Raw genomic sequence first — 57671 nt, 5'->3', positions numbered from 1 at the left:
TTGCCGCTGTTGCGCCAGCAAATTCGCCGTTGGCGTCAAGAGGGTAAGCGAGTCGCACTGGTGCCGACTATGGGTAACCTGCACGAAGGGCATATGACATTGGTGGAAGATGCAAAAACTCGTGCCGATGTTGTCGTCGTGAGTATTTTTGTCAATCCGCTGCAATTCGAACGCCCAGATGACTTGGCCCGCTATCCACGCACTTTGCAAGAAGATTGCGAGAAGCTAACCCGCCACGGCGTTGATTTAGTGTTTGCACCAGCAGCCGCTGATGTCTATCCGGCGGGTCTGGAAGCTCAGACTTATGTTGACGTCCCTGCTCTCTCGACCATTTTGGAAGGCGCCAGCCGCCCCGGCCATTTCCGTGGCGTATCGACTATCGTTAGCAAGTTGTTCAATCTGGTTCAGCCGGATGTAGCCTGTTTTGGCGAAAAAGATTACCAACAACTGGCGCTGATCCGCAAAATGGTGGCGGATATGGGCTATGACATCAATATTGTCGGCGTGCCCATTGTGCGAGCCAAAGATGGCCTGGCACTCAGCTCTCGCAATGGCTATTTGAGCGCTGAAGAACGTAAAATCGCACCACAGCTTTATAAGATAATGCAGGCATTGGCTGAGAAACTCGCCTTGGGCGAACGGCAGATTGATGATTTACTGGCTGACACCGCAGAACAATTGCGTGATGCTGGCTTTACTCCAGATGAACTGTTTATCCGCGATGCTCAAACCTTGCAGCCACTGACCGTTGACAGCAAGCAGGCGGTAATTCTCATGGCTGCCTGGCTGGGTAAAGCACGCCTAATTGATAATCAACAGGTTGATTTAAATAGTTAATTTCAAAAAGTACATTATGATGAAACGAGCATATAAAGTCAGCCATAGACAAGCGATATAAAATCAGCAAAACTGGGTGCTTCTCCCTAAATCGGTCGATGATGGGATTGGGTGCCAGACTTATTCTGGGCAATAACCGGGGTCAAAGGTAAGAGTTATGATACGCACTATGTTGCAAGGCAAACTGCACCGGGTGAAAGTCACTCAAGCTGATTTGCACTATGAAGGTTCCTGCGCTATTGATCAGGATTTTCTGGAAGCCGCTGGGATTTTGGAATACGAAGCCATTGATATTTATAACGTTGATAATGGTCAGCGTTTTTCGACTTATGCCATTGCCGCCGAACGCGGTTCGCGGATTATCTCTGTGAATGGTGCGGCTGCACGCTGCGCCTGTGTGGGTGATAAATTGATCATCTGTTCTTATGTCCAGATGTCTGATGCTGATGCCCGCCTGCACCACCCTAAAGTGGCGTATTTTGAAGGTGAAAATCAGTTGCAGCGCAAGGCTAAAGCCGTCCCCGTTCAGGTCGCTTAATAGCCGTCGGACGCGAAGTTACACATATAGAAAAGGCGCTTAGCTTAACCACAGCGCCTAAAACTGCTGGTAAACCTTGATAACTCGATCTTGTCAGGTGAAGACCGGTAGAAGAGTAAAGCGTCCGCGCCAGGGATGGCGCGGCTCGAGCCCCCAAGGAAGGGTTTACGGCGTCTTTACGATCTACCTGTTTTCACCGCTGCGAGCACTCTGTCATTAAGCCCGCCTTTTTTATATCTTAACGTCACACTATAAAATAACTAATCCGACTCCATCACCGCAGGTGCAGGGGCAACCGGCTGGCCAGGTTCATTGGCAATACGCTCTGCCATGGTCGGAATTGAATCCGTACGCAAAATATAAAGCCGCTTGAGGGTATACGGGTTATCACCAGGTTTAACCTTGCCCTGCATCGTCGTTACCGCCAAATGGAAACCGGCATTTTTAGCAGCATCAATCGCTGTTTGATTAAAGCCACCGAACGGATATGACAGGAAAACCACGTGCGGATTAAACTGCGATAATGCACGGCGAGAGTGCTCAAAATCAAAAACAATATTGTGATAAGAACGGCTCAATAAGATTGGATTACGTTTATTGTCTGTCCGGTGCAAGAAGTGTGTATGAGATTGAATATCAAATACATCCTGAATCTCTTTCAATTCAGCAATACTCATAAACTGTAATGAGTCAGGATTCCATTTCTGTGGGTGACGTTTTATACGTGATGAAATAATAAAAGCGGTAGCCCGGAAACCATTTTCTTTCAGAATCGGGTAAGCATAGCGATGGACTGATTTAAGACCATCATCAAATGTCAGCACCACGACTTTCCCCGGCAGATTAATCTTGTTATTAAGATAACCTTCAAGCTGATAGAGAGAAATCGTGTCGTAACCCGTCTGTTTGAGATAGGTCATCTGGTTACTAAACGCGGCATCAGAGGTGGTCGTTGAGGTATTGAGGAAACGTTTATTTTCCTCATTCTTCAACATATGGTGATAAGTCAGGATAGGAATGCCGTTATCTATTTCAGCATCAGCACTGCTGACATAGCCCAAACGATCGCCAATATTAACCTGATACCAGGTATTACTGAGCCTGTCTTTCAACTTACCCACAATCGGGTAGCGCAAATTTTCGACCAAGGTAGCAAATTGTTCGCTGTCGACATCTGCCGCCAGATAAACCGGCGTTTCGCGCTTAATAATAATGTTTTGGTTCGGTAGAGGCTTATTTAAATCCCCCAATATATCGTTGTTTTTTCGTGCCTTATTGATATCGCGTAAATCGTCTTTATCAATAAAGCCGATACCGTTACCAAATTTAAACTCATAGTATTCTGCCGCAGCGGGCAAAACCTGAATAAGCTGATCTTCTTTAACCTCACCGACAGGAATGACTTGCTCACCTACCAGCGAATATATTTCGCTGTCACGGTCTGTCACCATATATTTAGGGGTAAGAACTGCTTCGTCTGGCAGAAGATCTGCATGGGTTGCCGGCATCACTACCGACATGACAATACCGAGTAGCATCCCAATAGCTATTCTGTTTTTATGCCACATTATCGTTCTACTTATGCGCATTCGGCGCTGAATTGAAAAGGGAAAATCTGGTGCGCCAGCATAGCACGAGACACTTGAAGTTGAGAAAGGCGATATTAGATAGGAGCATTATTTATTACGATTAAATTCCAGCATTAACAACAATTAACTAACTAATAATTTACGAGTAATACTTAAAATTCGATCCAAAGCCCTTGGCGTTACAGAGATGAAGTAGCCAACACCGCTGCAGCACCAAGGCCGAAGAACATCCCCAAAGTCATTGGTGTTACAGCAAGGCGGCAAGTCAACGCATCCCGATGAGCTTACATTAGTAAGTGATTCGGGTAAGTGGACGTAGCCAACACCGCTGTAGCGCCAAGGCCGAAGGGGATTAGGTGCGTAGGCCGCGACCACGCTCGATCAAATACCAAGCCCAGGCATAAAATACCGCGATAAACACCACCAAGACGCCAATGGTGTACACCAGTGGTACATCAGTGATCCCGAGGAATCCGTAACGGAAGCCACTGATCATATACACGATAGGGTTCAGTTTTGATACCGCTTGCCAGAACGGTGGCAGCAAGGCTAACGAATAAAACACCCCGCCCAGATACGTCAGCGGCGTCAGCACAAAGGTCGGCACCAGACTGATATCATCAAATGTTTTGGCGAACACGGCATTCAACAATCCGCCAAGCGAAAACAGAATCGCCGTCAGCATTAATGTCAGTGCAATCATTGACCAGGAGTGGACATGCAGCGGCACAAAGAACAGCGAAACAATGGTCACCAGAATACCGACACAGATCCCACGCGCCACCCCACCGCCAACATAACCCACAATCACGATATGGGTGGGAACCGGTGCGACCAGCAATTCTTCAATGCTGCGCTGGAATTTTGCGCCAAAAAATGAGGCTGCGACGTTGGCATAGGAGTTTGTTATCACCGCCATCATTATCAGACCAGGAACAATAAACTGCATATAATCAAAGCCACCCATATCACCAATTCGGGAACCAATCAGGTTGCCGAAAATAACGAAATAGAGCGACATAGTAATCACCGGTGGCACCAGAGTTTGGATCCAGATGCGAGCAAAACGGGTGATCTCTTTGATCCAGATACTCTGTAGTGCTACCCAATACAGGCGGGTCATGCTTTTTCTCCCCCGTTGCCGTTAACCAAGGTGACAAATAACTCTTCCAGACGGTTAGCCTTGTTACGCATACTTTGTACCTGTATTCCCTGTGCGTTCAGTTGGCTAAACAGACCATTCAAGCCTTGTTCACGTTTAACATCAACTTCCAACGTTGAGGTATCTGTTAGACGATAGCCATACCCTTCCAGCTTCGGCAGCGGACTTTTAATCGCCAAATCAAAAATAAAGGTTTCTGACTCAAGTTTGCCAAGCAGTTGTTTCATGGTGGTATTTTCCACCAGCTCGCCATTCTGAATAATGCCGATATTACGGCACAGCATTTCAGCTTCTTCCAGATAATGGGTCGTCAGAATGATCGTGGTTCCCTGCGCATTTAGCTCTTTAAGGAACCCCCACATAGAGCGACGCAACTCGATATCTACCCCTGCTGTCGGTTCATCCAGAATCAGTAATTTTGGCTCATGCATCAGCGCGCGGGCAATCATCAAACGGCGCTTCATGCCGCCGGAGAGACGAATCGCGCGCTCATCACGTTTGCTCCATAAATCTAATTGGCTGAGATATTTCTCTGCTCGCTGCATGGCTTCACGCCGTGTGACGCCGTAATAGCCCGCTTGGGTAATCACAATCTGTAATACTGTTTCAAACGGGTTAAAGTTGAATTCTTGTGGCACCAGCCCGAGTTGCCGTTTGGCATTTACGATATCTTGATCAATGTCGTAACCAAAGACCGTCACCTTGCCAGAGGTTTTGTTCACCAATGAGCTGATAATGCCAATAGTGGTGGATTTACCCGCCCCATTAGGCCCAAGTAGTGCATAAAAATCGCCTGCCTCTACGTGCAGATCAATGCCACGCAGAGCCTGAACGCCACCTGCATAGGTTTTGGTCAGCTGCGTTATTTCCAGTGCATATGTCATAAGTAAAAAAGAACCTTATTCTATGAGTTCCCAGCGGTTACAGCATGTCCGTGGCTTGCTTAACCCTCCCTGTCAGGGCAAGTTACGGGGGCAAAGGGAAGCAGTTAGATACAGAGAAGATGTTGCGCAGACAAAAATTGTACTAACAACAAAGTCACTGTTCCGATTTTAAAATCGTGATCCTTGTCGTATATTATCCTATCGCAATCCGTTCATTACAGGCTATTTACATTTATGAAAGAAATAGAAAAGCTCATCGCGAACAACCGGACTTGGTCAAATGCTATTAGTAAAGATGACCCCGGTTTTTTTGAGCACCTGGCGTTAGCCCAAAAACCACGCTTCCTGTGGATTGGCTGTTCAGACAGCCGCGTCCCGGCAGAAGAATTGACTGGCCTGAAAGCTGGTGAGTTATTTGTTCACCGTAACGTTGCTAACCTGGTTATCCACACCGATCTAAACTGCCTGTCAGTGGTGCAATACGCCATCGATGTTTTACAGGTCGAGCATATCATTATCTGTGGTCACCTGGGCTGTGGCGGTGTTGAAGCTGCAACCAAGAAAGACCTCGAGTTAGGGTTGATTGATAACTGGTTACTGCATATCCGTGATCTTTGGTTTAAACACAGTTCACTGCTAGGCCGGTTGCCAGCTGAAGAACGTAGCAATATGTTATGCAAACTCAACGTAGTAGAACAAGTGTATAACTTAGGTCATTCAACTATTGTTCGCTCCGCCTGGAAGCGCGGACAGAAAGCGATGATCCACGGCTGGGTCTACGGTATTGAAGACGGCCTGCTGACGGATTTAGAAGTATCCGCTACCAGCATGGAAGCACTTGAACAAGTGTACCGAAAAGCTATGGCTGAGTTATTGCCTAAAGACCCGAAAGAAGACTAAGTTAGCTGTTATGGGAGGGTACGTTCAGACGCGCCCTCTCCCATCAACCACGCGACTCAATCAGGCTAAAATGCCAACGCGCGGTAGTTTATCACTCGTCAAACATGACAACTTTACCGACATAGGGTAAATGCCGATAGCGCTGAGCATAATCAATACCGTAACCCACCACGAATTCATCAGGAATAGTGAAGCCGACCCACTCGACAGGCACCTGTACTTCGCGGCGCTCGGGTTTATCCAGCAGCGTACAGATAGCCAATGATTTCGGGCCACGCAGTTGCAGAATTTCACGCACCTTACTTAAGGTATTACCAGAGTCGATGATATCTTCAACAATCAGCACATCTTTGCCGCGGATATCTTCATCTAAGTCTTTGAGTATTTTTACATCGCGGGTGGTGCTCATGCCATTGCCGTAGCTGGAGGCGGTCATAAAATCGACTTCATGGGAAACATCAATGGCGCGGCACAAATCAGCCATAAACATAAATGAGCCACGGAGCAACCCGACCAGCACCATTTCACTGCCGCTGTCGCGGTAATGTTCGGAGATTTGGCGGCCTAATTCGGCAATTCGGGTTTTGACTTCCTGCTCGGAAATCATGACTTCTACAGTGTGTTTCATAGGTATTAACGTCGCTTTTTTACGTTGCTTGCCGGAAGAAAGCCGCTGAGTTTACCATAGCCTGAGCCAGGTTGCGACGGACTCACCCGCCGCAGACATAACCTGTTGATAGCCCTTAAGCACTAACCGTAAAGCCTAGCATCATGCCGGTATCTTCATGTTCCAGCAGGTGGCAATGGGCCATATAAGGTGTGCTGGTTGAGGCCAGGTGATTAAAACGCACCAATATTTCACTGCGAGCGCCTTCCACTCGCACGGTATCTTTCCAACCACGGCGATGCTCCGCAGGCGGGTTGCCGTTTTCGCTCAGAATACGGAACTGCGTACCGTGGACATGGAATGGATGCAGCATCATGTCGCCTTCACCGGAAACCGTCCATTTCTCATATTTGCCCTGTTTGGCGTCAAATGCCGCTTCGGTCATGGAAAAGGCTTTGCCATTGATCATATTGGCATGGCTGAAATCAAAAGCAGGAGCCGCAGTCATCGCTCCATGATTCATACCTTTCATATTGCCGTGGCCCATCCCTGCCATGGCACCATTATCCATCCCGCCCATATTGCCGTGATCCATGCTCATCCCTGCCATAGCTTGTATACCATAACGGCTCATCAACGCCTGCATGCCCAGCATATCCAGTTTAGGGTCCATCATCAGTTGGAACCAACGCTCTTGCAGCCCTGTGGCATCAGCAAGTGGCGGCACTACAACCAATGAATCTGGCAGCACTTTACTGCCTGCAACTAATGAAGGCTGGAGCCGTAATACCGGTAGTGGCTTATCAAATGGCGCTAATGTCATGCCCATCTGTTTTACTGGCAAAGTAACCAAATCAAGTGCCTTGCCATCTGAGGTATCCACCAACACCTCGAAACGCTCGCCCATCAGTATTGGCAATTCGCGTACCGCAACAGGTTCGGCCAAGAGACCACCGTCACTGCCAATCACATACATTGGGCGGCCATCGCTAAGAGCCAAATTCAGAGACCGCGCATTACACCCATTCAGCAGCCGTAAGCGCACCCAGCCGCGCGGGGTAATTTGCTGCGGATACTGGGCACCATTGGTGAACATTCGATCACCAAACCACCCCACCGCAGCCGTCATCACATCCAATTGATAGTCAATCTGGCCATCTTTACCGAGTAATTTGTCCTGCAAAATAACCGGAATATCATCCACGCCCCACTGTTTCGGGAGCGGCAGTTTTTCGCTGTCACTATCATCTATCAGCACTAATCCCCCTAGCCCCATCGCGACCTGACGGCCGGTGATACCGTGGGTATGGGGATGGAACCAACAGGTGGCGGCGGGTTGCTCTACTGTAAATGCCACCTGACGTTTGGCCCCCGACTGAATCAGTGCCTGTGGCCCACCATCGACGTCGCCAGGAATTTCCAGTCCGTGCCAGTGCACAGTTGTGGCTTCCGGTAAGGAATTTGTGATGTTAATCGTGACCGGCCTACCGCGCTGCAAACGAATCGCTGACCCTAATAAGTTGCCATTATAGCCCCAGGTTTGAGTGGCGGCGGAAGGCAACCAGGCCATAGAACCCGTTTGGATGTTCAGATTAATGTTGCCACTGGCATCTGGTTGAAGTAATGGCGGGATGGGTAAAGGTGAAAAATCTGCGGCCAAAGCCGCGCGGCTCCATAAAGGCAGTGAAGTGGCGGCTCCAAGAGCTGCCGTTAACTTAATAAAATCACGGCGATGCATGGTCGTCTCCATTCTTGATTGTGGGTAAGTGATGGTGCGTAAGTACCTACAGGGCACAAAAACAGCATTGTACGCCAGCATAAACCTTCCCCTTGAGGGAAGGTCAAGGAATAATCAATCACTTTGTGAATCAATCCCCGTATATACCCACACGGAGAGCATAATAAAATTTACTCTGAACCATCACAGTGTGATAACGTCTGCTAACAATGAACAAGCCTGCCTCCGCGATGAAAAGAACAACATTAGTTATGCTGCTGCTCACTCTGTGCGGATTCTCATCTGCCAGTTCTGCATTAAGTGAATCTGAAGCAGAAGATCTTGCAGATCTGACTGCAGTATTCGTTTATTTGAAAAATGATTGTGGCTATAACGAATTACCCAATAATGAAATCAAACGGGCAATTGTCTATTTTGCTCAACAAAATCGTTGGGATCTGCGTAACTATAATAGCTTTAATATGAAAGCCTTGGGTGAAGAGAGCTATCGCGACTTGCGGGGCATTGCGATCCCGGTTCCTACCAAATGCAAATCTCTGGCTCGTGACTCTTTAAGTTTATTGGCCTACGCTAACTAGCGATCCCGCATTTACCCTTTCAGCCTAAAATTCAGCCGTGCAACCTCAGCCAGAGTTGGCTATGATGTTGCCCCCATTTTTCATGGCTGTTACTGCGAAGGAGAAGCCCCGAACATGTCACAGAAAGAACTATGGTATGAAACATTACATGCCAACTTCGGCCAGTATTTTTCAGTCGAAAATATACTGTACCGCGAGAAAACCGAGCACCAGGATTTGGTGATTTTTGAGAACCCTGTGCTGGGTCGGGTAATGGCGTTGGATGGCGTGGTGCAGACCACCGAACGCGATGAATTTATCTATCACGAAATGATGACGCACGTCCCTTTGTTGGCTCACGGTCAGGCAAAGAAAGTGCTTATCATCGGTGGCGGCGATGGCGCGATGCTACGCGAGGTTAGCCGTCACAAAAATATCGAACAGATTACCATGGTGGAAATTGACGCTGGTGTCGTTGAGTTCTGTCGCCAGTATCTGCCCAATCATAGCGCGGGAGCCTATGATGATCCCCGTTTCAAGCTGGTTATTGATGATGGCGTCAACTTCGTTAATCAAACAACTGAAAAGTTCGATGTCATTATCTCTGACTGCACTGACCCTATTGGGCCAGGAGAGAGCCTGTTTACATCGGCTTTCTATGAAGGGTGTGCCCGTAGCTTGAATGAAGGCGGTATCTTTGTTGCACAAAATGGCGTGTGCTTCCTGCAACAAGATGAAGCAGTCGATAGCCATAATAAACTTAGCCACTATTTTAAAGATGTCAGTTTTTATCAGGCAGCCATTCCGACATATTACGGCGGTATCATGACCTTCGCCTGGGCGACGCAAAACCCACTGTTGCGTCAGTTGGATATCACCACGCTACAACAGCGTTTTGTCGAAGCGGGTCTGACCTGCCGCTACTATAACCCAGCCATTCATGTCGGCAGCTTTGCTTTGCCGCAGTATCTGCTGGATGCCTTAAAGGCCAAACGTTGATAATCCGCAAGGAGGTGAACTAAATTGTCCAAACTTAAGCTGCACGGCTTCAACAACCTGACTAAAAGCCTGAGTTTTTGTATTTACGATATTTGTTATGCCAAGACCGCAGACGACCGCGATGGCTATATCGCCTACATTGACGAACAGTATAATGCCAACCGCCTGACCGAGATCTTGACTGAAACCTGCTCGATCATTGGCGCAAATATTTTGAATATCGCCCGTCAGGATTATGATCCTCAGGGAGCGAGTGTCACGATTTTGGTCAGCGAAGAGCCGGTTGATCCACGCGATGTTGATACATCAGAGCACCCAGGCCCACTGCCAAGTGCCGTTGTTGCCCATCTGGACAAGAGCCATATCTGCGTTCATACCTATCCGGAAAGCCACCCTGAAGGTGGATTATGTACTTTCCGTGCAGATATCGAAGTCTCGACCTGTGGCGTCATTTCACCGCTGAAAGCACTGAATTACCTTATCCACCAGTTGGAATCCGATATCGTCACCATGGATTATCGGGTGCGTGGTTTTACCCGTGATATCAACGGGATAAAACATTTCATCGATCATAAAATCAATTCGATTCAGAACTTTATGTCTGACGATATGAAATCGCTGTATCACATGATGGATGTGAATGTTTATCAAGAAAATATCTTCCATACCAAAATGATGCTGAAAGATTTCGATTTGAAGCATTATCTGTTTAACGCCAAGCCAGAAGAGCTGAGCGCGGAAGAGAGAGAACGTATTACCCACCTGCTGTATAAAGAAATGCAGGAAATCTACTATGGCCGCAATGTGCCAGAAGTGTGATGTTATTTGGGTAATACCAAGTCTAAAATCCCGGTTTTTGGCCGGGATTTTTGATTAAGGTAGTTGGGTAAGTAAGGTTTTAACTTTATCGGCATCTTCGGGATGAAGCTGGAGATACTTTTCACATGCTAATCTGACATATTCAAAACCTACGGACTCTGGAACAATAACCTCACCTTCCCAGACGCCAAACATTATGCCGTCGAAATGACATTCAGGATCAGGATCATCTAAATCAGGAAAATGACAATAGGTTTCATTAACAACGCAGCCTATTTTTTTTATAATAAAAGGTAAAGACCATAGGAATTTACTCTGTAGATTCATTGAGTTGAAAAAATCTTTCACGACCCACTCAGGGTCATTATTATAATCTATCCGCTCAAAAATATACTCATTCATCATTTAGTTACCGGGAAAAAGTTAATCACAGCGCTAGTTTTTTGATCTAAATAAACTTGGAATTTAACACCATCTGCTGTTGATGTATATTCTCTAACTCCTGAAGCTATAGCTGACTTATAACCATTTGATGCAGCTTGTTGCCCAAGCTCTAACATCTTTTGATCTGAGAAAACTTTCGGGTCATAGACTGTTTTAGTGAATACTTTTGCTTTATAACCAACAACGTTTCCCGCTCGGTTATATGCTGGAATTTGATATGAAATTTCAGTAATACCATTTGCTGAACCCGGTGTTTGTCCAATAATTTTCACACCATTTGTGGATACAGCCTGATTGAAAGCATCAGCATTATGTGTCCCTCCAATTCCATTTCTTTGAGTTATTCCGTCAAACTTCGCTAGGTGATTCTTCTGATTGATATTAAAGCTAATTCCAGTCGGATAAGCTGCTCCTGTTTGCCCAAACCTTTTCCCCCGCACCACGCCAGCCAGCGACGCAGAAACCCCAAGGGCTTCGACTGCTTCTCTAGACCAACCGGTTAGATTGGAAGCCTCTTCAATCAACTGATTTTTAGCAAATTTTTGACTATCAGAGAGTTTATCCGCATCACTATAGGTAAATAACTGGATTTGCTCAAAACCGGTCAGGGCAGGGTAATTACCAAAACGTTTTTTTTCTTTTTGTATCCAGTAATTGCGCAGAATACCGTCTTCTTCTGGCGTTTCAGGATACTTTGCCATTAATAATTCAGCACCCGCACGTTCAGCCGAGTTGAGAGCCTCTTGTGCTGTACAGTTTACCTGACGGCAAGATGCTGCCAGGAAACGCTCTTGTTTAACGTTGCTACCCTTAGCCAGTTCATTAACCGCTTTAATTTCATCCAGATGCAATTGCCGGTTAAATCTATCAACCACTTCGGCAGCATTAGCACCACTATATGCCCCCTCTACTTTTCCAGTCGCTAATACACCAGCAATAGCCCCCGCAACACGGCTAAACTGCGCCTGTTGCTCCTGCCACTGCTGCGACCCGATGATATTCTCACCCATCACCACACCGGCCAGCTCGGCGGCCAGTGCTCCGGCGGCGGCACCTTTCGCATTACCACCACCGATTTCAGCCGCAACGCCAGCAACCAGCGCATGGCTCAAGGCTTTGCCCGACACGCCTAATACTTCGCCATTATTACCGATTAAATTAGCGCCCTCAGCATGCAACTGAGACCCCACACTGGTTAGTAATGCCGTGGCCAGATTATCTTTAAAGCTGCCACCATTAATGGCGGTGTTCAGGCTGGAACTGATAATCGACTGACCGGCCACCCGCTGGGCGACCTTGCTCCAGTCACCATGACTAAGTTGAGGTAATCTGGCACTGGTCGTGCTCGCCGTTTTAGCGCCTTTAGCCGCAGCATCCCAGCCCATCGCAGCATCAAAACCGGCTAAAGCGCCCCCCAGCGCCATGGAAGTTGCCAGCGATTTGACCGACGATTTACTCCCCAGATCTTTGAAAGTTTTGGAGATATCGCCCTTGTTATTCAACAAAGACACTGCGGCCTGCGATGCCAGCGCCGACATTCCTCCGGTTACTGCACCGCCTGCCACCCCGCCTCCCACAGCGGTGTTTGCTGTTGCCACCAGCCCTGAACCCGCGGTAGCAGCCGCTACTGCAATAGCTATTACTGCCGCCACTACAGGGTTCAGTTGCTCATTTTTGTGATCCCAACGGTGGTAGGCATCCATGACTTTTTGCCACTGCACACCATCGCGCAGGTTCAAATCGTTGAGCCATTCATTACCTGGAGTCTTACTCAATGCAGTAATAGCACTGCGCAATGACTCGCTATTTTTCACTGTTACATCAGCGCGGATACCCTGCGCGGCATCAACAGTTAATTCACCGCCGGTTTGGATTGTGGGTAATACCCATTTTTCAGCCAGATATCCCTTGTCGGTATTTTTGATATAGAAGCCTTTCGATAACGTAGTTTTTTGCTGGAAAGTGCTGTCCTTAACTGCTTCAAATATCACTTTGCCGTGGGTGCTGGTCAGTTTGGCGTTCTGACCGGCGGCAATTTTGCTGGCCTGATAGGTGCTGTCATCGCGGCTGAGTAAACTGATATCACCCTCAGCAGTAAACTCAGTGACTTTGTTGGTAGCAACATGCTGCACATTATGGTGTGATTTTTTGCGCCCCCACCATTTGCGGGTCTGCCAGTGCTGCTCCGAATGGCTGGTTTCTTCCATCGCTTGCGCGAACAGGTAGCCGCCTTTGGCGGCGATATCCATCACTTTTTTAGCCATCAACTGGGTGGCCTGAAACAACATGCTGCCGTTTGAAATTAATGTCAGCACACCGCCGCTGTTGAGTTGAGTGGATTGCTGGAGTTTTTTGTAGCTGGAATTATCACCACCGCCGTAATGACTCTCATTCAATACCGATTCAAAGCGCATATCGCCGCCGGAAGTCAGTGTCATATCACCGCCAGCAGCGAGCTCTGCCCCCTGGGTGATAAGCTGGTGATTGGCCACCGCATTCAGAGTGTTGCCGGCTTTGAGGCGAGTAGCGGCATGGCGGGTGTAGCGTGAGCTATCAGTCCAATCAGTACCAGTGTATGGCAGTGCCGCCAGCTGAATATGTTGCCCGGCTAATAAGGTGAGGTTATTACCTACATTAATATTGCTGCCCCGAGTCAGAATATCGCGACCCGCATTAATTAAGGCATTGCCTTTGGCATTTATCTGAACTGTATAATCAGGAGTTTCGGAGCGTGGAAATATATTAAAAAATACAGAACCTTGATGGTTGTTATTATAACGACCCATAAGATCTGACCAGACAGTTCTATTATAGGGTTCCAGTTGAATATCACGGGCAGCGTGCAAGTTAATTTCTTGCCCAGCATTTAGCTTAATCCCCTGTAATATCATATTATTACCGGAATTCAGTGTAATATCGCCACTACTGGTTAATCGATTGGATAACGATAATAGTTGGTTAATCTGTTTCAGATACTTTCCTGGATCTAAAAATCCATCGGTAATTAGGATTTCTTCGGGCTTGAGTATATGTGAAATATTAATATCATGTCCGGCGGACAAGCTAATGTTAGCTGCCGGATGGATAAGGGTGTCGGTTAATTGAATATCTTTAGCGGAAATAGCAGTAAAATCGTGGCTGGCTTTAATGCGATTAAATACCTGCGCATCATCTGGCTGACGCGAAGACCTGTCAGGTGAGTTTGTTTTAATATTCCCCTCTCGGCTCAGTAATAAAATGTTCCTCCCCAATAATTCACTTGATGATGAGTGAATATCATTCAGTGCCGTCAGTGAGATATCCTGGCCACGCAAACTACTGTTGGCTAATGCAATGCTATTTTCTGCAATAAAGGTAATATCGCCACTGGCCTGTATTAAGTCACTGCTGGAAATAGTCTTACCATGCAGTAAAATATTATGGCCTTTTAATACCGCCGGTGTGAGCTCAGATAATGATACGGGAGCAGCTTTATCTACCTCCGGCACCGGGCGTTGTAACTGAATATTGTTGTTAAAGTCCAGCACGACATTTCCACCAGCCGTGACTGTCGCTCTGTATTTTTCAGCCTCAGTTAACTGGTAATATAATCGTTCGTCATGAAAAACATAATAATCCGGCCACTGATAATCCACTCTATAATAACGAAACTCATCTTTCACCCAGTTACTGGCGCTGCTGTTTAAAAAATCATTACCGGTCAGAAAAATATCTTTTGCTGCTCCTATATGACTACTTTTATTCTCTAACTGGCTGGCATTAATATACAGATTACTCCCTGAATGCAGGGTGGCAGCCGGTGATGATGCATTCAGTTGCCAGATATTTTTTTCAGTATTGACGCGCCAGACACCGCTTTGCCATTCACCGGTTTCGATAGCACCAAACCATTTTTCGGGTAGTGCTCGGGTGGGCCAATCGTATTCTAATATGATGATAACTTTACCCGGTGAATCACTATCGTCATCGTAATCATTAAGCTGGCGCGAACCCGGTGTTAGTTTTTGCCACCCAGTAGTTACCATTTGACGGGTATTTTCCAGTTTTTCGGTGCGAATAATTAAGTCACCACGATTTGTTTTAATGGTGCCTGACTGATTTTCGACTCGAGTGTTTTTATTCCCATCAGCATCTTTTTGTATCCACATATTATTGTTAGCAATAATATGTGCTTGTTGACCGCTATTACGCACTTGATCACTAAAAATACGCAGATCACCCTCTGCTGTTACCTGCCCTAAGTTATTAAATTCGGTGTTTACCAATGTAATATCACGCCCACTGAGCAATTTATCGCCCTGGGCAAGGGTGGTCTTCTTGCTGGTAATATTCAGGTTATTTTTCGCCGTAATATTACCTAAATTAATATCACCTGCGACATCAAACCTAATATCACCTTTATGGCTGACGATATTTTTAGCATTAACCGTGTTCGCTTTTTCCGTTGATATTAATCGAATACTATTAGCATACATACCGCCCAACTCTTTGGTATCTAATACTATTAAGGGCTTTGTCTCTTTTGATAATAACGGCTGAATATCACTGTTTTGATAGTCAACCTGATTGCTCCCCAGTATCACATCAAGCTGATTAGCACGGATTTCACCGTGAAGATTTAGTCCACGACTGATGATTGCCACATTGTTCTGATTAAGAGCATTAAACCCTTTAAGCCCCACAGCAATAGCTTTGTCTGTGGTAACAGTTAGGCTATCCAGTTCACCCTGAGAATTGAATACCGGCCTACCGGTGGTTAAAGTGATGCCGCTGGCATTGCTAAAATTGCAGCCATTGCAGTACAAACCATTAGGGTTGGCAATAATCACATCTGCCTTTTGACCGAAAACTTCCAACTGCCCCTCCAATGCTGAGGGCTGATGACCGGTGACTTCGTTGATAATAAGCTGTGCGCTATTTCTGGTTAAATGTGGATTAGCAGCCAGTCGCCCCGCCAGCTCTGAATACCCACCTATTGTGGCGTTATTCAGTACCGCTCCCGCTGTGGCTACATTAAAATTGAGATAACGATTATGAGAGATCCCAGCTGCATTAGGGGCAACAATATCGACGACTGGAATTTGGCCGCGAGTATGAACTTTAGTTTGGCGGTTATCTGCTTGAATACCGGCAGCAATAGCCGGATGAAGAGGTTGTACTGCGGTAAGATAAATCAGAAGCCAACTGGCGATTCGCGTCCGTGTATTACTGAATTCTGCCATAACATCACCGTCCTGGTATGTGCACTGAAGAAGTCGCAGAGTGCTATCACCTCTGCCGGTTATCCTTTATTCCGTCAATCAAATATACAACTCAGGAATAGCTCGTATTTTAACCAATTCAGGGGCGGATTTTTATCGTAGTTTGGCTGACTTTATTTATTAATTTATTGTTTATTAAACTAAAATTTATTTATGGGTTATCAGGAAGTACAACTCTCCATTAAATAAAATGGCGTAGGATCTATGACATAATTTAGCAATAATTGATCTCCCACTATTCCCATCGCCCTGACCGGCAATGTATAAGAAGATCCTATTTTCTCCGTCTGATATCGCACAAGGATGATGCCCCTGTGATGAACCGCCTCCCGACCCTGTATGGCATTATTGCGATCCTGCTCTGGAGCATGAGTGTCGCCTTGACGCGTGGGTTATCTGAAACGTTAGGGCCATTTGGTGCGGGTGCAGCCATTTACACCGTCAGTGGTATCTTGGTGTGGCTGGTGGCGGGTAAACCGACTGTACGCGGGCAACATCCGGCTTATCTTTACGGTTGTGGTTTGCTATTTGTGGTGTATATGGTGGCTTTTGCCTTAGCCATCGGAATGGCGAATGATCGCCAGCAGACACTGGAGATAGGTCTGATCAATTACCTGTGGCCGAGCCTGACGCTGCTATTGGCGGTACCGTTACTTAAACTCCGTGCACGATGGTGGCTCTGGCCGGGCGCGGCTCTGGCCCTATTTGGCGTGATTTGGGTGGTCAGTGGTGGGAACGGGCTGGATATCAAAGTGCTCAGTGCCAATGTTAGCAGTAACCCATTGGCTTATAGTCTGGCGCTAATTGCGGCCTTTACCTGGGCCGGTTACTCCAATCTGGTGCGGGTATACAGCCGAGGGCCAGGGGCATTACCACTGTTTTTGCTCGCCTGTGCGCTATGCCTGTGGGTGATGTTCTTTATGCTGACACCCGGTAAGTTGCATTTCACCCAACGCGCCACTTTTGAACTGTTATTGATGGGAGCCAATACCGCGCTGGCCTATCTGTGCTGGGATATCGCCATGAAAAAAGGCAACGCCACACTGGTCGCTGCCCTCTCTTACTTCACACCGTTGTTATCAATACTGATTGCCAGTTTATGGCTCAATACTCCCCCCACAGCCGCATTCTGGCCGGGTGTTGCTATGGTAGTACTCGGCTCGTTGTTATGTTGGTCTGCCAGCCGCACTCCCCTTCGGACTTGAAGCCGCTGGGTTGTTAGCTACGCTTGCTACCCGAATTACTTACTTGTGTAAGCTCATCGGGATGCGCTCACTTGCTGCCTACCTGCAACTCCACGTTCTTTGGGGTAGTATTTTATTTAGTCATGATGAAGTTACGGTAGCCTTGCAATACCAGCAGAAAGTCCTCTAAACCACACAGGCAGAGGCTTTCTTCGTCATAGTAATTCATGCCTTCTTCCATCTCGTCGCCTTCAATATCTAATTGATTGGCGCGCACCATCACTTCTTCACCATCCAGCCACAAGGTATATTCATGACCATCCAGCTGCCACTGACGTTCACTGCCTTTGACTTCAGCCGCTGCGGCTTCAATTTGATCGAGTTTGGCTAAATCGCCTTTAATTTCTTCATTGAGCCAGTGGCCGATCACTTCATGTCCCATGGAGAATCTGACCAGTACTTGCCCGGTTAAATCACGCAAGAATTCATAGTCCATAGCACGTCCTCCTGATGCCCTTCTCATTATTGTAACCGTATTTAGTTATCTCACTTGGCGCAAGCTCGCAAAGCCAGTAAATAGCGGCAATATTTCACTTCGATACGATGTTTAAAATAGAAACGGGAGGCCATAGGCCTCCCGTGAGTGCTGGAATATAGCGGTTTACACGGCGGTTTGGAAGATCACACCATCCGCTTTATCCGTATATTGGCTCAACTGATCAAAATTCAGATAGCGGTAAGTATCTGCTGCGGTCTTATCAACCTGAGCCATATAAGTTTGATATTCATCAGGAGTTGGCAGACGTCCAAGCAGTGATGCAATCGCTGCCAGTTCAGCCGAAGCCAGATAAACATTCGCCCCATTCCCCAAGCGGTTCGGGAAGTTGCGGGTCGAAGTAGAAACAACCGTCGCCCCATCTGCTACACGTGCCTGGTTACCCATACACAGCGAGCAGCCCGGGATCTCAACACGGGCACCACTCTTACCAAAGACACTGTAGTAGCCCTCTTCGGTCAGTTGCGCGGCATCCATTTTGGTCGGTGGCGCAACCCACAGGCGGGTTGGCAACTGGCCTTTGTGCTGATCCAGTAGCTTACCGGCTGCACGGAAGTGACCGATGTTGGTCATGCAGGAACCGATAAACACTTCATCGATTTTGCTATTAGCAACATCTGACAGCAATCGCGCATCATCCGGATCATTAGGCGCACAGAGAATCGGCTGGGTTATTTCCGCCAGATCGATTTCGATCACCGCAGCGTATTCCGCATCCGCATCACCTTCCAGCAGATTCGGGTTAGCCAACCAGCTTTCCATACCATTGACACGGCGCTCCAGTGTACGACGGTCGCCGTAACCTTCAGCTATCATCCACTTCAACAACACAATGTTGGATTGCAGATATTCAATGATCGGCGCTTTATCCAGTTTGATGGTACAACCGGCAGCAGAACGCTCGGCGGAGGCATCAGCCAGCTCAAATGCCTGTTCAACTTTCAGCTCTGGTAAGCCTTCAATTTCCAGAATTCGACCAGAGAAGATGTTCTTCTTGCCTTGTTTCTCAACTGTCAGCAGGCCTTCCTGAATCGCGTAGTAAGGGATTGCATGCACCAGATCACGCAGGGTGATACCCGGCTGCATTTTACCTTTAAAGCGCACCAACACTGATTCAGGCATGTCCAGAGGCATGACACCTGTTGCTGCCGCAAAGGCCACCAGACCAGAACCCGCTGGGAAGGAAATGCCGATAGGGAAACGGGTGTGGGAGTCACCACCAGTACCGACAGTGTCCGGTAACAACATCCGGTTGAGCCATGAGTGGATGATGCCATCACCTGGGCGCAGTGACACGCCGCCACGGTTCATAATAAAGTCAGGTAATGTGTGATGAGTGGTCACGTCTACAGGCTTCGGATAAGCCGCAGTATGACAGAATGACTGCATCACCAGATCAGCTGAGAAGCCCAGACATGCCAAGTCTTTCAGCTCATCACGGGTCATTGGGCCGGTGGTATCTTGTGAACCGACCGAGGTCATTTTAGGTTCGCAGTATTCACCTGGGCGTACACCTGCAACGCCACAGGCACGACCTACCATTTTCTGCGCCAGCGAGAAACCTTTGTTACTCTTAGCAACCGGCTTCGCCACACGGAAGACTTCGCTAACTGGCAGGCCCAGAGATTCGCGCGCTTTGGTGGTCAAACCGCGGCCGACGATCAATGGGATACGGCCACCGGCGCGCACTTCATCCAACAACACGTCAGTTTTCAGTTCGAAAGTGGCTAAAATCACACCAGTATCATGGTGACGTACTTCGCCCAGATACGGGAAGATATCAATCACATCGCCCATATTCAGGTTGCTGACATCCACTTCGATTGGCAATGCACCCGCATCTTCCATGGTGTTAAAGAAGATTGGCGCAATTTTGCTGCCCAGCACCACACCACCGCCGCGCTTATTCGGCACGTAAGGGATGTCGTCGCCCATAAACCACAGCACCGAGTTGGTGGCTGATTTACGGGAAGAACCGGTTCCGACAACATCACCGACATAGGCCAATGGGAAACCTTTTTTATTCAGCTCTTCAATCTGTTTGATTGGGCCAACACTGCCCGGCTGATCCGGATGAATGCCTTCGCGGGCATTTTTCAGCATCGCCAATGCATGCAGTGGGATATCAGGTCGTGACCAGGCATCTTGAGCCGGAGACAAGTCATCAGTATTGGTTTCACCGGTGACTTTGAATACGGTTACCGTGATTTTTTCAGCCAACGCTGGACGGGAGAGATACCATTCGGCATCCGCCCAGGATTGCATAATTTTCCTGGCGTGCGGATTACCCGCTTTGGCTTTTTCTTCTACATCGTAGAAATTATCAAACATCAGCAGGGTGTGAGATAAGGCTTTGCCCGCAATCGGAGCCAGCTTTTCATTATCTAACGCATCAATCAACGGATGAATATTATAACCGCCCTGCATAGTACCAAGCAGTTCGATTGCTTTTTCTGGGGTAATTAGTGGGGAATGGGCTTCACCTTTGGCGACGGCCGCCAGAAAACCGGCTTTAACGTAGGCGGCTTCATCAACACCGGGGGGAACACGGTTAATCAGCAGATCTAACAGGAATTCTTCTTCACCAGCAGGCGGATTTTTTAATAATTCAACCAGCGCTGCCATTTGTGATGCATCTAATGGCTTGGGGACGATACCCTCAGCAGCACGCTCGGCCACGTGCTTACGGTATTCTTCTAGCACGACTCTCTCCTCGCTTTAATTATCATATATTTTCTTGGCTTATCTGTAGTCACCAGCCATCATCAATGATGCACCAGGTGTAAGGTAAGATGCCTAGTTTCGCTCAGCCAGCATACCAGTATTTGAACTCAGTGTTAATTCGTTCACATAAAAGCAACATTAAATTTTTGCTGAATCGTTGAGCGCAGTGTAATCACCTGAACTATTGATAACCGCTCTCAGTTAGCCCCTTGCAAGAGGGCAAATATCCGCAAAACCTCCCCGCATAATAACCATACATTAGGAATGGATACCATCTCTCGGTGAAAATCTCGTGCTGTTGATAGGGCTTTTAGAGCGCAGAATAAGGAGGGGAAAATATTGTGGCGATAAATGAAGCAGAAACAGCCGATAATGACTGTTTCTGCTTTAACAAAAAACTAATGTCCAAAATAATTGGGGTTGCAGGTAGGCAGCAAGCAAACTAATCCCGATGAGCTTACATGAGTAAGTGATTCGGGTTAGTGCGTGTAGCTAACACCCCTGCGGCCCCAAGTATGAAGGGACATTTAAAACTGGGTATTCAAGCTAACAAAATATGTCCGGCCTGGTTCATTGTAGGTTGCTGCTCCGGCACCGGCGATATTCGCGACGTTCTGGGCATTACCCTCACGGAATTGGCGCTTATCGAACAGGTTTTCAATACCGGTGGTCACACTGACATTTTTAGTCACTGTGTAGCTCGCGCTCAGGCCAAAGATGGCATATGGGCTAACTTCATTGCGCGCTGTACCTGTGACTGGCAGACCCTGATAGTCATATTTCTTCGGTTTCTGACGCCCATACCATGTCACGGTAGACAGTAAGGACAAATCATCCGTAGCCTGCCAGCTTACTGAGCTGTTCAGGGTAAACTCCGGTGTGATGGATAAGTAATCACCGGTAGATTTGTTCTTCGACTCCAGCATGTAGGTCAGGTTGCTGCTCCATTGCACTGTGTCAGTGAATGGCACCGTCAGGTTACCTTCCAGCCCTTCAACCAGCGCTTTTGGCACATTTTCCCATTTGAAAATATCGGAATTAGCATAAGTTCCGGTGCCGCCATTGGCCGTCCCCAGGGAGACTAAACCTGGCTCAATCTTATTGCGGTAATCGTTACGGAAATAAGTGATACCCGCAATAATGCCATCATCATGGAATTCGAAACCGATCTCTTTGTTAACGCTGGTTTCTGCTGATAAATCGTCATTGCCCATCAAGTAACAGCTACCGCCACCGCCATAGCAACCCTGACCACGGCTATACAGCAGGTAATTGGGGTTGGTTTGATAGAGGTTTGGCGCTTTATAGGCGCGGGCAATCCCCATTTTCATGGTGAAGTAATCGCCCAGTTCCTGTGACAGGTTTAACCCTGGACTCCAGTTGCTTCCTGCGGTGCTGTGATGGTCAAAACGCAGCGCTGGGGTCAGCATTGTGGTATCGGTCAGCTCGATATTATCTTCAACAAACACCGACGCTATCTGTGCTGAGGTGCGCGTATTTCGGCCTGTTCCCGTCAAACCGCTGACACTACCGCCCTCAGTCGTCGTCTGGGTGTTGGAGGTCGGGTCATTCATTTTCTGGTCATTCCATTCCGCACCGACTGTCAGCACTTGATTAACCCCTAACTCAAACGGCAGGTTAACCTCGGAATGGGCCAGATAGTTGTCCAGCTTGATCGTACTGAAATAGTTGTTAGAGAAGATACCCTCAGTACCCCCTGCCAGCCCCTCATTAATACGTGAGTTGCGGGTATTTTCATACTGCACATAGGAGGTGGTACTGACGCCGTTATCCCAAAAACCACGGTGTGTTAACGAGAAATTATCGCGATACATCACGTTGGTTTCCGCGCCATACAGGCTGCGCACAATGGCATTGCTGTTGGTGTTTTGTGTATCACCGGCATAAATATTCCCCTGACGGCTATAGCCCGCCTCGAACTCCAGGGATTGGCCCTGCGCAAACTCCCAACGCAGTAACCCGTTGATATCTTTATTACGAACCCCTTCACGCCCAGCAGGCAATGTGCCAGCCTGATTACCGGTTCGGGCAGATTCATGGCCTTGGTTAATATCCCAATCATCAGCATCAGTTTTATTGTATCCACCGTATAAGCGGAAACTGACGGTATCACTGAGTGGCCCCAACAGGCTGAAGTCAGTACGACGGGTCGCACCTTCTTCGCTGTGCTGCGGCAGGTTCATGTAAGCATTCCAGCTACCATGCAGTTCTTTGTCCGGCTGTTTGGTGATGATATTCACCACACCACCAGCGGCACCATTACCGTAGCGCGCAGCAGCAGGCCCACGTAATACTTCGATTTTCTCAACCATATTCGCCGGAACCCAGTTGGTATCACCACGGGTATCGCGCTCACCACGCCAGCCGTAACGTACGGCATTACGGCTCGACACCGGAATACCATCAATCATAATCAATGTGTTTTCAGGCCCCATGCCGCGAATATCAATCTGACGGTTATTCCCGCGCTGACCGCTGGCTGAGTTACCGGACAAGTTAACGCCGGGCATGGTACGGATAATTTCAGACAAATCATTGGCCGGAGGTCGTTTGCGGATATCTTCCGCCGTGATAGTCGATGCGCCAAGTGCCTGACGGACTTGCTGCTGGGCCGTGACCACCAAGGTATCGCCGGTGGTTGCTTTGTTGTCAGTCGCCGTTGTTTCTTTTTGTTGTGTTGCGGCTGTATCAGACCCTGACTGAGTGGTATCTTGTGTCTGCGCCCAAAGCGGAGTCGAAATACAGATACCAATCAAGCTCGCTAAGGTCGTCAGAGAGCGCCGCTGCCATTTTACTTTCATTACACTTTCCCCGATGCAAACGCCCACAGCAAATGTCAGCAGAGGAAAGTCTCTGCCAATCTATTCATAGGGCAACAAAAACGAACAAGATTGATAATTATTTTCATTATCAATTCATCTGACTAATTGTTACATTTGCAATCAGAAAAATGGTTTGTGCAAACAGCAAAACCCTTTGTTATAAAGTCAATGTTGTCAAAACAGCAATATGAGTGGAGAGGCCATCATGTCGGCGGTGAAGAAAAACAAGTTGCGCAATATTTCCCCGTCATCCAAACCAATTTATCGCGATCAAATTGTGCAGCAATCAAATCTGGTGGCCAGCGACTATCAACTGAGTGGCGCGAAGTCATTGTCCACTGATCCGGTTTTGTATGGCGATTTTCAGGTATTGCGTCTGAATCCGCATCTGATCCTGCATACTGCGAATGTGACTAATCTCTACGATATCAAAACGCAGAATCAGCTCAATCCGGCACTAAAACTAGCGATTGTGGTCAGTGGCAGCGCGCATATCTCATTTGGCGGTAAAGAACTGCATTTGCAGGAAAAGGGCGATGCCTCACTGGTTTCTTTAACTGAAAACACCCTATTTACTCGCCACGGTAAGAACAATAACCATGAGCGCACTCTGACTCTCACCTTTGACCGTGAATGGCTGTATGGCGATCTATTACCGCAAGCCGGTTCCTGGGATACGTTATACAACTTTACTCAGCAGCATCTGGTGATTCATTTATGGCGGCCATCAGTTCACGCCCAAGCCATCGCCCAGAAAATAGCGAGTGCTCCGCCCTTTTCAACGCCACTGGAACGTTTGCATTGTGAAACACAATGTATTGGCTTAATTATCGAAGCATTCAGTTCGCTGGAGCAGCAGGCGTTACAGCAAAATAAAGTCTCTTTACGCGGCATGAATCGAATCCAGCAAGTACGTGACTGGCTGGAAAGTGGCGAGGCAGACCATCTATCGATGAGTGAATTGGCGCGTTTGGTCAATATGAGTCAAAGCACTTTGCAGCGACGTTTTCGTGAAAGCTACAACATTACGGTATTTGAGTATTTGCGCCATTGCCGTTTAAAACGCGCCATGCTGGCTATCCAGAAAGAAGGGATCAGCATCGATCAAGCGGCAACTATTGCGGGTTATACCAGCCCGGCGAATTTCGCTACGGCGTTGCGCCGCACTTTCGATATTTCGCCCAGCCAATTACGAGCTGGGGCTATCTTTGATCGCTAAACTTATTGATCGATCAAGTTACTGATCAATAAATTCATTGAACGCTAATAATTAAGCGATCAAAAGCGCCTGATTTATACCATCCCTTAAACAAAAAAACGGCCCCTCATCAGGAGCCGTCTATTATCTTACTGCGTCAGCGAAAACTTATTTCTTTTTCGCTTTCGGGTTAGGCAAGTCAGTAATGCTACCTTCGTAGATTTCTGCTGCCAGGCCGACAGATTCATGCAACGTTGGGTGAGCATGGATAGTCAATGCGATATCTTCAGCATCACAACCCATCTCGATTGCCAGACCGATTTCACCTAACAGTTCACCACCGTTAGTCCCGACAATTGCACCACCGATGATGCGGTGTGTTTCTTTGTCGAAAATCAGTTTGGTCATACCGTCGGCACAATCAGATGCGATAGCACGACCTGATGCCGCCCACGGGAAGGTGGAGGTTTCGTAGCTGATGCCTTTTTCTTTGGCTTCTTTCTCGGTCAAACCAACCCATGCGACTTCTGGTTCAGTGTACGCAATGGATGGAATAACTTTCGGATCGAAGTAATGCTTCATGCCGGAGATAACTTCAGCAGCAACATGGCCTTCGTGAACACCTTTATGTGCCAGCATTGGCTGACCCACGATGTCGCCGATAGCAAAGATATGCGGCACGTTAGTACGCAGTTGTTTATCAACGTGGATAAAGCCACGTTCGTCAACTTCAACGCCAGCCTGACCAGCATCCAGCAATTTACCGTTAGGTACACGGCCGATAGCCACCAGCACAGCATCATAACGTTGTGGTTCTGCTGGCGCTTTTTTGCCTTCCATCGTGACATAGATGCCGTCTTCTTTGGCTTCTACCGCAGTCACTTTGGTTTCCAGCATCAGGTTGAATTGCTTGCTGATACGTTTGGTAAAGACTTTCACTACGTCTTTGTCAGCAGCTGGAATAACTTGATCAGCCATTTCGACTACATCAATCTTCGAGCCCAACGCATGGTAAACCGTACCCATTTCCAGACCGATGATCCCGCCGCCCATGACCAGCAAACGCTCAGGAACGGTTTTCAGTGCCAGCGCATCAGTAGAGTCCCAAACACGTGGGTCTTCATGAGGAATGAATGGCAGTTGGATTGGACGAGAGCCGGCGGCGATAATCGCGTTATCGAAAGTAATGGTCGTCGGGCCGTTTTCACCCTCAACAACCAGGGTGTTCGCGCCAGTGAACTTACCTAAACCGTTAACCACTTTGACTTTACGGCCTTTAGCCATACCTGCCAAACCACCGGTTAACTGATTGATAACTTTCTCTTTCCAAACACGTACTTTATCAATATCAGTTTTAGGTTCGCCAAACACGATACCGTGTTCAGCTAATGCTTTAGCTTCTTCGATAACTTTAGCGACGTGCAACAACGCTTTGGAAGGGATACAACCGACATTCAGGCAAACACCACCCAGAGTGGTGTAACGCTCAACCAGAATGGTTTCTAAACCTAAATCCGCGCAACGAAAAGCAGCAGAGTACCCTGCTGGGCCTGCCCCAAGTACCACGACCTGAGTTTTAATTTCAGTACTCATCATGACCTCTTAATTGTTTGTCCGGCGGGTCAGACATCATTTTTAGGCTAATTAATTGCATAACGCCTTGATCCACCGTGACGCTTGCACCGCGTGCAGTTTACAGAATTGTTAATAAACTGAAAAGCCGCATCGCGTGACGAGTGTCTCAACAACCTTGTCGACTTATGTAACGAGCCGACAAAGCCGGTTCATAACTGTCTTTTGTCTATGTATCTACCTAAAGTACTTGGAGTTGCAGGTAGGCAGCCAGCAAGCTAATCCCGATGAGCTTACTCAAGTAAGTGATTCGGGTTAGTGCGCGCAGCTAACACCCCTGCTACTTCAAGAACGAAAGGTATAACAATAAGGCCGGCACGAGGCCGGCCTTGACGATTACATCACCAGACGGCGAATGTCGGCCAGCATATTGTTGATGATAGTGATAAAGCGCGCACCATCAGCACCGTCAATCACACGGTGGTCGAAGGAGAGCGACATCGGCATCATCAGACGCGGCTGGAACTCTTTACCGTTCCAGACTGGCTCTATCGCAGACTTGGAGACACCCAGGATAGCCACTTCCGGCGCGTTAACAATCGGCGCGAAGTGAGTTGTCCCGATACCGCCCAGGCTGGAGATGGTGAAGCAACCGCCCTGCATTTCGCCAGCGGTCAGCTTGCCATCACGCGCTTTCTTGGAGATAGCCATCAGTTCACGGGACAGTTCAGTGATGCTTTTCTTGTTCACATCCTTGAATACCGGAACGACCAGGCCATTTGGCGTATCTACCGCGACACCGATGTTGATGTACTTTTTCAGCGTCAGCTTCTGACCATCTTCGGACAGTGAGCTGTTGAAACGTGGCATCTGCTCGAGAGCAGCAGCAACAGCTTTCATGATGAACACCACCGGGGTGAACTTCACATCCAGCTTACGCTTGGCAGCTTCGTCGTTCTGTTGCTTACGGAACGCTTCCAGATCGGTGATATCAGTTTTGTCGAAGTGAGTCACATGTGGGATCATGACCCAGTTACGGCTCAGGTTAGCGCCAGAGATTTTCTGGATACGACCCAATTCCACTTCTTCGATTTCGCCGAACTTGCTGAAATCAACTTTCGGCCAAGGCAGCATGCCTGGCAGACCACCACCGGTGGCAGCCGCTGGAGCCGCTTCTGCACGTTTGACCGCATCTTTCACGTAAGCCTGAACGTCTTCGCGCAGGATACGGCCTTTACGACCAGTACCTTTTACTTTCGCCAGATTCACGCCAAACTCACGGGCCAGACGACGGATAACCGGCGTTGCATGCACGTAAGCATCATTCTCAGCGAACTCACCTTTGCTGGCAGCAGGTGCCGATGCAGGAGCGGCTTTGGCCGGTGCAGCAGCAGGAGCGGCTTGCTGGGCTGGTGCAGCAGCAGGTGCTGCGCCTTCCACTTCAAACACCATGATCAGAGAACCGGTTTTCACTTTGTCGCCGGTACTGATTTTGATCTCTTTCACGATGCCCGCGAATGGTGCTGGAACTTCCATTGAAGCCTTGTCACCTTCAACGGTGATCAGTGATTGTTCAGCGGCAACTTTATCGCCCACTTTCACCATCACTTCTGTGACTTCAACTTCATCACCACCGATGTCTGGTACTTCAACATTTTTTGCAGCAGACGCCGCCGGTGCAGCAGGAGCCGCCGGAGCTGACTCAGTTGCCGCTGCTGGTGCCGCAGCACCTGCCACTTCAAATACCATAATCAGAGAGCCAGTGCTGACTTTATCGCCAGTGCTGATTTTGATCTCTTTAACCGTACCGGCGAATGGCGCAGGCACTTCCATAGAGGCTTTATCGCCCTCTACCGTGATAAGAGATTGCTCAGCGGCAACAGTGTCGCCCACTTTGACCATCACTTCAGTGACTTCAACTTCATCACCACCGATGTCTGGTACTTCAACATTTTTAACCGCCGATGCCGCAGGAGCCGCTGCCGGAGCAGGGGCCGCTGGTTTCTCTTCCGCTTGAGTAGGAGCCGCTGCGGCACCTGTTGCTTCGAAGATCATCATTAGTTTGCCGGTCGCAACAGTATCGCCAACCGCAATTTTGATTTCTTTAACGACACCCGCTTGTGGTGAAGGGACTTCCATGGAAGCCTTATCACCTTCAACAGTGATAAGTGATTGCTCAGCTTCAACGGTATCACCCACTTTCACCATAATTTCGGTGACTTCAACTTCATCCGCACCGATGTCCGGTACTTTGATTTCGATAGACATTATTCAGTACCTCTTAAGCCAGACGCGGGTTAACTTTTTCTGGGTTGATGTTGAATTTCTTAATCGCATCAGCAACCACAGAGGCTTCAATTTCACCGCGTTTAGCCAGTTCACCCAGAGCAGCAACTACCACATAAGAAGCATCAACTTCGAAGTGGTGACGCAGGTTTTCGCGGCTGTCTGAACGACCGAAGCCATCAGTACCCAGTACGCGATAATCGCTGGCTGGTACGAAAGTACGAACCTGCTCTGCAAACAGTTTCATGTAGTCGGTAGACGCTACCGCTGGTGCTTCATTCATCACCTGAGCGATATATGGCACACGTGGGGTTTCAGTTGGGTGCAACATGTTCCAACGTTCACAGTCCTGACCATCACGCGCCAGTTCGGTGAAGGAAGTTACGCTGTAGGTGTCAGAACCTACGCCGTAGTCGTTAGCCAGAATCTGAGCGGCTTCACGCACATGACGCAGGATCGAACCGGAACCCAGCAACTGTACTTTACCGTTCTTACCTTCCAGAGTTTCCAGCTTGTAGATACCTTTACGGATACCCTCTTCTGCACCCTGCGGCATAGCTGGCATGTGGTAGTTTTCGTTCAGCGTGGTCAGGTAGTAATAGATGTTTTCTTGCGCGTCACCGTACATACGCACCAGACCATCATGCATGATGACAGCAACTTCATACGCATAAGCCGGGTCGTAAGAGATACAGTTCGGGATAGTCAGTGACTGAATGTGGCTGTGACCATCTTCGTGTTGCAGACCTTCGCCGTTCAGTGTCGTACGACCTGAAGTACCACCGATCAAGAAGCCACGTGCCTGTTGGTCACCCGCTGCCCAGCACAGATCGCCAATACGTTGGAAACCGAACATGGAGTAGTAGATATAGAACGGGATCATTGGCAGATCGTTGGTGCTGTATGAAGTCGCAGCAGCCAGCCAGGAAGAAGCCGCACCCAGTTCGTTGATCCCTTCTTGCAGGATCTGACCTTTTTCGTCTTCTTTGTAGTAAGCAACCTGTTCACGGTCTTGCGGGGTGTACTGCTGACCATTCGGGCTGTAAATACCAATCTGACGGAACAGACCTTCCATACCGAAAGTACGCGCTTCATCAGCGATGATTGGAACAATGCGGTCTTTGATAGACTTGTTCTTCAGCATCACGTTCAACGCACGTACGAAGGCGATAGTGGTAGAAATTTCTTTGTTCTGCTCTTCCAGCAAGGAGCTGAAATCTGACAATGCTGGCATTTCCAGCTTTTCAGTGAACTTAGGCATACGGGTTGGCACATAGCCTTCCAGCGCCTGACGACGTTCGTGCAGATACTTGTACTCTTCGGAATCTTTTTCGAAGGTAATGTATGGCAGTTTTTCGATATCAGCATCAGCAACAGGTACGTTGAAACGATCGCGGAAGTGGTGAACCCCTTCCATGTTCATTTTCTTCACCTGGTGGGCGATGTTTTTACCTTCAGCTGTTTCGCCCATGCCGTAACCTTTAATGGTGTGGGCCAGGATAACAGTTGGTTTGCCAGTGGTTTCTTGTGCTTTTTTCAGTGCAGCAAAGACTTTCTTCGGATCATGACCGCCACGGTTCAGAGACCAGATCTCGTCGTCGCTCATGTCTTTCACTAATGCAGCAGTTTCTGGGAAACGGCCAAAGAAGTGTTCGCGCACATAAGCGCCGTCTTTGGATTTGAAGGTTTGGTAGTCGCCATCCAGCGTTTCGTTCATCAGTTGGATCAGTTTACCGCTGGTATCTTTACGCAGCAGCTCATCCCAACGACCACCCCAAATCACTTTCAGAACCTGCCAGCCAGCACCACTGAAGATACCTTCCAGCTCATTAATGATTTTGCCGTTACCGGTAACCGGGCCATCAAGGCGCTGCAAGTTACAGTTGATAACGAAGACCAGGTTATCCAGTTTTTCACGGGTGGCGATGGTGATCGCACCTTTGGATTCTGGCTCATCCATCTCGCCGTCGCCCAGGAAGGCGTATACGGTCTGTGCTGAAGTATCTTTCAGACCACGGTGAGACAGGTATTTCAGGAACTTGGCCTGATAGATTGCACTGATTGGGCCAAGGCCCATAGATACTGTCGGGAACTGCCAGAATTCAGGCATCAGTTTCGGGTGCGGGTAAGAAGACAAACCTTTACCGTCAACTTCCTGACGGAAGTTATCCATCTGCTCTTGAGTCAAGCGGCCTTCAAGGAAGGCACGTGCGTAAACGCCCGGAGAGATGTGGCCTTGGAAGTAAACCAGATCGCCGCCGTCTTTTTGGTTACGAGCACGGAAGAAGTGGTTGAAGCAAACCTCGTAGAAAGTCGCGGAAGATTGGAAGGATGCCATGTGGCCGCCCAAATCCAGATCTTTCTTCGATGCACGCAACACGGTCATCACGGCATTCCAACGGATCGCGGAACGAATACGACGCTCCAGCTCCAGGTTGCCAGGGTAAGCCGGTTCGTCTTCTACCGGGATAGTATTGATGTAATCACGGCTGGCTGAACCAGCAGCAACACTCACACCACCTTTACGGGCTTCGCCCAAAACCTGATCAATCAGATACTGAGCACGCTCAACACCCTCTTCACGGATGACCGATTCGATCGCCTGTAGCCAGTCGCGGGTTTCGATCGGATCCACGTCATTATTTAAACGTTCTGACATGGTGGTATTCCTTATCTGTTTCTAATGGTTTATTTGGAGCCTATCTTCCTGTGCTTTAACCCCAGGCTAAAGCACGTGCCCTGGTGAAAACACCGGAAGATAGGCCCATCAGTTTAGTTGCCGCTAATCATTCTCAAATGAGAACTACTACCCAAAGAAATTGGAGTTACAGCACGGCGGTCAGAGAATGAACCCCGATGAGCTGACTCAAGTCAGTGATTCAGGTGAGTTCACGTAGCTAACAACCCTGTAGCTTCAAGTAAGAAGGGTATAAACGAGTTATTGAGGTCTTGCTAAGGCGCAACCTAAATGAATCGTTTCTAATCCTTGCGCTGTTGGAGCCGACGCAAAGATCGCTCACGGCGACTGTGCTCCCGACTGAGATCCAACAGGATTTCCTCAATAAACGCCAAGTGGCGGTGTGAGGCTTCGCGGGCTTTTTCTGGCTCGCGTGCCACAATCGCCTCAAAAATCCTGGCGCGGTGACTGCTTACCGTTGCCAGCATTTCGCGGCGCGAGTAAAGCAATTCAAAGTTTTGTTTAACGTTTTGCTCCAGCATCGGCCCCATGCAGCGCAGTAAATGCAGTAACACCACATTATGTGCCGCCTCGGTAACCGCCACTTGATACTGCATAACAGCATCAGCTTCGGCATCCAAATCGCCGCTGTCTTGTGCTTGCTGAATAACAGTATGGCATTCACGAATGCGTTGCAGATCTTCATCAGTACCACGCAGTGCAGCATAATAGGCAGCAACACCTTCGAGGGCATGACGGGTTTCTAACAAGTCGAATTGTGATTCTGGATGGTCGGCCAGCAGTTCAGCCAGCGGATCGCTAAAACTTTGCCACAGATTGGTTTGCACGAAAGTGCCACCTCCCTGACGGCGCAACAACAACCCCTTGGCTTCCAGGCGCTGGATTGCTTCTCGCAGAGAAGGTCGGGAAACATCAAATTGCTTCGCCAACTCGCGCTCAGGCAGTAATTTCTCACCTGGGCGTAGCGTCCCTTCCAAAATCAGATATTCAAGCTGCTGCTCGATAACATCTGATAATTTGGGCTGACGTATTTTGTTGTAGGCCATATTTTCTGTAAGCCGTATTGAGTGAATCGTCTCTGCGAGTGGTGCGGAGTCAATTGGTAATACCAATTTCAAAAACGTGACGATAAAGTAACAAAGTATTCACTACCTGTCCATACGGACCTTGACCGAAATCATGAAACCCAGCACATTTTAACAATTTTACTGACAGCGCGATGCAAAGTGATAACGTAGCGTTGGTAATACCATTACCTGCCACCTGAGAGTTTTAACTTTTATGAAACGGATATTTAGGCAAGCTGAAGCGTTATAGTTATTTTATTTATGAATTTAAATCCTATTTATATGAATTTAAATTCAATCATATTCAAGAAATGTCTGTATTTTCTCTTTCCTTTTTCTAATAACTGGTATGACCATTATAAAAATGGCCAACTGATGACTTTTTGCGCAAAAAAGGTCGATTCCTGCTTTTCCTGCAAACAACAGCTTGATCATCCACCAACATTTTTATTGGCATTTTGCTGAAAAATTCATCGAATAGAATAAAAAGCAGATGCAATAATTTTCACCTACCACTATTCTCTTTTAAAGGGTAGCCAGTAGAGTAAATTCTGAAAAAAGCACCCGTAAACAAAATAATACAAATAATGTAATCAAAATCTTACGCATAGCACGCGGCAACCATTTTGCCGGTGAATAGTGACAACGACAGAGGATGCAATAATGAGTATTCAACAGGAAGGTGCGGAGCTAAAGCGGGGGCTTAAAAACCGCCACATTCAGCTTATTGCCTTAGGTGGTGCTATTGGTACCGGGCTATTTCTCGGTATCGCGCAGACCATTCAAATGGCGGGGCCTTCAGTGTTACTGGGGTACGCGATTGGCGGTTTTATCGCGTTTCTGATTATGCGCCAGTTAGGGGAAATGGTGGTTGAGGAGCCGGTGGCAGGTTCGTTTAGTCACTTTGCTTATAAATACTGGGGCAATTTTGCTGGTTTTGCTTCCGGCTGGAACTACTGGGTGCTGTACGTGTTAGTCGCCATGGCGGAACTCACCGCCGTCGGTATTTATGTGCAATATTGGTGGCCGGAGATCCCAACATGGGTCTCTGCCGCAGTATTCTTCCTCGCGATTAATGCCATCAATCTGGCTAACGTGAAAGTATATGGCGAGATGGAGTTCTGGTTTGCCATCATTAAAGTGGTCGCTATCATCGCGATGATTCTATTCGGCGGCTGGTTATTGCTGAGCGGCCAGGGTGGCCCGGAAGCTACTGTCACCAACTTATGGGCGCAGGGCGGCTTCTTCCCCAATGGCATCATGGGGTTAGTGATGGCAATGGCGGTAATTATGTTCTCCTTTGGTGGGCTTGAGTTAGTCGGCATCACCGCAGCAGAAGCAGAAGACCCAGCCAAAAGTATCCCGAAAGCGACTAATCAGGTTATCTATCGTATCCTTTTGTTCTATATCGGTTCTCTGGCAATTCTGTTGTCACTTTACCCGTGGGGCAAAGTAGTGGAAGGCGGCAGCCCGTTTGTGCTGATCTTCCATGCATTGAACAGTAATGTAGTGGCAACAGTGTTAAACGTCGTGGTATTGACCGCAGCATTATCGGTCTACAACAGTTGTGTGTACTGTAACAGCCGTATGCTGTTCGGTTTAGCCAAGCAAGGTAATGGCCCGAAAATGCTGTTGAAAGTCGATGGTCGCGGAGTTCCGGTGATTGCCATTGCAGTTTCCGCATTCGCCACCGCTTTCTGCGTGCTGATTAACTATCTGATTCCGGGCCGCGCTTTTGAATTGCTGATGGCATTAGTGGTATCCGCACTGGTGATCAACTGGGCGATGATTAGCCTGGCACACCTTAAATTCCGTGCGGCGAAAAACCGTCAGGGCGTTATCCCGCAATTTAAAGCCTTCTGGTATCCGTTTAGTAACTATTTATGTTTACTATTCTTGAGCGGTATTTTGGTGATTATGTATCTGACACCGGGTATTCAGATTTCGGTATTACTGATTCCGGTATGGGTATTGGTGCTGGCGGTGGGTTATGGGGTTAAACAGAGAAATAAGCGTTAATTAAACTTATTGAATTCATAAAAAAACAGGGCGGTAGTTTTCACTACAGCCCTGCTTTATATTTACCCATTATCTCAAGTCAATATCAAAAAACTATTAAGGCCTCTGATCTCTATCTGCAATCGTCAACATATCTGTTGTTAAGTGGACACTAAATCCAGAAGCGTTCCATTTTAGTGTCGTTTTCCCTTCATATTCATATTGATTACCACCATATTCAATAAATGTATTTATAGTAACCTCGCCCTTCTCACCAGCAAGGCATTTATTAACAAATCTAGTCGATGTTCCATGTTCAAAATTCTTAAAAAACCCAGTAATTGGAAGAGGTAAACCTTTTTTATCATCCCCACTAGGCCCCCATTCATAAAGATTCAACTCAGATATCTTCATGGGATGCAGTAACTCACCATCAAAGCTAAAATTAATTTTCCAACCAAGCTCTAAATAATGGCCTTTATTAATTATTGGGCATCCTCCTGTAATCCGTTTGCCATACCCATCATACTGTGCAGTTCTTTTATCAAGAACTGCACTCCTCCAAACCTCATGTGGTTTAAAGTTATTTTCTACCCTGATTTCATTTGCCCCGAAGGTCTCGCTTTCCTGACCTTTGATATTCCTAGCAAGCACTTTGATTTTCAGGTTTTTACCTACCCACTCTGGTTTTGGCTTAAATGTAACCGTCTCTATCCCACGATCATATCGTAGATAAACCGTTTCATTAGCAAGCACTATATTGCCATTGCTATCAAGTAAACTAACTGTGGCAGTGGTGGCTTGTTTATATCCTGAGTATTCACTGCGTAGTTTTACCTTCAAATCATCATCGGTAAAGACTGGTGACCACACTATTTCATTAACTTTATCAGCACTATTACTCCTTGCTATCGTCTCAGTAATAGTAGCTTTTGGCTTAGCATAAACCTCCTGCTCGTATGAGCCGCTTTGCTCTTCATACCAATCATTACCCACCACTTTCAGCGTAATACGCGCCTTGCCTGGACCAGTGAATGCTGCGGCGCTCCCATCTTTCGCTATATTAACAATATAGTTATTGTCTGATGACCACTGCTTTTGCAAGTGAGTATGCGCCGATAAATTCTCATTAGGCTGTTGCACGATAGCGGAGTCTGAATCTTTATTAGTTAGCACACTGTTAGCAAAGCTAATTGGCTGCTTATATTTAGCCACACTCAAGTCATAGCTGGCTTCACTACGTTTGAAGCGCTCATTCTCTTCAGAAATAACTTTTATTTTGGTCGTACCGGGCTTAACTAAAGCCACTCTTCCCTGGGTATCAACCGTGGCGATGCGGTTATCGTCACTTTGCCAGAACGTTTTTAACTCACTCGGAGTGACATCAGCATTTGACAATACAAAGTTCTGAGGAGACACGGAATCCATCCATTTATAATCCCGTTTAGTCACAGGGAAGTTAATTTGCGGATCCGCTTTATCCACCGTTAACTGATAGCTGGCTGTCCCCATAGCGTAGGTTGCATTCGCCAGTGTTACCGCTGAAATATTCACTACACCGGCTTTCAATACCTTAATTTCACCGCTGGTAGCATCAACATCCGCCACATCTGAATTATCGCTGCTCCAGTGGGCTGTAACTCCGGCAGGTAAACCTGTTAACACCTGTGCTTTACGAGCTTTACTACTATAAGTTATTGCATCTTTGCTGTTAGCAAAGCCCAACTGCGGAATAATATTCCCCACCAGCAGTTGTGGTTGCTGAGTCAAATCTATGCCGTTGATGCTGGCAATAAATTTGGTATCCCCCTTGGCGGTTGAGGTGACTACAGTACTGTAAGTTCCATCCTTATTATCCGTCATTGGGTTAGCGCTGAATTTTATGCCTTTCAGACTATTGCTATCTTTAACATTAACTTTCTGGCCTTGCAGTAAGTTGCCAAATTTGTCTTTCAGCGTGGCGGTTAATTTCGCTTTCGTGTTGCCGCTGGCATCAATTTTCGCCACATCTAATACAAAATCAGATTGGCTTGGATCGACATCACCCGCAACCGTACTTACATCTGCCGCCGCCATAACCAGTGTGCGAACCTGCGCCACCATCTTATATTGCCCCAAACTACTGGCACTCAATTTGGTTTCCGCAACACCTAAGTTATTGGTATAGCTCAGGCCATCATACTGACCTGCGCCCTGCGCCAGACGCCATGCCACCGGGTAGCCCGCCAACAGATTATTATTGGCATCAACTACTGTGGCGGTATAAATCACCTGATCGATATTATCGGCTTTAAAGGTCGTTTTGTTTGGATTAACCTTAGCTAATTTAGCCGTGGTCGTATCACCCACCAGCGCCAAATTAACTTTTGGTAAAGGTTTGCCATTAACAGAGACCGTGATGGCATGATTACCGGCCTTAGTGCCTTTAATCGTCACCAAATAGCCGCCCGACGAGTTAGCTTTGGTTTCGATTTCCAGACCATTTTCGCCATGCTTTGGTGAGGTGGTTATCTGGCTTGCCAGATTAGGTAACGGGTTACCTTTGCTGTCACGAATATCCACCTGAATGGAAGCGATATCGAAATTATCGGCAATGATGTTGCCTTGCAGTAACTGAATATTGGAAGCACTGATATCCACCCCACCACTAGTAAATTTAACCGCTGTGGCCTGCAAACTGTGATTACCAACCGCAGCTGTAACCAGAGCATCACCGGCCAAATCACGGCTGATTTCAACTTCTGCCACGCCAGAGTTGTTGGTTAGGCTAATAAACTTGCCACTCATCAGTGTGTCGCGGTTGACTGACCAATGCACCGGGATATCGGCACCCAGCAGGTTATCGTGAGCATCTTTGATGACCGCCTGATAAGTGACTTTATCACCCACAGCCACAGATACGGACTTCAACGGTTTTACTTCAGCAATCTTGGCAGTGCGCACATCAGCAATCACTTTCAGCGTCTGTTTGGCTAATTCAGCACCATCAAGGGTAGTGACAATTTCGCCCTCACCCGCTTTAGTCCCACTAATGGTTGCGCTATAAACGCCATTAGACACTTCAGTAAATTGACCTGGTAACGTCAGACCTGGGAAGTTAGCCGCTGTGACTTTAATTTTCCCGCTTTGGCCGGTTAATGGGTTGCCATTCGCATCATTGACCTTAACTGTCAGTGTGGTGGTGGTAGTCCCATCAGCCACCAGATTCGCCGCCGATACACTCGCGGATGATTGTGCGGTCACAATGCCACCGGCGGTAAAGGTCACAGGTAGCGCATCCATCTGACTGGTGCTGCTGACGATTGCAGTAACCGTAGCGTTACCAGCTTGTTTGCTGGTCAGGGTGACAGTTGCCTCACCTGATGCATTGGTTTTGCTCATCGCCACCAACTCACCCAGATTGGTTCTCCAGCCCACTGAAACATTAGCCAGGCTTGCGTTACCCTGCGCATCTATCACGGTGGCGGTATAAGTAATACTCTCCTTGCCGTCAGCTTTGGCAGTTTTAATATTCGGTGTGACCGTCTTCAACGTGGCGGTCTTATTATCTGCTTGTAAGGTTAGCTTCTGTGTTTTACTCACATTACTACCCTTAACTGTGGCAGTTAAATCCACCGCACCTTCTTTGGTTCCAGTGATAGTGGCTTGATAAACGCCTTTTACTGCTGATTCAGTGATAGCGCCAACGGTTACATGGTTGGCGACTGACTGAGTGACCTCAATCTTGCTCTCTTGACCCGAAACCGGGTTGTGGTTGGCATCACGCAGTGTAAATTTCAGCGTGGTGCTTTGCTTACCATCAGCAATGATCATATTCGGTTGTAACAACAAATCCGCATTTGTCATCACTGGTGTTACCGCAACAAACTCCGCCCCATTACTATTTTTCACCGGCGTTGCTGCATTATTACCGGAGGTTAACTGAACAGAAAGATCAACCTTGCCCGCCTGTGTACCGGTGATAGTTTGTGTACTCACGCCGTTGGCATCGGTGGTGGTTGACGGGTTGGCAACATTATTGATATTGCTGCCCCAGCTTAGAATCATTCCGCTAACCGGGTTACCATTAGCATCTTTAACTGTCGTCACGTAACTGATCGAGCCAGAACCATCAGGTGCGGTCACTTTGCTACCAGTCACAACCACACTTTCGATCTTCGCAGTTTGGCGATCGGCATTAAAGGTAATAGGTGGTGCAATAGCTTTAGCCCCATTAGCAAGGGTTGCGCTAACTTTTGCGGTGCCCGCTTTCCTGGAAGTAATATTGACCGTTGACTTACCCGCGCTATCCGTCTTACTCGTCGGATTATCAATACTGACCGGATGCCCGTTCTCATCTTTCCAGGTGATATTCTCAGCTGTCACTGGATTATTGCTGGCATCAACGACGGTAACGCTATAAGTCACCTTGTCTTTATCATTAGCAACGAAATCACGCTGAGTCATTGGTGCTAAGGCGATTGTTGCGCTGTTGCTGTTAGCAATAAACTCAACCTTAGCAGACGATGTACTTTGCATCCCATTAACCGAGGCTTTAACCACGGCAGAACCGGCCTTAGCACTAACGAGATCTACAGTAGCTTCACCCTGACTATCAGTCGTCGTTATTGTGTGTGTTGCCTGTGCCGACACGAATTCACCCAGATTGGTTTCCCAACGAACCTGGCTATTCGCCACCGGATGATTGTTGCTGTCTTTTACCACAACTTTGTAAGTGACCAGTGCCAGGCCATCAGCAACCTGTTTGGTGTCAGTCGGTGCTAACCAGTTAGTGATTTTGGCCGTAACAGTATCAGCAGTGAAACTCAGCTTTTCAGTTACCTGATTAAGCGCCAAACCACCTTTCACTGCCTGTGCATTAATAGTGATATTACCCACATCAGTGCTGGTAAGGGTAATTTGCGACTCACCCAAATCGTTAGTTTGAGTTTTTCCCGTTGCAGGGCTAAACGTCACCTTATGGTTGCCTGCCCCCCACATAATTTCTTCATTTTTAATCGGATTACCGTTGGCATCGATAATTTTGGCAATGAGGGTAATACTATCTGTGCCATTGGCCGCAGCACTATTTTTTCTTACAGGAAGTAACGTAATCTTGCCGCTTTGACGATCGGCAATAAAGACCACCTTGCCAGCGTTATAAGGCTTGCCACCGACTGTCGCCGTGACGTTGGCCGTTTCTGCCTTGGTGCTCACGAACTCAATAGAGGTTTCCCCATTAGCATCGGTGATAGTAGTCGTGTTGCCCTGAACAAAGGAGCCGATATTGCTCGACCATTCCACTGCTGCACCAGGAACGACGTTGCCCTGTTTGTCTGTAACCTTCAGTTTATAAATGGTTGTATCTTTACCATTAGCGACCACTTGAGAGCTGGTGGTAGTGACAGTAAAGTCACTGGGTTTCACCGCCATGGTGTTGTTATCTGGCTTTATCTCTATCGCCCCCGCACTCACTGGGGCCGCAGTACCTACCTGCACAGTAACATTGGCCGTACCGGTCACGGTGGAACTGAAGGCGTTTTCTGCAATACCCTGTGCGTTAGTGATACTGGTAACGGATTCAAGGCCAGGCGAATTTAAATCACTTGCCCACTTAACTTCAACGCCAGCCACCGGATGACCCAATGCGTCAGTTACCAACACTTCAAGTTTGGTTTTATCGGTAGCATTAGCAGTAATTGTTGGTGTAGAGAGAGTAATAGATGAGCTGCCCGGAATTGTTGCCGTAGTTTTATCGGCAATTTGGGTCAGAATGATCGGATTCAGCTGAATCCCACGTACAGTTGGCGTAACGGCAAAGCTGCCAACCGTGCTACTGCTGGTCAGCGAGGCTTCATAAACCCCGGTCTGAATTTCCTGTACATCGCTTATCGCTACCTCTGGCACCGGCACCGGCACTGGCACTGGCGAAGGAGCAGAACGTCTGATTTTTGGAATATTGCCTGTGACGTTGCGCACCGCAAAAGTGATGTTGCGCGCGGCACCACTGACCGGTTTGCCTGCATCGGTCTTTAAAGCCAACCGAAGTGTAGAGCGACTGGTCGCATTTGCTGGCAACGTAGCAGGGGTTAGTGAGGAGACACTATTGATAATATTAATATTCACGCCAGTAACGTAAATATTGGTTGAGCTGGAAGTAGAGTAATTCCCTTTTTTATCAACCGCACGCCCGCTTAATACATAAGCATTTGCCGCACCATCAATATACGGTGGCAAAGCGACATGATAGGCCAAATTACCCAAATCGCTCACCTGCCCACCAGCCAGAATCACATCGGCAGCATCCCACTCGATACGATCCAAACCATGACGGGCATTAAAGGTATAATTTATCGGTAATATCTGTGTTTCTTTCCCACTAATATTATCAGGTAGATTTAATGTCACTACCTGCTGCTTACGGTATTCCAACACAATATTATTATTGCGATCGACCAAATCCATGCGGCTACCTGCCAGAGTCCGCGTCGCCTGTACCGCCGCGGGATCTATTTGCTTCTGCCACGGGGTATTAATTTCGTAATTAACACCAAAATTAAAGCCGGTTTTATTTTTCCCACCATTACCAATAGTATGGTCAAGCCCTAAACTCACTAACGGGATCGGGGTATAGCTCACGCCAGCAGTTAATGCTGATGGGTTTTTCTGCCGTTCGTTAATGCCAAACAAAGCGACTTCATCACCAAAGTATTTCTCATACATCAACTTCCCGCCTAACTGCGGATAGAAAGGTAAGTAGGCTTCAGTGCGGATGTCATAACCATTAGCGGCACGTTCGTCATAATCTTCAACTTTAGCGGAATGCTTCCATCCGCCCAAACGATGATAACTGTTGGCTGAGAGCTTAACGTAATCTCGCGCCAATTCACCGCCAAATCCTACCCGTCGATGCGCATTGCCAGATATTTGCTGATCTAAGAAAATGTTATAGCCGAACATCCAATCAGATACATAATGGCGTTGCCCCAACCCGATATTCATAATATTGCGTTGGTCAATACGACGAAAACCAAACTGGCTAAAGGCTAACTTTTCAGGTTGGTCATCAAGAGGGATAAATAAATCTATTTCTGATCCGCTGAAATCATTTTTATCATCAGTCTGTAATTTAACCTGGGCCTGCCCGATATGGCCTAGCCACTCCTCAACCGTTTTCGCCGTGGAAGATAACAACATCCCCTTGGCTAAACGAGAGAATGCATCGACGCGGTTCTCGCTGCTTAACGAATTCCCAACCTGGGACAAATGAGAAGCAACCAAAGAGGCTTGCTGGGTAGCCCGTTGTTCTTCTTCCTGATTAGGGACATAAACAACCGCACCGTATTTGACTGCATCAAACGCACTGCGATTGTTATATAAATTGATATTTAACGCCCAAAGCTCATCGATAGATAAGCCATAGCTGGCTGCAACCGACTCAAGTGTTTCGGTTGGGGTGAGCGTATGAAGTTGCTTAAAAAGCACTGTTTTTTTCGGTATATCACTGTTCGCCTGAGTACTGAAACTCACCGAATACAGTGGAAGTGTACTTAATAATACTTGTAAAACTATTTGCGCATAGGCAATGGCTTTCTTAGGAAAGTCATTGCCTAAGTAACGCCCTATGCCTTTAAAAATTGTGGCCATTATAATATTCCTGATTTGTTACCGGCATAACCGAACACGCATTAACTCAAATGGGTTTGAAACATAAACACAGATGAAAATAAGTTGAGTAATGCATGAAAAAATAAGCCAATAGAAATTGATCAGGCGGATAATATGGCTAATAGTGAAATGATAAAAAGGAATAGCTCGGAATTTAATTGGACTAATAATAAATCATAAAAATATCTATTTTTTATTTAGAATAAGAATAATTCCGAAAAAATAAAATATCACTCAGTTAGAGAAAAAGTCAGATTATCAGCAGCAGCGACATTAAACATAAGCACATAACAAATTGATATATATAAATAAATTTATCAATTAGGATTGTTTTTTCATTAGTAAGACAAAGTAGAAAGAATTCCTAATAGAAATTCATATTAAAAATGGCTGATAAATCATTATCAGCCAGCTCACACAACTAACACCGGATTGACTAAACTAACGCGCCGTAGATCGTTAATAACGCCACCACCACAATTACCGTCAGTGTGACTTTTCGTGCCAAAGAGACGGCAGACCTTGGTGTTTGTACCGGATCTAAATGAGACTCTCGCGCCAGCGAATATTGCGCCAGTTGGGTTAACACTTGATACTGCGAAGATCGGAAGTCGCCCAATGAAGCAAACCAAGCGGGCAAGGCTCTTTCCCCATGTCCTAATAAAGCATAGGCAACACCCACTAACCGCACCGGAATCCAGTCAAGCCAATGCAAAATTCGGTCAATACCAGATTGTGAGCGTTGTAAAGGTGTGTGATGACGCGCCAACCAGGTTTGATACCCACGTAACATCGCATACCCTGCTAATGCCACTGGGCCATAGCTAACACAAACGACAAACCAGAAGATCGGCGCTAAATAATAACGGAAGTTTATCCATAACAATGCATTTTGCAGAGATTCCAGTCGGGCTTTCTCCCCACAATTTATCGGTAAGCCATGAATAAGTGCCAACTCTTCAGCCATTTTATCAGTAGCATGGGCATCGCCTTGACGGGCAGCTTTCAAATAAGCTCGGTAATGTTTCCGTATTCCACCCGCACCAATACACAGCAGGCAAATAAGTATCCAGATAAGTAAAAGGGGTAATCCAAACAAGATATTTTGCACTAGCCGCAAAACCAGCCATACCAGCACCATCCACGCCGCAGTCAGAAAAATGGTTTGTACTAACGAAAAGTGGCGTAAACGAGCAAACACCACTTCAAGGCGATGATCTAACTGCCAATGTTCGCCCAGTTTAAACAAGCGCTCCCATGCCAGCACCAGTAACAGCGTAAACAGTGTCATTCGCTCTTATTCTCCCTTTGTACTTAACCCGCCCCAAAGCAGGGCATATGCCTCCCGGCATGCATAAACGACAATATCAGACGAGGCGACAAGCTAATATCGGCTCGGCCATGAACCTCTGGTTAATACTGCATGACTTCCGTATTACGATGGTAAAGATAACTTCGCTAAACTCTGTTGATATAACACCCAGTCAAAGGCGGAGCCCGGATCTGTTTTACGCCCCGGTGCAATATCGCTGTGGCCAGTCACCCGTTCCGCAGTTATCGGATAATGGGCAAATAACAGGGCGCTGACTTTAGACAAGCTGCGATATTGTTCGGTAGTAAACGGTAACACATCCGTGCCTTCCAATTCGATTCCAATGGAGAAATCGTTACACCGCTCACGCCCGGCAAAAGTCGAGACTCCGGCATGCCAGGCACGTTTATCAAATGGTACATATTGAATAATTTCACCGTCCCGACGGATCAGGCAATGGGCTGACACTCGCAGGTGAACAATATCAGCAAAATAAGGGTGCTCATCAGCATTGAGGGTGCCTGTGAACAACTGATCGATATAGGGGCCGCCAAACTCACCAGGCGGCAAACTAATATTATGAATCACCAACAGAGAAGGAGCTTCGCCTTCTGGCCGCTGGTCACAATGAGGGGAAACAACCCGTTTCACTCCTGAAATCCAGCCATTATCTAACTGCCAGTTATTTTCTAACTGCATAGTTTACCTAAGCCCCCTAACCTAAATAGTACACTTCAACCGGCTCTTTTATGGCACTTCTGCCAGCAACAGAGTAGCATGTTTGGACAACTATCTATCCGCCATTTCGGAGTTTTCTATGCCGACCCGCAGCTATAATGCCGACAGCCGCCGTGCCGAGCTATTGGAACGAATTCAACGCGATATCCCTGCTACTGTTGCTCAGGCCTTGAGTGAAGACTTGGGTGGTGAGGTCAATGCAGACGGCGATCTCACCGCACAATTACTGCCGGCAGATAAGCAGGCAAAAGCCACCATCATTACTCGTGAGGCCGGTGTTTTTTGTGGTCAGCGCTGGTTGAATGAAGTGTTTATTCAACTTGGTGCCCAAGTAGAAGTTGAGTGGTTAGTTAATGATGGAGATAAACTGGAAGTAAATCAGACTCTTTGCCATTTAACTGGCCCTGCCCGTATTTTGCTGACAGGTGAACGTACCGCACTTAACTTCCTGCAAACTTTATCGGGTGTAGCAACTGAAGTGAGCCGCTATGTGGCTGAAATTTCAGGATTACATACCCAATTGCTTGATACCCGAAAAACAGTACCAGGGTTACGTACGGCCTTGAAATATGCAGTCCTCTGCGGTGGTGGCAATAACCATCGGCTTGGTTTATCTGATGCTTTCCTTATTAAGGAAAATCACATTATTGCAGCAGGTTCGATTAAAGAAGCGGTTGCCAAAGCATTTTGGATACATGCAGATGTTCCTGTGGAAGTTGAAGTTGAATCCCTTGATGAACTACAGCAAGCACTGGAAGCCGGTGCAGATATCATCATGCTAGATAACTTCACCATTCCAATGATGCGTGAAGCGGTAAATATGCGTGATGAACATGCTAAAACCCAGAGCAGTGCACAACTGGAGGTTTCCGGCAACGTCACACTGGAAACACTTCGCAGCTATGCTGAAACAGGTATTGATTTCATTTCAGTCGGGGCGCTGACCAAGCATATTACTGCCCTCGACCTTTCCATGCGTTTTAAATAATCCTATCAAATTATTTTCGGCGGATGGCTCCCAATAGCAGACTCTTAGTCTGTTTTGCGAGCACCGCCGAAGTTATCAGTGATGCCATTGCAAGAACATAAATATCCAACAGTAGGCTTCGCAAAACCCTCTGTCCCCTCTTGTTAGCATTCATTCAAAAAGTGCACTCTGTCCACGTTTTCTCACACACATAGAGAGTGTCAAATGGCTAATCAACGTGGTTTTACATTAATTGAATTGATGGTTGCGATTGCCATCATCGCTACTCTCAGTGGCATAGGTATTCCGTCCTATCAACGCTATATCCAAAAAGCAGCGCTCACCGATATGTTACAAGCCATGGTTCCCTACAAAATGGCAGTGGAGCTTTGCGCACTGGAATATGCCAGCCTTGATAGCTGCAATGGTGGTAGCCATGGCATCCCAGCAGGGGCATCATCACGCTATGTCAGTGCTACAACTATTGATAAAGGTGTTATTACACTTACAGGTCAGCAAACTCTTGCCAATTTGACTCTGGCTATGTCGCCAACACTAAATAACAGTGGAAATGTCGTCTGGACAAGAACCTGCACCGCAACAGGCAGCAGCATAACTGACAACTGTAAAGCCGTGTTCCGCTTTAATGATAAGGCCGTAATCAAATGACCGAATTTAGGGAACGCACACACGAGACAATAAATGATGAATTACACACCATCTGCCGCCGCTATAGAGCAATAGCCTTAAAACTTGATAGCAACAACTTAACCATAGCTTCACCCCACCCCACCAATGAGGCATTGTTGACTGCGCTCCGCTTTGCCTGTGGCCGTAAAATCAAGGTGGAATACTGGCCGGAAGCCAGAATTGAACAATCACTTAATTTAAGTCCATCAGCACAAGAGCACGTAGACGCCAATGCACCAATAAAGAGGGACGATGACACATTACTTGATAATGAAAACGATACCCCTGTTATTCAATTTATAACGCAAACACTCAGATTGGCGATTCAGAAACGCGCATCTGATATTCATTTTGAACCTTATCAATATCACTACCGTATTCGCTTGAGAATTGATGGTGTATTGCATGAATCTCCATCACCTGAAGCTGAGTTATCCCGTCGTATTAGCAGTTGCCTGAAAGTCATGGCTAAGCTGAATATTGCGGAAAAGCGGTTAGCGCAAGATGGACAGTTGACTCTCCTATTAGATGGTATTCGCTATTCAATGAGAATAGCGACCCTCCCCGTGCAATATGGTGAAAAAGTCGTGCTGCGGATTTTAAATATGAAGCAGCAACCTACTTTGGAAAAACTAGGGCTTACAACAGTAGCCCACCAGCAATTAACTCAAGCATTGTCAACTCCACAGGGTTTGGTTCTGGTCACTGGGCCAACAGGGAGCGGAAAGACTGTAACCCTCTATTGCAGCCTGAAGCAGCTCAATAAAGTACAAGTAAATATCTGTAGTGTCGAAGATCCTATTGAGATCCAAGTTGACGGCATAAATCAAACACAGACCAACAGCAAAATTGGACTAGATTTCTCTAATGTATTGCGTGCCATGCTGCGTCAGGACCCTGATGTCATTATGCTCGGTGAGATTCGGGATAATGAAACTGCAGAAATAGCAGTTAAAGCGGCGCTCACAGGACATCTGGTTCTCTCAACTTTGCATACCAACTCCACAGCAGAAACACTGATACGTCTGACACAAATGGGAGTAGAGCGCCACTTAATTGCCTCCAGCCTGATATTAGTTATCGCCCAGCGACTGGTGCGCAAATTGTGCCTACACTGCCGTCAGGCGTCGCCCGCACTTTTCCAACTCCCTGCCGATATATGGGCAAATCCACTACAACATTATCTTGCCGTCGGTTGTGAACATTGCTGTGCCGGATATTATGGCCGAACAGGGATTTACGAAATGTTAAATGTCACTCCGCCAATCCAAAACGCTTTGCTCAACAATGCCAGTCCATCAGATCTCACCAAAATTGCGCAGCAACAAAAGCAAATCACATTACTTTCCGCTGGCCTGGCATTGGTTGAAAGCGGTATGACCACTCTCAGCGAAATTAATCGTGTTGTAGGTTTGGAAATACAAACAGAGGCAATACCGTGAGCGATCAGCGCTTATTTTATTGGAAAGCGATTAACACCGAAGGGCAATTGCTGACAGGTGCATTGCTGGCAACAGAGAGAAATACAGTCTATGAATATATATTCCGCAGTGGCTTACAACCGCTTGATGTTAAGGGTGGGAAAAGATTATCGATTAGCTATTGGCGCGGGGAGCGTCTGATTGCTGTCACTCGCCAATTAGCAACATTATTACAAGCGGGCCTACCTTTAGTGAATTGCTTACAATTACTGGCGAAAGAGATGGATGCTTTACCCTGGCAGTGTTTATTGCAAGAAATAAGCCAGCAAATTTCACAGGGGCAGTCATTATCAGAAGCAATAGCGCATTACCCTCATACCTTTCCTCAATTATATCCCCCCGTCATTGCTATGGGGGAGCTAACAGGTAACCTTGAACAGTGCTGCATGCAGCTAGTACAACATCAGGAACGGCAGCAAAAATTGCAAAAGAAAGTTATTAAAGCGCTTAAATATCCAGTATTTGTCTGCGTTATTGCATTGGTTGTCAGTATTATTATGCTGGTCTTGGTATTACCTGAATTTGCACAAATCTACCAATCATTCGACACACCATTGCCTGCGCTTACTGCCACACTTCTATTAATGTCCACATTTCTTATTACTTATGGGCCATACATAATCGCATTGTTAACATTATTTTGTATTAGTTACACACACACACGACGGCATCAAGTTCACTACCAGCAATGGGAACAGAAACTTTTATTACGCATTCCATTAATATCAGCATTGATACGTGGCAGTTGTCTCAGTCAGATTTTTCAAACACTGGCGATCACTCAGCATGCCGGATTACCACTGACTGCCGGATTAGATGCAGCACTTCGCTCTATTAATAACAGCACCTATCAGCAAGCATTGAAGGGCATTCAAAAACAGATAAACCAAGGGGTTCCACTCTATATTACCCTTTCCCAGCACCCTCTATTTCCCCCGCTATGCCAACAAATGGTTCGCGTGGGTGAGGAGTCTGGTGCGCTGGATGTACTTTTAGATAAACTGGCTAGTTGGCACCAACAGCAAGCACAGGATTTGGCAGACAATCTCACTCAAATGCTAGAGCCACTTTTAATGCTAATTATTGGGAGCATCGTAGGGGTTTTAGTCATCGCGATGTATCTACCGATATTTCAGTTGGGAGATGTTATCGGGTAAATGAAATTATTAGAGGAAGGCTATCCGGTGGAATTTTATTGAAAAGAGGCGTTGAACTACGCCTCTTTTCATCTCAATCACAGGCTCGTGATTGTTAACTTTATCAGAGCACAACTTACTCTCGAAAACCCAATATCAGTTACTGCCAAACACGCGGTTTTCTTGCTCTGCTACGCGAATAAAAGTGGTGCGTTTAGTCAGTTCTTTCAAATGCGATGCTCCCACATAGGTACAAGCGGAACGCAAACCACCCATAATATCGCGAACGGTGTTATCAACGGAGCCACGTAATGGCAATTTCACCGTCTTACCTTCCGCCGCGCGGTACTCAGCAACACCACCGACATGGCGTTTCATGGCTGACTCTGAACTCATACCGTAGAACAGCATAAACTTCTCGCCATTCTCTTCAACAACTCGGCCTTCGCACTCATCATGCCCAGCTAACATGCCACCCAACATGACAAAATCAGCACCGCCACCGAACGCTTTTGCAACATCACCCGGTACGGAACAACCGCCATCACTAACAATCTGTCCGCCCAAACCGTGTGCTGCATCAGCGCACTCGATAACCGCCGACAACTGCGGATAACCAACACCTGTTTTCACGCGAGTAGTGCAAACCGAACCTGGGCCAATCCCAACTTTAACAATATCAGCGCCCGACAGAATAAGTTCTTCTACCATCTCACCAGTCACGACATTGCCCGCACAAATAACTTTATCTGGGCATGCTTCGCGCGCTTTTTGTAAGAAGGAAACGAAATGCTCGGAATAACCGTTAGCCACGTCAATACAGATAAATTTCAAGGCAGGTGATAACGCCAAAATTTGTTTCATTTTGTCGAAATCAGCAGAGGATGTCCCGGTAGAAACCATGACATGACGTAAGACTGATTCAGGAACCCGTTTCACAAACTCGCCCCACTGCTCAACAGTGTAGTGTTTATGAACTGCGGTCAAAACATCGAATGATGCCAGAACTTCTGCCATGCGGAAGGTGCCAACAGTATCCATATTAGCGGCGATGATAGGTACACCAGACCAATTCCAACCCGAATGTTTGAAGGTAAACTGGCGCTCCAGTTCGACTTCAGAGCGACTTTTCAGTGTTGAACGTTTAGGGCGGATTAACACATCTTTAAAGCCTAGTTTCAAACCTTCTTCAATACGCATGGCTAATTATTCCTGGTTATTGGCGATAGATCGCAACATGTGATCGGGCGTAAATCACGCCATCCCAGTGAAGCTATCATACGCATGAATAATTCTACGGCAAGACTGCGAATCCACCTTTATTTGCGCTACAATCCCACAAATTACCTGAAGAGTCTCAATCCCGCAGTTATCCTCGTACTCACTTCACTTTTTTTCCACATAGCGCAAACAGAATGCATACCTTGCTATGCCTTGGCACTGGCTTTCAGATACAATTCGACCACTCACTAACTGTATGCAAGGCCAGGCAATGACCTATATTGTGGCTCTCACTGGTGGAATTGGCAGTGGTAAAAGCACAGTCGCAAATGCATTCGCTAATCTCGGTGTCCCACTGGTTGATGCTGATATTATTGCTCGCCAGGTGGTTGAGCCGGGTATGCCCGCATTAATGGATATCGCCTCTCGCTATGGGGAAACCATCTTGCACACCGATGGCACATTGAATCGTGCTGCATTACGCGAAAAAATTTTCAGTGAGCCGCAGGAAAAAGCATGGTTAAATTCATTGTTGCATCCAATGATCCAACAGGAAACCCAGCGTCAACTCGCCAATATTGATGAGCCGTATGTACTTTGGGTTGTCCCCTTGTTGGTTGAAAATGGTTTACATCACCATGCCAATCGTGTGTTAGTGGTAGATGTAGCACCTGAAATACAACTCGCTCGAACAATGGCGAGAGATGGCGTTACTCGCCAGCAGGCAGAACATATTTTAGCTTCACAGGTTTCGCGGCAACAGCGGCTAGCCTGTGCTGATGACATTATTGACAATAGCGGCGATCCAATAGTTATCGCCCCGCAAGTTGCCTCATTACACCAGCAGTATTTAAAATTGGCAGCTGCGGCCCAACAGGATCTACATCGATGAGTGACCTCACCTCAACAATACTTTTTGAACATCCGCTCAATGAAAAAATGCGCACCTGGCTGAGAATGGAGTTTTTACTACAACAATTAGAAAGCCAGCGTTCGTTAGATAATATTGCCAGTGCATTGACGTTTTTCCGCACAGCATCTGATTTAATTGATGTCCTTGAACGCGGTGAAGTTCGTACTGATTTGCTTAAAGAATTAGAGCGTCAACAACAGAAGTTACAATTATGGGCAGATATACCCGGTGTTGATATGTCGCTGGTGGACTCTTTACGCAGCCAATTAAAAAATCGGGCCTCTGTATTGATGTCGGCACCGCGCATCGGGCAATCACTAAAAGAAGATCGCCTGATAAGCGTTGTTCGCCAGCGTCTGAGTATCCCTGGTGGCTGCTGTAGTTTTGACCTCCCCACTTTACACACCTGGTTACATCAGCCAAAAGAACAACGCAATCAACATATTGCCAAATTGCTGGAGAGTCTGGCCCCACTTAATCAGTCGCTAACTATTATTTTAAATTTAATTCGCGAATCTGGCCCCCTGCGGGCGCAAATCAGTTTAAATGGTTTCTTCCAGGACAATGCGGAAGGGGCTGATTTGCTGAGATTACGCCTGCCACTAGACCCGCAGTTGTATCCACAGATTTCCGGCCATAAAACACGATATGCAATTCGTTTCTTACCACTCGACAGTGAAAATGGTACTGTTCCGGCACGTTTATCGTTTGAATTAGCCTGCTGCTGATATGACAATTGCCATATCTAATAGATTTAAAGATATAGGTATAAATAGATTTTAGGAGAAAACATGGAAACCGAAGTCATCGAGGTCAACTGCCCGACCTGTGGAAAGGTTGTTATCTGGGGTGAGCAAAGCCCTTATCGCCCATTCTGCTGCAAGCGTTGCCAGTTGATTGATTTAGGTGAGTGGGCCGATGAAGAAAAACGTATTTCCAGTAATGGTGAGCTATCTGACAGTGATGAATGGAGCGAAGAAGAGCCTCCTAAGCACTAATAATTTTAGTTCTCCTTTTACTCCACAAAATAGAGCAACCTAATAATATTAAATACAATACCCAGCGTAATTGAAGTTGCAGGTAGGCAGCCAGCTAGAGACAAATTGGTTGTAAACCACGTTGAACAGCGCTTGCACTGGCCCGCAGAGGCGAGGTCCATGGATGGGCTGAGTAACGAACCCAGCTAACAACCCTGCAACTTTAAGTACGAAGGGTGGTAAGTAATTCAATAATAACCGTATTGGCAGGTGGGAACTCTTCTGCCAGCAATTCAGATTGCTTCACCCAGCGCATCGGCTGACCCTCGCGGCCAAAGGGTTCACCATCCCATACTTCAACCATATAAAAACTTAATGTTACGATGCGATCGCTAAATGTGTGCTCTAACACTTTGAGCAAAAAAGCCTTTTTCACCACGATGCCTGTCTCTTCCAACAGTTCACGTTTTAATGCAATTTCTGGTGTCTCACCCTGCTCGATTTTGCCTCCGGGGAATTCCCAAAACCCAGCCATATGAGAATCAGCAGCACGCTGGGTAATAAAAATCTCTTGCTGGGGATTACGGATAATCCCAACTGCAATTTGTAAGTGTTTCAATTATTTTCTCCTGTCAGGGTATCAATGTTGGTTTGAGCACGCTTCCAGTCCGCGGGCTGCTAAAAAATAAGCAAAATAAAGGGCGGTGTTTAAGCCGCCCTCATTATCAGTATTAACCGATGCCTAAAATATTACTGTAGGCGACCGTGGCACTGCTTGTATTTCTTACCTGAACCACATGGGCACGGATCATTACGCCCGACTTTGCGCTCAAGGCTGGCAGCCACATTGGCTTCTTCCTGTGACATCAGCGCACTGCTATCCGATTCGTGACTGAGTTGTTGCTGTTTAGCCAAACGCTCAGCTTCTTCGCGACGTTGTACTTCCAGTGCCTCCACTTCTTCTGGCATCCGCACCTGTACTTTGCTTAGAACACTGATCACTTCATATTTCAGTGATTCCAACATGGCAGCAAACATCGCGAAAGATTCACGCTTGTATTCTTGCTTAGGATCTTTTTGTGCATAGCCACGTAAATGGATGCCCTGACGCAGGTAATCCATTGCAGCCAAATGCTCTTTCCACAACGAATCAAGTGTTTGTAACATCACACCTTTCTCGAAGTTACGCATCATTTCAACACCAACAACTTCTTCTTTACGCTGATAAGTCTCAATGGCTTGTTGCAGAATTCGCTCACGCAATGTTTCTTCATGCAACTGTGGTTCATCTTCCAGCCATTCAGCAATCGGCATATCCAAGTCAAAGTCATTTTTCAGACGCTGTTCCAAGCCTTCTACATCCCACATTTCTTCCAGAGATTGGGTTGGAATATAGCTGTCGATAACTGTTTTGAATACATCTTCACGAATGCTATTAATAGTTTCGCTTACATCAGACACATCCAACAGTTCGTTACGCTGACTGTAGATTGCCCGACGCTGGTCATTAGCCACATCATCATATTCAAGTAATTGCTTACGAATATCGAAGTTACGGCTTTCAACTTTACGCTGTGCGTTGGCGATAGCTTTAGTTACCCATGGGTGTTCAATGGCTTCGCCCGGTTTCATACCTAATTTACGCATCATGCCAGACACACGGTCAGAGGCAAAAATACGCATCAAAGCATCTTCCATTGACAGGTAGAAGCGTGAAGAACCAGCATCCCCCTGACGACCCGCACGACCGCGTAACTGATTATCAATACGGCGCGATTCATGACGCTCAGTACCAATAATATGCAAACCACCGGACGCCAGTACTGCATCATGGCGAATCTGCCATGCTGCTTTAATGGCCGCGATTTGGTCTTCAGTTGGGTCTTCCAGTGAGGCAATTTCACTCTGCCAGCTACCACCCAATACGATATCAGTACCGCGACCGGCCATGTTGGTCGCGATGGTTACCGCACCTGGTTGGCCCGCCTGTGAAACGATTTCAGCTTCCATGGCATGGAATTTAGCGTTCAGAACCTTATGTTCAATGCCTGCTTTCGTTAATTCAGCGGATACCACTTCCGACTTCTCAATCGAAATAGTCCCTACCAATACTGGCTGGCCGTTCGCAGTACGCTCACGGATATCTTCGATAATCGCGCCGATTTTTTCCTGTTCGGTCATGTAGACCAAATCAGCCAGATCCTTACGGATCATTGGGCGGTTGGTTGGCACCACAATGGTATCGAGCTTGTAAATGGAGCTAAATTCGAATGCTTCAGTATCCGCTGTACCGGTCATACCGGCCAGTTTTTCATAAAGACGGAAGTAGTTCTGGAAAGTGATCGAAGCCAGCGTCTGGTTTTCGTTCTGAATCTCTACGCCTTCTTTCGCTTCAACCGCTTGATGCAAGCCATCTGACCAACGGCGACCTTGCATAGTACGCCCGGTATGTTCGTCAACAATGATAACTTCGCCATCTTTGACGATGTAGTCAACATCACGGGTGAACAATACATGAGCGCGCAAAGCTGCAGTTACGTGGTGCATCAACATGATGTTAGCTGGAGAATACAGAGACTCTCCTTCTTCCATGATGCCCGCTTCTACCAGCATTTCCTCAATTTTGATCAAACCGCGTTCGGTCAAATGCACCTGACGTGATTTCTCATCCACAGAGAAGTGACCTTCGCCCTGGAAAGTATCGGAATCCTCTTTTTCCTGACGAATCAGTTTTGGAATCAGCTTGTTAACCCGAATATACATCTCTGAACTATCTTCGGCCGGGCCGGAGATAATCAGCGGAGTACGTGCTTCATCGATCAAGATGGAGTCAACCTCATCCACCAACGCATAATGCAGTTTGCGCTGCACGCGTTCTTCTGGGCTGAACGCCATGTTATCGCGCAGATAGTCAAAGCCGAATTCGTTGTTAGTACCATAGGTGATATCCGCAGCATAAGCAGCGCGCTTAGCTGGAGCTGCCATATTCGGCAAGTTGATACCTACACTCAGGCCCAGAAACTCAAACAATGGGCGGTTATTTTCGGCGTCACGTTGAGCCAAGTAGTCGTTCACGGTAACCACGTGGACACCACGGCCGCTCAACGCATTCAGGTAAGCTGGCAGAGTTGCAGTCAGCGTTTTACCTTCACCGGTACGCATTTCCGCGATGCAGCGTTCATTCAGTACCATGCCGCCCAGCAACTGCACATCGAAGTGACGCATACCAAAGACACGTTTACTGGCTTCGCGCACAACCGCAAAGGCCTCAGGAATTAAGGTTTCCAGCACGGCGCCTTTTGCCAGGCGCTCACGAAATTCGTCAGTTTTGGCACGCAACTCATCATCTGTCAGTTTTTCGACTTCAGGTTCCATACGGTTGATAAGGTCAACTACCTTGCGCATACGGCGCAGTGTACGATCGTTACGACTGCCAAAGACTTTGGTTAATAATTTGATTAGCATAATTCTTAATATCTCTTACAAGACCACCAAACCCGGCGGCCAAAGGTTGTATAAAATTGAGGTAAATCAAAAGAATAATCAGATGAAATTGGCAGGCCCGGCACGGATACCTTGCACTTGTGCAAGCCAAAGTCCCGGTTTATGTAACGAAAGAACAGGTCGTTTAACCTGCTCGGTATAGCGAATAATAGTGGGTGGTTTGAACTCGTGGGTCAGTAACGCATTCAGCGTATTCAACAATGCAAGCTGCTGAATTTGTGATGGCTGTACTTGTTCTGCCTCTGCCACTTCTTGCACCCGGGCATAAGCCGCTTGAGGTGCCAGTGCAAATGAAAGATGACGAATAACCGTGCGCAGTGCATGCTGTTGCCAGTAGTCTACGCTGAATGAAGGGCGACGATGCATATCATGCAGTAATGCCAAACTACTAAAGTTTGTCGCACCGTAATTCTGACGGCTTTGGCTTGATGATGTGTTCGGTATCGCTGCTTGATCAGGAACGCCAGACAGGTTTGATGGCACGCCAAGACTCGCCGCTACCATCCCCAGAAGGAGATGCGGCCAGAAATAACGTCTACCAAATTGTCGCCAACGATTTAGAATACCGATCACGAGTTTAAAATCCGCCGGAGCCTTGTCAATGCGTGAAAGCCGCCCACAATTATTAGATGTTCTGTTCGATGATGCAATTGCAGCAGAAAACGGACCGCTGCATAACGTACAACAACGCGCTACTGCACTGTTAAAACTTAACCGTGCGGTAAAAGGATTGCTCCCTTCACAATTGCAGCCGTGGTGCCGTGTTGCTAACTATCGTCAGAGTGTTTTAGTGCTAGAAACCGCGAATGCCAGTTGGTTAATGCGCTTGCGTTATGAACAACCGGCTTTACTCTCTGCACTACGAGCGCAAATTCTACCATCATTGTCTTCAATCGACATCAGGATTAATCCGTCGTTGATGGCTAGCGGTCATAACCATGCGCAGAATGCCGCAAAAACGTCACAAGATCTTGAGAAATCGCCGCCATTACGTCAGTTAAGTTTGGAAAGCGCTAGGGAATTAAGAGGATTAGCGAGCCGTAGCCCTGAAAAACTGAGAACAATATTGGAACGATTGGCTGCGCTGGCCGGAGAGAGTGCCAACGCAACCAAAAGTGATGGTAATAAATAGTCTTAGTAAGCTAATACTGTAGACGGAGCTTTAAATGCCAATGGCATTTCGGCTTCGTCTTGGAACGTCACAAATTCCCAGGCTTCTTGCTTAGCTAAAACAGCCTGCAATAGCTTGTTATTTAATGCATGACCCGATTTATACGCAGTAAATGCGCCAATAATATTGTGGCCACACATAAACAGATCACCAATGGCGTCTAGCATTTTATGACGAACAAATTCATCTTCGAAGCGCAAGCCATCTTCGTTTAATACGCGGTAATCATCCACCACGATGGCACAATCGAAACTACCGCCCAGGCACAAACCGCGGGACTGTAAGTATTCGATATCACGCATGAAACCAAAAGTACGCGCACGGCTGATTTGACGGACGAATGAATCGGCCGAGAAATCTAAACGGTAGCGCTGCGTACTGGAGTCAATCGCCGGGTGATTGAAATCAATGGTGAAATCTAAACGGAATCCATTGAATGGAGACAATTCAGCCCATTTATCACCGTCTTCAACCCGTACAGTCTCTTTCAGACGCAGGAATTTCTTCGCAGAGTTTAACTCTTCGATACCCGCATCCAGCAGCAAGTACACAAATGGACTGGCACTACCATCCATTATCGGTACTTCGGGAGCGTTAACTTCAATAATAATGTTATCAATCCCTAACCCTGCCAGAGCAGCGTTGAGATGCTCAACAGTAGAAATACGCACGTCATGCTCATTGACCAGGCAAGTACAGAGCATGGTATCACGCACGGATTTTGCATCTGCCGGAAAATCAACCGGTGGATTCAAGTCAGTGCGACGATAGATGACCCCGGTGTTAGCCGGCGCGGGTCGCATTGTCAGTGTGACTTTCTTACCGGTGTGCAAACCGACGCCAGTCGCCTGAACAATACGTTTTAAAGTCCTTTGTTTGATCATCGTTTTATCTCGCAATGTTATCCATCCTACCGACCTAGCTTATAACAAGATCGGCGGGACAGTTTAGCACAAAGAGCGGAGATTCCAATTTTTTCAGAAATTAGTCGGCTTGCTTACGCAAAAATGCCGGAATATCTAAATAATCGGGCTCTTTATTGGTTTGAGCAGTTGGATCATTGACCACTTTAGCTGCAGGCTTAACTTCCTGAGGTAAAGGTGACATGCCATGCTGCTGGTAACGGTGATCCATAACAGGCTGTGTCTGCTTGTTAGTAACCAGCGTGATTTCAGGGCGTTTATCCATGCCGATACCGGTTGCAACCACAGTTACGCGCAGTTCGTCGTTCATTTCCGGGTCTAACGATGTACCGATAACTACGGTCGCATTGTCGGATGCAAATGCACGGATAGTGTTACCCACAGTTTCGAATTCATCCAAACGCAAATCGAAACCAGCAGTGATGTTGACCAACACGCCGCGAGCGCCAGACAGGTCGATATCTTCCAGTAACGGGCTGGAAATCGCCATTTCTGCTGCTTCTTCAGCACGATCTTCACCGCAAGCCACA

At 47.2% G+C, this 57671-nt stretch carries 40 protein-coding genes (2 of these 40 running past the window's edge); 17 read left to right on the top strand and 23 right to left on the bottom strand.

Annotation, left to right across the window (positions count from 1 at the left end):
• Both panC and panD read left to right on the top strand, forming a co-directional pair.
• On the top strand, positions 1 to 837 hold the 3' portion of the coding sequence (gene panC / locus FTB31_RS19660; protein ID WP_050075931.1) for a pantoate--beta-alanine ligase. 18 nt of this gene lie to the left of the window's left edge; only the last 837 of its 855 coding nucleotides appear in the window; its start codon lies beyond the left edge, outside the window; the stop codon is at positions 835 to 837.
• Positions 838 to 994: 157 nt separating this feature from the next.
• Positions 995 to 1375 (top strand): aspartate 1-decarboxylase, encoded by a 381-nt coding sequence (panD, locus tag FTB31_RS19655; protein WP_005156780.1) that lies wholly within the window; start codon positions 995 to 997, stop codon positions 1373 to 1375.
• Positions 1376 to 1635: 260 nt separating this feature from the next.
• Here panD and FTB31_RS19650 read toward each other — a convergent pair whose 3' ends face one another.
• The 3 genes from FTB31_RS19650 to FTB31_RS19640 all read right to left on the bottom strand — a co-directional run bounded on the left by FTB31_RS19650 (position 1636) and on the right by FTB31_RS19640 (position 5010).
• Complete coding sequence (locus tag FTB31_RS19650) at positions 1636 to 2943, bottom strand: polysaccharide deacetylase family protein (RefSeq protein WP_050075930.1); 1308 nt, start codon at positions 2941 to 2943, stop codon at positions 1636 to 1638.
• A gap of 373 nt (positions 2944 to 3316) precedes the next feature.
• On the bottom strand, positions 3317 to 4087 hold the full coding sequence (locus tag FTB31_RS19645) for an ABC transporter permease (RefSeq protein ID WP_050075929.1): 771 nt from the start codon (positions 4085 to 4087) through the stop codon (positions 3317 to 3319).
• Positions 4084 to 5010 (bottom strand): ABC transporter ATP-binding protein, encoded by a 927-nt coding sequence (locus FTB31_RS19640; protein WP_050075927.1) that lies wholly within the window; start codon positions 5008 to 5010, stop codon positions 4084 to 4086. Before FTB31_RS19640 ends, FTB31_RS19645 begins: the two co-directional genes overlap by 4 nt.
• Positions 5011 to 5244: 234 nt before the next feature.
• On the opposite strand from FTB31_RS19640, the gene can reads away from it, so the two are divergent.
• Positions 5245 to 5910 carry a carbonate dehydratase gene (gene can, locus FTB31_RS19635; RefSeq protein WP_004706235.1) on the top strand — a complete coding sequence of 222 codons (666 nt, stop codon included), beginning with the start codon at positions 5245 to 5247 and terminating at the stop codon, positions 5908 to 5910.
• A 91-nt stretch (positions 5911 to 6001) separates the two neighbouring features.
• On the opposite strand, the gene hpt is transcribed toward can, so the two are convergent.
• Together hpt and cueO are read right to left on the bottom strand one after the other, a co-directional pair.
• Positions 6002 to 6538, bottom strand: a complete 537-nt coding sequence (gene hpt, locus FTB31_RS19630; RefSeq protein ID WP_005167149.1) for a hypoxanthine phosphoribosyltransferase — start codon at positions 6536 to 6538, stop codon at positions 6002 to 6004.
• Between the two features lie 115 nt (positions 6539 to 6653).
• The gene (gene cueO, locus FTB31_RS19625; RefSeq protein WP_227731716.1) at positions 6654 to 8255 is read right to left on the bottom strand and encodes a multicopper oxidase CueO; all 1602 of its coding nucleotides are present in this window, start codon (positions 8253 to 8255) and stop codon (positions 6654 to 6656) included.
• A gap of 230 nt (positions 8256 to 8485) precedes the next feature.
• Here cueO and FTB31_RS19620 point away from each other — a divergent pair, with 230 nt between their 5' ends.
• The 3 genes from FTB31_RS19620 to speD all read left to right on the top strand — a co-directional run bounded on the left by FTB31_RS19620 (position 8486) and on the right by speD (position 10630).
• Entirely contained in the window at positions 8486 to 8833 is a 348-nt protein-coding gene (locus tag FTB31_RS19620) for a YacC family pilotin-like protein (protein WP_016266377.1), read from the top strand.
• Positions 8834 to 8947: 114 nt separating this feature from the next.
• Positions 8948 to 9811, top strand: coding sequence for a polyamine aminopropyltransferase (gene speE / locus FTB31_RS19615; RefSeq protein WP_050075924.1), 864 nt, complete (start codon positions 8948 to 8950; stop codon positions 9809 to 9811).
• 24 nt (positions 9812 to 9835) lie between these two features.
• Positions 9836 to 10630, top strand: a complete 795-nt coding sequence (gene speD, locus FTB31_RS19610; RefSeq protein ID WP_050165462.1) for an adenosylmethionine decarboxylase — start codon at positions 9836 to 9838, stop codon at positions 10628 to 10630.
• Between the two features lie 54 nt (positions 10631 to 10684).
• Here speD and cdiI read toward each other — a convergent pair whose 3' ends face one another.
• A complete protein-coding gene (cdiI, locus tag FTB31_RS19605; protein ID WP_227719607.1) occupies positions 10685 to 11035 on the bottom strand; it encodes a ribonuclease toxin immunity protein CdiI in 351 nt (116 codons plus the stop codon).
• A complete protein-coding gene (cdiA, locus tag FTB31_RS19600) occupies positions 11032 to 16296 on the bottom strand; it encodes a DUF637 domain-containing protein (RefSeq protein WP_227731712.1) in 5265 nt (1754 codons plus the stop codon). The genes cdiI and cdiA overlap by 4 nt, the downstream gene beginning before the upstream one ends.
• A 356-nt stretch (positions 16297 to 16652) precedes the next feature.
• Here cdiA and yddG point away from each other — a divergent pair, with 356 nt between their 5' ends.
• Positions 16653 to 17540 carry an aromatic amino acid DMT transporter YddG gene (yddG, locus tag FTB31_RS19595; protein WP_077293314.1) on the top strand — a complete coding sequence of 296 codons (888 nt, stop codon included), beginning with the start codon at positions 16653 to 16655 and terminating at the stop codon, positions 17538 to 17540.
• A 112-nt stretch (positions 17541 to 17652) separates the two neighbouring features.
• Here yddG and yacL read toward each other — a convergent pair whose 3' ends face one another.
• The 3 genes from yacL to FTB31_RS19580 form a co-directional block, all read right to left on the bottom strand.
• A complete protein-coding gene (yacL, locus tag FTB31_RS19590; RefSeq protein ID WP_019080488.1) occupies positions 17653 to 18015 on the bottom strand; it encodes a protein YacL in 363 nt (120 codons plus the stop codon).
• Positions 18016 to 18180: 165 nt separating this feature from the next.
• Positions 18181 to 20778, bottom strand: coding sequence for a bifunctional aconitate hydratase 2/2-methylisocitrate dehydratase (acnB, locus tag FTB31_RS19585; protein WP_227731711.1), 2598 nt, complete (start codon positions 20776 to 20778; stop codon positions 18181 to 18183).
• A 548-nt stretch (positions 20779 to 21326) separates the two neighbouring features.
• Entirely contained in the window at positions 21327 to 23621 is a 2295-nt protein-coding gene (locus FTB31_RS19580) for a TonB-dependent siderophore receptor (protein ID WP_139343658.1), read from the bottom strand.
• Positions 23622 to 23847: 226 nt separating this feature from the next.
• Between FTB31_RS19580 and FTB31_RS19575 the strand changes: the two genes are divergently transcribed.
• Positions 23848 to 24861 (top strand): helix-turn-helix transcriptional regulator, encoded by a 1014-nt coding sequence (locus FTB31_RS19575; protein ID WP_227731710.1) that lies wholly within the window; start codon positions 23848 to 23850, stop codon positions 24859 to 24861.
• 147 nt (positions 24862 to 25008) lie between these two features.
• Here FTB31_RS19575 and lpdA read toward each other — a convergent pair whose 3' ends face one another.
• From lpdA to pdhR, 4 genes are all read right to left on the bottom strand, one after another.
• Positions 25009 to 26433: a dihydrolipoyl dehydrogenase gene (lpdA, locus tag FTB31_RS19570; protein ID WP_219648334.1), complete on the bottom strand. Its 1425-nt coding sequence runs from the start codon at positions 26431 to 26433 to the stop codon at positions 25009 to 25011.
• A 375-nt stretch (positions 26434 to 26808) separates the two neighbouring features.
• Complete coding sequence (gene aceF, locus FTB31_RS19565) at positions 26809 to 28680, bottom strand: pyruvate dehydrogenase complex dihydrolipoyllysine-residue acetyltransferase (protein ID WP_050075916.1); 1872 nt, start codon at positions 28678 to 28680, stop codon at positions 26809 to 26811.
• A 13-nt stretch (positions 28681 to 28693) separates the two neighbouring features.
• Positions 28694 to 31357: a pyruvate dehydrogenase (acetyl-transferring), homodimeric type gene (aceE, locus tag FTB31_RS19560; RefSeq protein ID WP_019080494.1), complete on the bottom strand. Its 2664-nt coding sequence runs from the start codon at positions 31355 to 31357 to the stop codon at positions 28694 to 28696.
• A 320-nt stretch (positions 31358 to 31677) separates the two neighbouring features.
• A complete protein-coding gene (gene pdhR, locus FTB31_RS19555; RefSeq protein WP_004706218.1) occupies positions 31678 to 32442 on the bottom strand; it encodes a pyruvate dehydrogenase complex transcriptional repressor PdhR in 765 nt (254 codons plus the stop codon).
• Between the two features lie 684 nt (positions 32443 to 33126).
• Here pdhR and FTB31_RS19550 point away from each other — a divergent pair.
• The gene (locus FTB31_RS19550) at positions 33127 to 34482 is read left to right on the top strand and encodes an amino acid permease (protein ID WP_050075915.1); all 1356 of its coding nucleotides are present in this window, start codon (positions 33127 to 33129) and stop codon (positions 34480 to 34482) included.
• 96 nt (positions 34483 to 34578) lie between these two features.
• Here the strand turns inward: FTB31_RS19550 and FTB31_RS19545 are convergent, their stop codons facing one another.
• From FTB31_RS19545 to ampD, 3 genes are all read right to left on the bottom strand, one after another.
• Entirely contained in the window at positions 34579 to 42087 is a 7509-nt protein-coding gene (locus tag FTB31_RS19545) for an Ig-like domain-containing protein (RefSeq protein ID WP_227731709.1), read from the bottom strand.
• 457 nt (positions 42088 to 42544) lie between these two features.
• Positions 42545 to 43399 (bottom strand): beta-lactamase regulator AmpE, encoded by an 855-nt coding sequence (gene ampE / locus FTB31_RS19540; protein ID WP_050075914.1) that lies wholly within the window; start codon positions 43397 to 43399, stop codon positions 42545 to 42547.
• Between the two features lie 144 nt (positions 43400 to 43543).
• The gene (gene ampD, locus FTB31_RS19535; protein ID WP_227731708.1) at positions 43544 to 44119 is read right to left on the bottom strand and encodes a 1,6-anhydro-N-acetylmuramyl-L-alanine amidase AmpD; all 576 of its coding nucleotides are present in this window, start codon (positions 44117 to 44119) and stop codon (positions 43544 to 43546) included.
• Positions 44120 to 44237: 118 nt separating this feature from the next.
• Between ampD and nadC the strand changes: the two genes are divergently transcribed.
• From nadC to hofC, 4 genes are all read left to right on the top strand, one after another.
• Positions 44238 to 45146, top strand: coding sequence for a carboxylating nicotinate-nucleotide diphosphorylase (gene nadC, locus FTB31_RS19530; RefSeq protein WP_050075910.1), 909 nt, complete (start codon positions 44238 to 44240; stop codon positions 45144 to 45146).
• A 204-nt stretch (positions 45147 to 45350) separates the two neighbouring features.
• On the top strand, positions 45351 to 45794 hold the full coding sequence (gene ppdD, locus FTB31_RS19525) for a prepilin peptidase-dependent pilin (protein ID WP_050075909.1): 444 nt from the start codon (positions 45351 to 45353) through the stop codon (positions 45792 to 45794).
• Positions 45791 to 47257 (top strand): type II secretion system protein GspE, encoded by a 1467-nt coding sequence (gene gspE / locus FTB31_RS19520; protein WP_050075907.1) that lies wholly within the window; start codon positions 45791 to 45793, stop codon positions 47255 to 47257. The genes ppdD and gspE overlap by 4 nt, the downstream gene beginning before the upstream one ends.
• Positions 47254 to 48453 (top strand): protein transport protein HofC, encoded by a 1200-nt coding sequence (gene hofC / locus FTB31_RS19515; RefSeq protein WP_077293324.1) that lies wholly within the window; start codon positions 47254 to 47256, stop codon positions 48451 to 48453. The genes gspE and hofC overlap by 4 nt, the downstream gene beginning before the upstream one ends.
• Positions 48454 to 48588: 135 nt before the next feature.
• On the opposite strand, the gene FTB31_RS19510 is transcribed toward hofC, so the two are convergent.
• Positions 48589 to 49632 carry a GMP reductase gene (locus FTB31_RS19510; protein ID WP_005167093.1) on the bottom strand — a complete coding sequence of 348 codons (1044 nt, stop codon included), beginning with the start codon at positions 49630 to 49632 and terminating at the stop codon, positions 48589 to 48591.
• Positions 49633 to 49924: 292 nt separating this feature from the next.
• Between FTB31_RS19510 and coaE the strand changes: the two genes are divergently transcribed.
• The 3 genes from coaE (at position 49925) to yacG (ending at position 51564) form a co-directional block, all read left to right on the top strand.
• A complete protein-coding gene (coaE, locus tag FTB31_RS19505) occupies positions 49925 to 50545 on the top strand; it encodes a dephospho-CoA kinase (RefSeq protein ID WP_050075905.1) in 621 nt (206 codons plus the stop codon).
• On the top strand, positions 50542 to 51294 hold the full coding sequence (gene zapD, locus FTB31_RS19500; protein ID WP_050075904.1) for a cell division protein ZapD: 753 nt from the start codon (positions 50542 to 50544) through the stop codon (positions 51292 to 51294). The genes coaE and zapD overlap by 4 nt, the downstream gene beginning before the upstream one ends.
• Positions 51295 to 51357: 63 nt before the next feature.
• Complete coding sequence (yacG, locus tag FTB31_RS19495; RefSeq protein ID WP_050075903.1) at positions 51358 to 51564, top strand: DNA gyrase inhibitor YacG; 207 nt, start codon at positions 51358 to 51360, stop codon at positions 51562 to 51564.
• Between the two features lie 202 nt (positions 51565 to 51766).
• Here yacG and mutT read toward each other — a convergent pair whose 3' ends face one another.
• The 3 genes from mutT to secM form a co-directional block, all read right to left on the bottom strand.
• Positions 51767 to 52162, bottom strand: coding sequence for an 8-oxo-dGTP diphosphatase MutT (gene mutT, locus FTB31_RS19490; RefSeq protein WP_050075902.1), 396 nt, complete (start codon positions 52160 to 52162; stop codon positions 51767 to 51769).
• 131 nt (positions 52163 to 52293) lie between these two features.
• Positions 52294 to 55008, bottom strand: coding sequence for a preprotein translocase subunit SecA (secA, locus tag FTB31_RS19485; RefSeq protein WP_077293328.1), 2715 nt, complete (start codon positions 55006 to 55008; stop codon positions 52294 to 52296).
• Between the two features lie 78 nt (positions 55009 to 55086).
• Positions 55087 to 55620 carry a secA translation cis-regulator SecM gene (secM, locus tag FTB31_RS19480; RefSeq protein ID WP_050075900.1) on the bottom strand — a complete coding sequence of 178 codons (534 nt, stop codon included), beginning with the start codon at positions 55618 to 55620 and terminating at the stop codon, positions 55087 to 55089.
• A 28-nt stretch (positions 55621 to 55648) separates the two neighbouring features.
• Here secM and FTB31_RS19475 point away from each other — a divergent pair, with 28 nt between their 5' ends.
• Positions 55649 to 56179, top strand: a complete 531-nt coding sequence (locus FTB31_RS19475) for a DUF721 domain-containing protein (RefSeq protein WP_227725819.1) — start codon at positions 55649 to 55651, stop codon at positions 56177 to 56179.
• Between the two features lie 2 nt (positions 56180 to 56181).
• Here FTB31_RS19475 and lpxC read toward each other — a convergent pair whose 3' ends face one another.
• Positions 56182 to 57102: a UDP-3-O-acyl-N-acetylglucosamine deacetylase gene (gene lpxC / locus FTB31_RS19470; RefSeq protein WP_004389005.1), complete on the bottom strand. Its 921-nt coding sequence runs from the start codon at positions 57100 to 57102 to the stop codon at positions 56182 to 56184.
• A gap of 100 nt (positions 57103 to 57202) precedes the next feature.
• A protein-coding gene (gene ftsZ / locus FTB31_RS19465) for a cell division protein FtsZ (RefSeq protein WP_004389003.1) crosses the window boundary here: on the bottom strand, positions 57203 to 57671 show its 3' end. It continues 683 nt past the right edge of the window; 469 of the gene's 1152 nt are visible here — the last part of the coding sequence; its start codon lies off the right edge, out of view — the gene reads right to left on this strand; it ends in the stop codon at positions 57203 to 57205.

This window comes from Yersinia proxima, from assembly GCF_902170785.1.
In the GTDB taxonomy this organism is placed as follows: Bacteria; Pseudomonadota; Gammaproteobacteria; order Enterobacterales; family Enterobacteriaceae; genus Yersinia; species Yersinia proxima.
Note: the sequence above shows the minus strand (reverse complement) of the source record. Positions and strands in the feature narration are given on the sequence as shown.

Excerpts from the sequence above, each read along its gene's own strand:
- can (WP_004706235.1), top strand. The coding sequence starts at position 5,245 with ATGAAAGAAATAGAAAAGCTCATCGCGAACAACCGGACTTGGTCAAAT.
- ampE (WP_050075914.1), bottom strand. The coding sequence starts at position 43,399 with ATGACACTGTTTACGCTGTTACTGGTGCTGGCATGGGAGCGCTTGTTT.
- speE (WP_050075924.1), top strand. The coding sequence starts at position 8,948 with ATGTCACAGAAAGAACTATGGTATGAAACATTACATGCCAACTTCGGC.
- FTB31_RS19510 (WP_005167093.1), bottom strand. The coding sequence starts at position 49,632 with ATGCGTATTGAAGAAGGTTTGAAACTAGGCTTTAAAGATGTGTTAATC.
- FTB31_RS19620 (WP_016266377.1), top strand. The coding sequence starts at position 8,486 with ATGAAAAGAACAACATTAGTTATGCTGCTGCTCACTCTGTGCGGATTC.
- cueO (WP_227731716.1), bottom strand. The coding sequence starts at position 8,255 with ATGCATCGCCGTGATTTTATTAAGTTAACGGCAGCTCTTGGAGCCGCC.
- secA (WP_077293328.1), bottom strand. The coding sequence starts at position 55,008 with ATGCTAATCAAATTATTAACCAAAGTCTTTGGCAGTCGTAACGATCGT.
- ampD (WP_227731708.1), bottom strand. The coding sequence starts at position 44,119 with ATGCAGTTAGAAAATAACTGGCAGTTAGATAATGGCTGGATTTCAGGA.
- coaE (WP_050075905.1), top strand. The coding sequence starts at position 49,925 with ATGACCTATATTGTGGCTCTCACTGGTGGAATTGGCAGTGGTAAAAGC.
- FTB31_RS19545 (WP_227731709.1), bottom strand. The coding sequence starts at position 42,087 with ATGGCCACAATTTTTAAAGGCATAGGGCGTTACTTAGGCAATGACTTT.
- FTB31_RS19550 (WP_050075915.1), top strand. The coding sequence starts at position 33,127 with ATGAGTATTCAACAGGAAGGTGCGGAGCTAAAGCGGGGGCTTAAAAAC.
- yddG (WP_077293314.1), top strand. The coding sequence starts at position 16,653 with ATGAACCGCCTCCCGACCCTGTATGGCATTATTGCGATCCTGCTCTGG.
- zapD (WP_050075904.1), top strand. The coding sequence starts at position 50,542 with ATGAGTGACCTCACCTCAACAATACTTTTTGAACATCCGCTCAATGAA.
- gspE (WP_050075907.1), top strand. The coding sequence starts at position 45,791 with ATGACCGAATTTAGGGAACGCACACACGAGACAATAAATGATGAATTA.
- cdiI (WP_227719607.1), bottom strand. The coding sequence starts at position 11,035 with ATGATGAATGAGTATATTTTTGAGCGGATAGATTATAATAATGACCCT.
- FTB31_RS19645 (WP_050075929.1), bottom strand. The coding sequence starts at position 4,087 with ATGACCCGCCTGTATTGGGTAGCACTACAGAGTATCTGGATCAAAGAG.
- panD (WP_005156780.1), top strand. The coding sequence starts at position 995 with ATGATACGCACTATGTTGCAAGGCAAACTGCACCGGGTGAAAGTCACT.
- FTB31_RS19640 (WP_050075927.1), bottom strand. The coding sequence starts at position 5,010 with ATGACATATGCACTGGAAATAACGCAGCTGACCAAAACCTATGCAGGT.
- cdiA (WP_227731712.1), bottom strand. The coding sequence starts at position 16,296 with ATGGCAGAATTCAGTAATACACGGACGCGAATCGCCAGTTGGCTTCTG.
- yacG (WP_050075903.1), top strand. The coding sequence starts at position 51,358 with ATGGAAACCGAAGTCATCGAGGTCAACTGCCCGACCTGTGGAAAGGTT.
- aceE (WP_019080494.1), bottom strand. The coding sequence starts at position 31,357 with ATGTCAGAACGTTTAAATAATGACGTGGATCCGATCGAAACCCGCGAC.
- FTB31_RS19650 (WP_050075930.1), bottom strand. The coding sequence starts at position 2,943 with ATGTGGCATAAAAACAGAATAGCTATTGGGATGCTACTCGGTATTGTC.
- lpdA (WP_219648334.1), bottom strand. The coding sequence starts at position 26,433 with ATGAGTACTGAAATTAAAACTCAGGTCGTGGTACTTGGGGCAGGCCCA.
- FTB31_RS19475 (WP_227725819.1), top strand. The coding sequence starts at position 55,649 with ATGCGTGAAAGCCGCCCACAATTATTAGATGTTCTGTTCGATGATGCA.
- aceF (WP_050075916.1), bottom strand. The coding sequence starts at position 28,680 with ATGTCTATCGAAATCAAAGTACCGGACATCGGTGCGGATGAAGTTGAA.
- FTB31_RS19580 (WP_139343658.1), bottom strand. The coding sequence starts at position 23,621 with ATGAAAGTAAAATGGCAGCGGCGCTCTCTGACGACCTTAGCGAGCTTG.
- pdhR (WP_004706218.1), bottom strand. The coding sequence starts at position 32,442 with ATGGCCTACAACAAAATACGTCAGCCCAAATTATCAGATGTTATCGAG.
- lpxC (WP_004389005.1), bottom strand. The coding sequence starts at position 57,102 with ATGATCAAACAAAGGACTTTAAAACGTATTGTTCAGGCGACTGGCGTC.
- ppdD (WP_050075909.1), top strand. The coding sequence starts at position 45,351 with ATGGCTAATCAACGTGGTTTTACATTAATTGAATTGATGGTTGCGATT.
- nadC (WP_050075910.1), top strand. The coding sequence starts at position 44,238 with ATGCCGACCCGCAGCTATAATGCCGACAGCCGCCGTGCCGAGCTATTG.
- FTB31_RS19575 (WP_227731710.1), top strand. The coding sequence starts at position 23,848 with ATGTCGGCGGTGAAGAAAAACAAGTTGCGCAATATTTCCCCGTCATCC.
- hpt (WP_005167149.1), bottom strand. The coding sequence starts at position 6,538 with ATGAAACACACTGTAGAAGTCATGATTTCCGAGCAGGAAGTCAAAACC.
- yacL (WP_019080488.1), bottom strand. The coding sequence starts at position 18,015 with ATGGACTATGAATTCTTGCGTGATTTAACCGGGCAAGTACTGGTCAGA.